Source organism: Flavobacterium sp. GSB-24 (assembly GCF_027924665.1).
Classification (GTDB): Bacteria; Bacteroidota; Bacteroidia; order Flavobacteriales; family Flavobacteriaceae; genus Flavobacterium.
In genome coordinates this window covers 1,152,811-1,210,481 of sequence record NZ_AP027043.1, presented here as the reverse complement: position 1 = coordinate 1,210,481, position 57,671 = coordinate 1,152,811, and the positions used below count along the sequence as shown (strand labels likewise).

The following is a 57,671-nucleotide window of genomic DNA, read 5'->3' as shown; positions in this document are numbered from 1 at the left end:
AACGAGTTCATTTTATGCAATTACAGGAAATATGAATTCTACACCTGGATCTGTAACCTATAACGGTTTAACATTAACAGAGCGTTTAAAAATAGAATCTAGTACTACTATCAACTATACAACTACAAGTACATCTACATTAACTTTGGTTTTTGACTCCAATTTTACTGGAACAATTAAAGTAGATAATGTTTCTTATACTGCATCGGCAGGTATTATAACAGCATCAATCGCTGCAGGTTCACATACTATAACAAAAGGTTCTGTTGCAAATTTGTTTTACATCAGTACAGTTTATGGAGGCAGTACATTAAAAGTTGCACCAGCAAGCGATGCTTTAGTAGCTGAAAGCACTAATTCGAAAATAATATTATATCCAAATCCAGTTTCAAGTACTTTATATTTGTCAGATCCAAATCAAAAAGTCGAGAAAGTTATTATTTATAATATTTCTGGAAATTTAGTTATTACCTCTGGAAAACAAACTGAAAGTATTGATACAAGCAGTTTAATTCCTGGAACTTATCTAGCCAAAATTTACACAACCGACGGTTCATTTAATCAAACACTATTAAAAAAATAAAACTAAACAAAAAGGCTTCCAAATCTGGAAGCCTTTTTTATTTTTTTAATTAAAATATTACAAGTCAAATTTAATCCCCTGTGCCAAAGGAAGATTTGTAGTATAATTAATTGTATTCGTCTGGCGTCTCATGTAGATTTTCCAAGCATCAGAACCCGATTCGCGTCCGCCTCCAGTTTCTTTTTCACCGCCAAAAGCACCGCCAATCTCTGCTCCTGAAGTTCCGATATTTACATTTGCAATTCCACAGTCAGAACCTGTAACAGACAAAAATCTTTCGGCTTCACGCAAATTATTCGTCATAATTGCTGATGATAATCCTTGAGCAACACCATTTTGAATTTCAATTGCATTATCTACTTCTCCAGAATATTTAATCAAATATAAAACAGGGGCAAAAGTTTCGTGCTGTACAATTTCAAATGAATTTTCTGCTTCTGCAATTGCAGGTTTTACATAGCATCCACTTTCGTAACCTTCTCCAGAAAGCACTCCTCCTTCAACTATAATTTTTCCACCTTCGGCCACTACTCTATTTAAAGCTGCTGCGTATAATTCCACAGCGTGCATATCAATTAAAGGTCCAACATGATTGTTTTCGTCAAGAGGATTTCCGATTCTTAATTGTTTATAAGCAGCTACTAACGCATCTTTTACTTTATCATAAATATTTTCGTGAATAATCAATCTTCGAGTTGAAGTACAACGCTGTCCTGCAGTTCCCACAGCTCCAAAAACAGCTCCAATTACAGTCATTTTTATGTCTGCATCTGGAGTAACTATAATGGCATTATTTCCGCCTAATTCTAATAAAGATTTACCTAATCTTCCTGCAACAGCTTGGGCTACAATCTTCCCCATTCTTGTAGAACCAGTAGCAGAAATTAATGGAATACGAGTGTCTTTTGTCAATAACTCCCCTATAGTGTAATCTCCAGTTAGTAAACATGAAATTCCTTCTGGAAGATTATTTTCTTTAATAACTTGAGCAATAATATTTTGGCAGGCAATTCCGCAAAGTGGAGTTTTTTCAGAAGGTTTCCAAACACAGACATCACCCGAAATCCAAGCCAGAGCCGTATTCCAGGACCAAACCGCCACAGGAAAGTTGAATGCCGAAATAATTCCGACAACTCCAAGTGAATGATATTGCTCATACATACGGTGCCCTGGTCTTTCAGAATGCATTGTTAATCCGTGAAGCTGACGAGATAATCCAACTGCAAAATCGCATATATCGATCATTTCTTGAACTTCCCCAAGACCTTCCTGCAATGATTTTCCCATTTCGTAAGAAACCAATTTTCCAAGAGCTTCTTTGTTTTGTCGCAATTTTTCCCCTAACTGACGCACAATTTCACCACGCTGCGGCGCAGGAATTAATCTAAAAGTTTTAAAAGCTTCTGTAGCGGAACGCATTACTTTTTCATAATCTTCAAGAGTTGAAGTTTTAACCGAAGCAATTAATTTTCCGTCTACTGGAGAAAAACTATCCAAAACTTCGCCCGATGCAAAATTTTCTGTTCCTGTTGAAGTCCCTTCGTTCACTAGTTTTATTCCCAGCTTTTCCAAAGCTTCATTCATGCCAAATTGTGATGCTATTGTTGTCATTGTAACTTTTTTAGTTAAAATTGTTATATTTTTTATGTAAAGATATCGTTTTAGAATTAATTTCTAGTTGTAGTTAATTTATAAAGAGAAGTAAATTTAAGGTTATTTAATAGTATTAACAGAAATGAAACAGCATTAATTGAATTTATTTAATGAAATTTGCATTAAATAAAATAAAAAAACATGAATGTTTTCAGTCGGCTTTTAGTTTGCTTTCTTTTAATTTCAACCAATATATTTTCTCAGAAAGAACAAAAATCTTCTTTTCAAATTGTGCCTTTAGGCGTGAAAGGTGGTATCGATGAAAAAAATCTTTCGGCTTATTTAGTAGCACCATCCAACACAAAAGATTTTATTTGTTTAGATGCAGGAACTATAAACGCAGGAATTGAAAAAGCGATTGAAAAGAAATCATTCAAAGTTTCAACTAATGAAGTCTTACGAAAATACATTAAAGGTTATCTAATTTCGCACGCGCATTTAGATCACGTTTCGGGATTAATTATTAACTCTCCTGCTGATTCTTCTAAAACAGTTTACGCAACTAATAAATGTATGGAAATGATGGAAAACCATTATTTTAACGATCAGACCTGGGCTAATTTTGGAGACAAAGGCGTTGGTTTTCCTTTGAAAAAATACCATTTTCAGACTTTAAATATTGGCGAAGAAACATCGCTTAGCAATACCACAATGACAGTAAAAGCATTTCCGCTAAGTCATGTCAATCCGTTTGAAAGCACTGCATTTTTAGTTAAAAATGAAAATAATTATGTACTTTATTTAGGAGATACTGGACCAGATGAAGTTGAAAAAAGCAATAATCTCCGTGATTTATGGACAGCAGTTGCACCTTTGGTTAAAGCCAAACAATTAAAAGGAATTTTTATTGAAGTTTCTTTTCCGAACGAACAGCCTGATAAATTTTTATTTGGTCATTTAACCCCAAATTATTTAATGAAAGAACTTCACATTTTGGAAGAATTAGCTGGAAAAGATTCCTTAAAAAATTTCAAAATCATTATTACACATTTAAAACCGCCTGCTAAAAATATTACCAAGATTAAACAGCAGTTAAAGGATCAAAATGATTTGGGATTGAAGATAATCTATCCCGAACAAGGAAAAAGATTTGAGTTGTAAAAGCGATAAATTTGTAAGTTATTTTTTATATTTTAGCCGAATATTCAAATTCATAATGAAGATTATTTGGTCTAAAAAATCAGAGTATAACTTTGATAATATTTACAATTACCTTGAACAATTTTGGTCGCCAGTCATAGCTCAAAAATTCATTAAAGATGTCTTAAAAATCATAACTTTATTAGAAAACAATCCTATGCTTGGAAAATATAATTCAAAATTAAAATGTCGAAGTATGACTATTTCAAAAAACGTTACGTTGTACTATCAAATTAATGAAGATCATATCGAATTGATTTCTTTTTATAATAATCGACAAAAACCCATAAACTTTATATAAGATTTTTACTCTTAAGCTTAGCTAACATTTGTTCATGAGTTATAAAATCTCCGTTTTTTATATCTCGCTTTCCTTGCTCAATTTCACTTTTTAATTCTAACATAAAATTCTCTTCTGGAGAAAGTATTTTAGCAATAGATAATACTTCATCAGCAGTAAAAGTCCGGCTTTTTAATTTTCTGTAAAATGTGGGGCTGGGAATACCAACTTTTTCAATAATATAATTTTTCTTATACGGAGATTTATCCATTAAATCTTCAATATTGTCTATTATATTCTTATATGCGATTACTTCTTGTATCATAATTGATCCTTTTTTATCTCATTTTTAATACAAACATACAAAAAAACCACATAAATATATGATTTCTGTGGTTTTTCATTATTATTTCTTCGCCGTAAACCTAGGATCAGTTTCCATTACTGTTCCACATTTATCGCATGTTCTTAATTCTTCTGAATTGTAGAAATGTTCAAAATGAGGAAGGAAATCTTTCTCGATATTGTGCAATTCAAAATATACTTCGTAAAGTTTGTGGTTGCATTTATCGCAATGCCACAGCAACCCATCTGTATACCCTTTTCCAGCACGTTTACGTTCAATAACTAATCCTATAGAACCTTCTGAGCGAACTGGAGAATGCGGCACTTTAGCAGGATGCAAATACATATCACCAGCATTTAATTCCATTTCCTTTCGTTCACCATCTTCTTGAATAACGACTTTTATACTACCTTCTAACTGATAAAAAAGTTCTTCTGTTTCATTATAATGATAATCTTTTCGAGCATTTGGCCCCGCAACAATCATTACAATATAATCTCCAGAATCAACATATAAATTTTTATTTCCAACAGGCGGTTTTAATAAATGACGGTTTTCGTCAATCCATTGTGTCAGGTTAAAAGGTTTTGCTATAGCCATTTTTTTAAATACTAAATTATGAAAAGCTAAGTTAGTGAAAAGTTTTCAGTCGTTAGTTAGTATTCAGTCACAGTCTCGGTTTTCAGTTAAAACTGTGACTGAAAACTGCGACTACGACTGAAAATTATTGAACCTCTTTTATCAAATAAATATATACTGGAAAATGATCACTAAAACCTGCTTCTGCCAATGTATTTCGAAGCGGATAACCTTTATATTGTCCTGAAGTCTGAATAAGATATGGTGCTTTAAAGATTCCTGCTTTCCAAAAATTAAATGTTGAAAAATCATTTTTGAGAAAAGATTCCGTCATGATAATCTGGTCGAATATATTCCAGGAATCTCTAAAAGCAATTGTTCCCATTCCTTTATTTGCCATTTCTTCAAACGGATTAAAAACGCCAAATTCTAGAACTTCAGCTTTTTTTCCTTTTGCTCCTAAACCAGTTTTGACACTATTATTCAATGGTCCGTCATTCAAATCGCCCATTGTCAAAACTTTTGCTCTCGGATTAATACGCTGTAAGGAATCAATAATTTTTCGGTTTAATTTTCCTGCTGCTTCCCGAAATAAACTAGTAGCTTTTTCACCGCCAGAGCGAGACGGCCAGTGATTCACAATAATATGTATTTCTTCATCTTCTAAAAAACCTGAAACCAAAAGCTGGTCTCTAGTAAAAACACGATTATTGTTTTCTTTTTTTACTTCTACTTCATCATCCAAATCTTCCGAGAGTTCTTCTTTCTTTGCGATATTCTTTTTATAAATAATTAAAGGAATGTTTGAAAAAGAAAATGGCCGAAAATATTTTTTCTGATAAAGTAAGGCAACGTCAATACCTCGCTTATCTGGCGAATCGAAATGAACAATTCCCAAATCGAACTGCCGCAGTTTTGGCTCCTTAATTAAATCTTCTAAAACACCGCGATTTTCGATTTCACAACCTCCAATTATAATTGGTGCGTTTGAATTTTCTGGTGTACCAATTTCAGATAAAACTCTTGCCAGATTTTTTAATTTTTGCTGATATTTTTCTGTTGTCCAATGCTGTGCTCCATTTGGTGTCCATTCATCATCATTTGTAAATGCATCGTCTATTGTGTCGTAAAAATTCTCAAAATTGTAGAATGCTATAGTGTGTATTTTATATTTTTTGGATTGAGAATTTGAAATATTACAAAAGAAAAATAGGAAACAAAAATTGAAAACAATAAGACGCATAAGTTGATTAATTTAAAAAGTCCAAATTAGAAAAATAAATTATTTGTAAGAAATTTCTAAAAATTATTTTTTTTATTTGCTTTTTTTATATTCAAATTCTCGTGTACCTTGCTAATTCAATTTGGTATTCTTTAAAATGAAAAAAATTCTGGTATTCTTTATTTTGTTTTTATGCAGTAGTTTATGTTATCCACAACAAAACCGTCAATTTATTGATAGTGTAAGGATAAAATACAATATTCCAGAAATTGCTTATGCCGTAGTTTCTTCTGATTCAGTTTTAGAAATAAATGCTTTAGGATATAAAAAAATCAACAGCAATCTTAAAGCAGATTTATCAGATAGATTTCGCTTAGGTTCTCTCACCAAAACCATTACAAGTTATTTAGCGGCGGCATTAGTTAAAGAGGGTAAAATAAAATGGGAAACTAAATTTTTTGATTTGTATCCAGAATTAAAAGCCAAAAGCAATCCAGCCACTTACAACTTTACTTTAAAAGATTTTATAACATTAAGAGCGCATCTTCCTATTTGGTCGTATGGAAATAAAAGACCAACTCAAAAAGAAATTAAAGGAAATGCACAAGAACAACGTTATGAATTTATTTCTTGGTTTTTTAAACAAAATAAAACTATTTCTGAAAAACAAGATGTCTATTGGTCTAATCCAAGTTACGTTGCCGCAGGACTAATGCTCGAAAAAGCAACTGGAAAAAGTTATGAGGGTTTAATAGCAGAATTAGGAAAAAATCTCAATATTGATTTTCAATTTGGCCAGCCAAATTTAAAAGATGAAAATCAAACTTGGGGACATGACGAAAATATAAGTCCCGAACAACCAGCCTTGAATTACAAGTTAAACTGGCTTTCATCAGCAGGAAATATAAATGTAAATTTACCTGATTATTGTAAGTTCATTCAAATGCATCTTCAAGGTTTACAAGGAAAATCAAAACTTTTTACTGCAGAAGAGTTTGATTATATGCATTTTGGCTTACCTGAATTTTCTTTTGGATGGAATTCTGAAATTAACAAAAATGAGGAAATTCAGTATTCATTTCATAACGGAAATCCAGGAACATTTTTAACCAAAGTGTATATTTGTAAAACAATCGATAAAGCTTTTATTCTATTTGCGAATGTTCAATCTGAAGAAGCTGATAAAGGATTAATTTTAATTTTAAAAGAACTAGAAATAAAATATGGAGTACAACCGTTTAATTAGAACTAGAATTAAAATAATTTATAATTTTAAGCAAAAAGAAATATGAAGATGAAAAGCTTACAATACCTCAAAAAACACTTTGTTCTTTATAAAATCGCATTTCTTACTTTTGCTTTTCAATCATTCACTTGTCAATCTCAACAAAACATGATAACACCACCTTATTTACAAAAAGGAGATACTGTAGCTCTTTTGGCAACAGCCAGAAAAAATATTGACGACAATTTAAAACCCACTATAGATTTACTCCACAGCTGGGGCTTAGAAGCCGTAGTTGGAAGCACAATCGGATTAGACTATTATCAATTAGCAGGGACTGACGAACAAAGAGCAGCCGATTTCCAAAAGCAATTAGACAATCCGAATATTAAAGCTATTTGGTGTGTTCGCGGTGGGTACGGAACTGTTAGGATGTTAGATTTATTAGATTTTACCAAATTCAAACAACATCCAAAATGGGTTATTGGTTTTAGTGACGTTACTGTTTTGCACAATCATTTAAATACAATGGGGTATAAATCTATTCATGGTATTATGCCCGTAACTGTTCCTAGAGCAACTCCAGACGCGGTGAGTTCGTTAAAAGCAAGTTTGTTTGGCGAACCAATTTCATATTCTATCAGTCCAACTCCAATGAATCGTTTAGGAAGCGCAACTGGAGAATTGGTTGGCGGTAATCTTTCTATTTTATATAGTTTATTAGGTTCTCCGTCTGCGATTGACTGCAGGGATAAAATTTTATTTATTGAAGATTTAGATGAATATCTTTATCATATCGATCGTATGATGATGAATTTGAAACGAAATGGATGTATCGAAAATCTAAAAGGAATAATCATTGGAGGTATGACAAGTATGAAAGACAATGAAGTTCCGTGGGGGAAAAATGCATTAGAGATTATTGATGATGTGACAAAGAAATATAACATTCCAGTAATTTTCAATTTCCCAGCCGGCCACATTAGAGACAACAGAGCTTTAATTATGGGAAATATCGTTTCTATGGAAGTTACTGCTTCTGGAAGTACTGTTACTTTTAAAAAATAATATCACCGAATCCTCGTAAGGAAACCCAAGAATACCACATAAAAAATCTCGCAAAGACGCGAAGCCGCCAAGTTAAATACTCTTAGCGACTTCGCGTCTTTGCATGCAAATAACCTGAAACTTAAAACAAAAAAAACATGGCAGAACATAATGATTTAGGAAAATTAGGAGAAGATCTCGCAGCTGCACATCTCGAGGAAAATGGTTATAAAATTATAGAGCGAAATTATGTTTTTCAAAAAGCCGAAATAGATATAATTGCTCAAAAAGATTCCATTTTAGCAATTATCGAAGTAAAGACGCGCTCAAGTTTAGATTTTGGATCGCCGCAGGATTTTGTCAAGCCAAAAAAGATTCAATTACTCATTAAAGCAGTAAATGCCTACATAAACGATAGGGAAAAGGATTTTGGTGAAGATATTGAAATCCGTTTTGACATCGTTGCCATCCATAAAAACGGCGAATCATTTGCAATTGAACATCTTACCGACGCATTTTATCATTTTTAACATAATTTTTTATTGTTATAATTGTAACAATTTGTTTTTTTATTTATATTTGCAAAGATTTATAACATCGCAATGTTAAATTAACAACCAACCGAATACAAAAAAAAAAAAAAGAATTATGAAAACTGTTTCTTCTATTGTAGAAAACTACATTAAAACAAAACCATTTTTATTAAATGCCCTATCACTCGGAATTATTAACCTAACTTCACTTTCGCGAAATATTATGACCGAATTAGAAAGTGAGTTTGGAAAAGAAGTAAAACAAGGCGCTGTTGTAATGTCTTTAAAACGACTTACGGAAGAACTAGATTTTAAACTAAACCACAAAATCAATAAAGTAATTAAAAACATAGGTGAAATCACGGTTCGTTCTGAACTTACGGATTACACTTTTGCAGCTTCTGAAACTGTTCTAAACAAACAAGCCGATTTAATTTCTGATATTAATGCTTTATCTGATATCTTCTATACCTCATCTCGTGGCGTAAACGAAACCAATATCGTTGTCAGCAGCAGTGTGAATCATTTAGTTGAAAAACACTTTATGAGAGAAAAATTAATTCAGAAATTAGATAATTTAGCTTCAATTACTGTAAAATTACCAAAAGAAAATATTGTAGTTCCAGGTATTTATTACTTCATTTTCCAGCGTTTAGCTTGGGAAGGAATTATTATTAATGAGGTAATTTCTACTTCAAATGAATTTACAATTTTAGTTGGAGAAGATCAGGTTGATGTTGCTTTTAAAGTAATTAAAGATTTGAAAAACTAATCAAATTTATAATATTTAAGAATCATTTTTGATTCTCTTACTCATAATCCTTTTGTCTTTTTATTTAAAGATAAAAGGATTTTTTTTGAAATGAAATTATCATTTTCGACTAAATTTCATTTTTCGCAAATAAGAATATTCTCAAAAGTCAAATTCTAAATTAAATTTTATTTTACAAAAGCGTTAATCTGACACTTACTTGCGTGAAAGCGACTTGCCAGTACTTTTTGCCTGTTTTATTTAAAAAACTACTTGAAAATAAGAATTAAGTTTTTTTATATATAATTTGTTGCGAATAATATTTTTATATATTTGCCATGAAGTCAGATCTCCGACCTCTTATTTTGATAGTTTAATACCATTAGAATTAAATAAAAGCGAATTAAATTGTTAGAAGCTGCCAACCATAGTGAAAAATTATTGGTAAGTGAACTCAAAAACGGGAACGAAAAAGCTTTTCGCCAACTTTTTGATTTATTCCACCAAGATATTTATGGATACAGCATCAGTCTTCTAAAATCAAAAGAGGCAGCGGAGGAAAATGTGCAGGATGTTTTTTTGAAGGTCTGGCTCAACCGTGAGAATTTAGACATTGAACAATCTTTTAAATCTTACATTTTTACAATCGCAAGAAATCAGGCTTTTAATGTTTTGAATAAAGCTGCGAATGAAATTATATTGAAAGAAGCCGTTTTCTACGAAAGTCAGAAAACACATGAATACGGTGACTATGCAGTTCGCGAAGCCGATTGCAAAAAACTCCGAAAACAAGCCATAAAGCAGCTTCCACCCAAACGACGGCAGATTTTTAAAATGTCTCGGAAAAAAGGAATGAGCTATGAAGAAATAAGTCAGGAACTCGGAATCTCGATAAACACGGTCCGGAACCAAATGAGTAAAGCGCTCGAATCGATGCGCGGTTTTTTTCAACTTCACGATGAAATTATCTAACCAAAACCACAATAATGCCATTAAATCACTCTTCGGAGTGATTTTTTTTGATCTTTTTTTAGCCACAGATTAAAGGATTTCAACTGATTAAAATCCCTTTTTAATATTTTAAATCTGTGGCTAAAAAATTCAATTGCCTCCTGCTTTAGCTGGAGGTTTATAATGAAACCGCACGAAAGGCTTTAGCCAAACTATTTATTTTGGCTAAAGCCTAGTATCATGAAGCATTTTATGACCTCCAGTTAAACTGGAGGCAATTGAATAAACTTTAGCATTTCTAAGCTTGGCTATAAATTTTATTCTTTGTGGAAATTCTTCTAGATGACAAACTGGTTAATCATTAATTATTTAAAAAAAAAAAATTTCAAAAGACTAAAAATCAACTACATAAAAAATTAAAAACTGTTTCAAATGTTAAAATTTAAAAATTTACAACGTTTGAATAGTACTCGCCTTCTCTTCAACTGTATTATATAAACACAGAACCTAAAAACATTCTTAATGAATTCAAATTCTGAAATAAAAACGCTTTTACAAAAGTTTATTCTCAATCAATGTACTGCCGAAGAAACAGAACAAGTAATTGCCTATTGCCGTAATAACAAACTTACAGAAGATTTCCCGACAGTTGAAGATGTACAAAAGCTCTTAAACGAAATGCCAAAAATGAAGGCTGAAAAAGCAGACTCTATCTTCAACAATATTTTAGCTGCAGGAAAAGAAGAAGAAAACGTCATTGAACTTCATTCTAAAAAATCAAATCGTAGAATATATATTTCTATTGCTGCATCTCTTTTGGTATTGCTTGGAATTGGTTTTGCCTACAAACAAGTTTTTTCTAATAAAGTTGCTGAAGTTCCTTTCGATTTTAAAAGCACAGATATCGTTTTGCAAATGGAAGACGGAAGTGTTCAGATTATTTCAGAAAATGGAAAAGTGCAGGTTCATGATAAAAATGGAAATATTGTTGGAAATCAAGACGGAGACAAACTGGTTTATGAAAAAGAAACAGATTCTGAGAAGTTAACCTACAATACTCTTAAAATTCCATTTGGTAAAAAATTCCGTTTAGAATTATCAGACGGAACTTTGGTACATTTAAATTCTGGAACAACTTTGAGATATCCGGTAAAATTTATTGCCGGTCAAAATCGTCAGGTATATCTTGACGGTGAGGCATTTTTTGATGTAGCAAAAGATAAAAAACATCCTTTTATTGTAAATGCCGACGAACTAAACGTGCGCGTTTTAGGAACTCACTTTAACGTCTCTAATTACCCTGAAGATGCTCTTACCGATGTTGTCCTAGTAGAAGGTTCTGTTGGAATGTATCGTTCTAATGAAGATTTTGATGCGAGTAAAAACACTATTCTAAAACCAGGATTCAAAGGAAGTTTCAACAAACAAAACGCTTCAATTTTCACAAAACCCGTTATAACAGAAATTTATACTTCTTGGATAGAGGGCGGATTGACTTTTAGAAACATGACTTTCAAAAACATTATTACAAAACTGGAAAGACGCTATAACGTAACAATCATTAATAAAAATGAAAAACTGGCGAACGAGAAATTTAATGCAAGTTTTAAAGAAGAATCTATAGAAAATGTAATGAGTTATTTTAATGAAATTCATGGCATTAATTACACCATAAAAAACAATCAAATACTAATTAAATAACCACTAAACCAATGAAAATTTATGAGGAAAAAAGCATACTAGAATAAAAAAATCGGAAAGAGCTGCGAACAATTTCCGATTTACTAAGTGATTGAATATAACGAATTAACTACAATCAATTAACAAAATTATGAAAAAAAAATCTAAGAATAATGGGTTTCTATACTCATTGTTCCAAAATGACCTAAAATTGAAACTAACTACACTACTTATTTTGGTCGCCATGTTTAATATTAGAGGGAATACTTATGCCCAAAAGACAAAAGTTACCCTTGAATTAAACAATTCAACAATCGAAAAGGTTATTGAGACCATTGAACAAAAAACAGATTTTAGATTTATTTACAAATTGAGCGACATCGACTTAGATCGAACCGTTTCAATTTCTGTAAAAGATCAATCTATATATGTGGTTTTAGACAAACTTTTTAAAGGAACTCCAACCGAATTTAAAATTCGTGATACGCAAATTATACTTAAGAAGCCAGAACTTAAAACACAGGTAATTGAATTTCAAAAGCAAACCGTTTCAGGTATAATTACCGATGAAAATGGCATGCCTTTACCAGGCGCTTCTGTTATTGAAGAGGGAACAAAAAACGGAATGGTAACTGATTTTGACGGAAAATACAAGCTTACGGTTGAAAGTAGCCAATCGGTAATTATTGTGTCTTTTGTTGGATATAAAGAGAAAAAAGTAGTTGCCAGCCAAAGCGTTATCAATATTCAGCTTCTTCCAGATGCAACCGATTTGCAAGAAATTGTAGTTGTGGGTTACGGTACAACATCTAAAAGAGATGTAACTGGTGCTGTTTCGTCTATTGGTGCCAAAGATATGAATCAAGGTGCAATAGTAAATCCGCTACAATTAATTGCGGGAAAAGCTGCAGGTGTTAATATTACACAGTTAGGAAGCGAGCCAGGTTCTGGTCCAAGTGTTCGTATTCGCGGAATTTCTTCTTTAATTGGGGGAAGTGATCCTTTGGTAGTTGTCGATGGAATTCAGGGAAATATGGATTTGCTGAGCCAAGTTCCCCCTAGCGAAATTGAAAGTTATGATATTCTAAAAGATGCTTCTGCAACTGCCATTTATGGTTCTCGCGGTGCGCCGGGTGTCCTTATAATTACCACTAAAAAGAATAAAGCAGGTAAAACTACTATGGAATATACTGGTTCTACATCTTTAGATTTTATTCCAAAAAAATTAGACATGTTAAATGCTGACGAGTGGTGGGCCACTGCACAAAGTGTTGGCGTACCTGCATCTGCAAATCATGGTTCTAATACAGATTGGTACGGCCTTTTGACACAAACTGGTTTAACACAAACTCATACACTTTCTTTTGGTGGAGGAACGGACAAATTTAATTATAGAGCTTCTTTAACTGCGATTTTGCAAGATGGAGTTGTAATTAATTCAAGTAATCAAAAATACATTGGGCGTATTCAAGCAACTCAACTGGCACTTGATGATAAATTAAGTTTAACTTTTAATTTAAACACAGGAATTAATAATACAACCAGCATTATTCAAAGTATTGGAACTGCAGCGTATACTTCAAACTTAATTACTAACGCATATTTAGTAAGACCAACAGATCCAGTTTTCAATACTGATGGAACTTATTTTACAGATCCTAACGTATTTCAATACTTAAACCCGTATGCAACGGCTCAATCTGTTTCAAATAATGCAGAAAATGACAACTTATTTGCAAGTTTAAAAGCTGATTTAGATTTGGCTAGAGGTCTAAAGGCTAGCTGGTTTGGAAGCTGGAGAAAAACAAATACAACCGAAGGTTATTATCTTCCTGTAGTTTCAACAAGTGCTTATGCCATTGATCAAAATGGTTATGGAAATGTTAGAAACCGCAGACAAAATGAGAAACTTACGAACTTTAGTTTGAATTACAAGAGAACATTTGGCGTACACAATATAAACGTATTAGGTTTATACGAATGGCAAAATCAGATGTATCAGGGAAGTTTTGCACAAGTAAGAGGTTTTATTAATGATAAAGCCACTTATAATGCACTTCAGCTAGGAGATTTGACAAAAATTCGTCCTGGCGATATTGAAACCTATAAAAACGACAGAACTTTAGCTTCATTTTTAGCGAGAGTAAACTATTCGTTATTAGATCGATATTTAGTTACAGCCAGTATCCGTCGTGATGGTTCTTCTGTGTTTGGTGTTAATAATAAATGGGGAAATTTCCCTTCTGCATCTGTTGCATGGCAAATTGAAAAAGAACCATTTATGCGTAACCAACGTTTGTTTGACGAATTAAAACTTCGAGTAGGATATGGAGAAACGGGTAACCAGCAAGGACTTTATCCGCAAAACTCAATTTCATTAGTGGGCAGCAGCGGAACGACTTATTTTGGAGGTTCGCCAATTACAAACTACATAATCACCCAAAATGCAAATGCCGATTTGAAGTGGGAAACCAAAAAACAAACCAATTTAGGTCTTGATTTCGCACTCTTAAATAACAGATTAAGGGGAACTGTCGATGTCTATGATTCTAAAACAGAAAATTTATTATTTGATTATACAGTACCTCAACCTCCTTATCCTTATCCTACTATTAAGGCAAACGTGGGAAGTATTTCAAACAAAGGTATTGAGGTTTCTCTTGCTTACGACGTTATTAAAACACAAAACAGCACACTGACTTTGGCAGGAAACGCTTCATTTATGAAAAATGAAGTCCTAAATTTAGATGGAAGCATTAATGGCGTTCCTTTAAACACTGATTATGTGGGTTGGGGAGCCGCAAACTCTTATCTAGTAAAAGGAAAACCAATTGGAGCATTTTATATTCTAGAACATACCGGCAAAAACGAAAACAATGTTGAAACTGTTTTGGACCGCGACGGAAATGGTATAATTGATCAAGGTGTAAAAAGTCCGGACCGTTACTACGCTGGTTCTGCTTTACCAACTTATACTTTTGCATTTAATCCATCTTACAGATATAAAAACTTTGACGCTTCTCTTTTATTAAGAGGTTCTGGAGGAAATAAAATCTATAACGGATTGCGTTCTAACTTAAGCAGATTAGAAAACATTGGTAAATCGAATGTCTTGGCAAGTGCCGTAGATCAAGGAATTTATACTTCTCCTTATGGTTCAGATTTATGGCTAGAAGATGGTTCTTTCATTCGTTTAGAAAATCTTACAGCGGGATATACTTTCCGTTTCACAGATAAATACATTGATACTATTAGACTTTCACTTACAGGAAACAACTTATTCCTGATCACGGATTATTCAGGTATTGATCCAGAATTGAACGTAAGCGGAAGTGGCAGACCTGAAGATAACTTTGGAGGCGATAGAGGAATTTATCCTCGTACCAGAAGCGTGGCGTTTGGTTTGACTGTAAAATTTAAATAGTAAAAGACATGAAAATTAAAAATATATTGATAACAGGAAGCTTGTGTTTCCTGACTCTTTTTAGTTGTACAGATATAGACGAAAATGTGTACGATAAATATCCCGCAGAAGATTTTTACGGAACTCCAGAAGGGGCTGATATAGCGCTTGCAAGCGTTTACGCCCAAGTTCCTGGTGATTTCGTAAGAGATAATGCCTCTGGTGTTGGTTATGCAGGTGCAGACAACGGATGGTACGATATGAACTGTATGTCATCAGACGAGCAGGTTATTCCACACAGAAATACAGGTGACTGGCAGCAGGATTTCGCCCGTTTGCACAAACATGAATGGCTGCCAACAGATTTCATTATCAACAATACTTGGAACTGGCTTTATAAATCTATTTTCAATGCTAATTTAGCGGTTAGTTTATTAGAAAAATCAAATGCCGAAGCTTCTAAAATTGCTGAAGCTAAAACATTGAGAGCTTTCTTTTACTATTTATTAATTGATGACTATGGCGATGTTCCTTTCTTTACTGATAATAATATTACTGTTGATAAAATTCCGCAGTCAAGCCGTAAAGAAGTTTATGATTTTATCGTAAAAGAATTAACCGAAAATGTAGAACTGCTTTCTGGAACAAGAGGTGGCAATTATTATGGAAGATTCAATAAATGGGCGGGTTATACTTTACTGGCAAAAGTATATCTGAACGCTCAAGTATACACAGGAACTCCAAAATGGAGCGAATGTTTAGCCGCTTGTAACAAAGTTGCTGAAGGCGGATTTTCACTTCACTCAGGAGCGGCAGATGCTGCAAATCCTTTAGGAAGTAAATATTATGAATTATTTGGAGATGTACTTCCTGAAGATGAAACCATTTTACCAATTTACGCAACCTTAGATGTTGTATCTCGTAACGTTTATGCGGTTCGCAGTTTATATGGTCCGCACGCACAAGCTCTATTTGGTTTCAGCGGATGGAACGGTACAATTGTTCCTAAAGAATTTTTCTTAAAGTACGATGTAAATGATATTCGCAGAAAACAGTTTTTATTTGGAGAACAGCCAGGCGGTTTCAATTACACACTTGAGGTTGCTTCATTAGACAATCCAGGAGCAGATCCGCAAGCCGGAGTTAGAAACGTGAAATTTTATCCTGTAGCGCCAAGAACGGGCGGAGGAGCTTCTAACGACTTCCCTATTTTCAGATATGCAGATGTTATTTTAATGATGGCTGAATGTAATGCACGCTTAGGAAATCCAGGCGCTGCAAAACCTTTCATAGACCAAATCAGACAGCGTGCCGGGTTAAATGCTTTAGATCACGACCCAACTCTTGATGATATTTACAATGAAAGAGGATTCGAACTAAACTGGGAAGGACACAGAAGACAAGACATGATTCGTTTTGACAAATTTTTATTGGCAAATGAATTTAGACCTGCCTCTCCTGCTTTCAGAAAATTGTTCCCAATTCCAACCTCAGCTCTAGATGCCAATCGTGGATTAAAACAAAACCCAGGTTATTAAAAACAAAGACTATCATGAAAAAATATATCAATAAAATATTCATATTAGGCAGCTTGCTTTTCTTGGGTTCATCCTGCGAAAGCGACGCCGAATTAACAACATTAAAATCTGTTAGTTTTCCATCAGAAATCAGCGTTTCATCCAATACAATATTATTAACAGAAGACACTGCAGAAGATCAGGTATTACTAGTTTCTTGGCCATCCGTTTCTTTTCCTATTGAAGCTCCAGTAACTTATGCCCTTCAATTTGATTTAGTTGGAGATACAAGCGGCTCTAACGCTTGGTTAAAAGCAAAACGAATTGAAGTTGGCACCGATGTTTTAAGCAAAACTCTAATTGGTCAGGATCTAAATAAAATTGCTGTCGATTTAGGACTTCCAATTGATACTCAAGGAAAATTAGTCGTTCGCGTAGAAGCAACAATGGATCGCAAAGTCTATTCATATCCAGTTACTTTGACTGTTACTCCTTATGAAAAAAGTGTTGTTTTCGGCGAAATTTATATGCCTGGAGCCTATCAGGGAGAATGGAATGTAGACACTGCTCTTGCTTTAACGGCTATCGCAAAAGGTGTTTATCAAGGTTATGTTACGGTACAACCAGGTTATGGCCCTGTATTTAAATTAAATCAGGGAAGAAATTGGGAACAGTACTATGGTGCAGGTGCTACTAACAGCGACCTACAAAACATGAGTACGAAAGATTTTGCGCTTCCGGGCGAAGGTTCGTATCAGGTTAAAGTAAATCTAAATACTTTAAAATGGACAGCTACACCTTATTCTTGGGGTATTGTTGGTGATGGAACTTCTGGAGGCTGGGATAACAGTACACCAATGAATTATGATTACCAGACAAAAACATGGAAAATAACCGCAGTTTTGGTTCCAGGAAATGTAAAATTCAGATTAAATAATAACTGGACAATCAATTACGGGCCTAAGAATACAACAGATGGAATTGTGTATTTAGATGATCCAGGCGCTCATTATGTTGGCGAAGGCGGTACGTATGAAATCACATTCAAAATAAATGATGTTGATCCTGCAACTACTGGATATCCTCCAACAGCAACTTATACAATCACAAAAAAATAGATAAAAATTAAGTTTAGTTTGGTTTGAGTTTACCTGTCTTTTTACTTCGAAAGGCAGGTTACTTCTCAACCATTTAAAATATAAAAAGTAAAATCATGAAATTTAACATAAAAATCGTGTACGCATTACTGCTTACTTTGGCATTTGTTTCGTGCAGCTCATCTGACGACGATACAAAAACACCAGAATCTCCATATACGCAATATGGAGCTCCTTTTGAAAAAATGCCAAAAAAAGAAGATGCTATAATCTATCAGGTAAATATTCGTGCTTTTAGCCAGGCAGGAACATTAAAAGGCGTTCAGGACAGATTAACACAAATTCAGGAACTGGGAGCAAATGTTATTTATTTAATGCCCATTTATCCTGTTGGAAAAGAAAGAGCTTCAGGCGAATTAGGATCTCCTTACGCGGTAAAAGATTATAAGGCCGTAAATCCCGATTTCGGAACGTTACAAGATTTGCAGACTTTAGTCGAAGAAGCGCATAAAAAAAACATGGCAGTTGTTTTAGACTGGGTTGCCAATCATACTGCTTGGGATAATACTTGGATTACACAACATCCAGACTGGTACCAAAAAGATGCAAGCGGAAACATTATTATTCCGCCAGGAACAAATTACAATGATGTAGCTCAATTAAATTTTAATAGCACTGAAATGAAAGATGCGATGATCGACGCCATGTCATACTGGGTTTACAACGCAAATGTTGATGGATTCAGATGCGATTATGCTGATTTTGTTCCTCAAGATTTCTGGTCTGATGCTATTTCAAAATTGAGAAAAATCAAGAAAAATCAAACCATTTTAATGCTTGCCGAAGGTTCTAAAGTAAATCATTTCGCATCAGGTTTTGATTATACGTTTGGATTCAATTTCTTCAGCACGTTAGAACAGCTTTTCAAAAACAACAAACCTGCTACAACTATTCAGGATTCGAATGCAACTGAATATGCAAACAATTACAAGCCAGAAAATAGAGTTGTTCGTTACACAAGCAACCATGACGTAAATCTTTCAGACGGAACTCCATTAGAACTTTTTGGAGGTAAAAAAGGATCAATTGCAACTTTTGTCGTAGCTGCTTATTTAAAATCTGTTCCAATGATTTACAATGGTCAGGAAATTGGTTACGATAAAAGATTAAATTACTTTGCCAAAACACCAATCGACTGGAGTACTGCTGATACTGAAATGCTGGCAGAATACAAAAAAATCATTGCCTTTAGAAATACAAGTAATGCCATTAAAAAAGGAACTTTTACAGGTTATAGCAGTGATGCCGTAAGTGCATTTACGATGGAAAAAGATGCAGAAAAAGTTTTTGTACTTTCTAACTTAACCAATTCAACAGTAAAACATCTTATTCCAAATACTTTAAAAGGAAACTGGAAAGACGCTTTTACTGGAGCTGCCGTAACTGTAGGTTCTGAAATAACACTTCAACCCTTTCAATATTTAGTATTGAAAAATTAATATTCTTATGCAGCTTTAAAACCTAAATTTGCAAAAAACTTAATAACATGAATTTTCAATCCCAAAAATCATTGCTTCAAATTTGTTTGAGCAAAAAAACAGCGTTTTTATTTTTTCTACTTGTCCACACATTATGGATTCAGGCACAAGAAATAACTTCGCCAGACAAAAATCTTTCTTTAAAATTTGAATTAAAAGAAGGCGGCGTTCCGTCTTACCAATTATCATATAAACAAAAAGCAGTTATAAAACCAAGTTCTTTGGGCTTAGAACTGCAAAACCTGCCTTCGTTTTTGGATGGTTTTACCATTACAAATACAGCACAATCTTCTGTTGATGAAAATTGGAATCCAGTTTTAGGCGAAGAAAAAACAATTCGCAATCATTACAACGAATTGGTTGTCACTTTAGCTCAGGCAAAAAACAACAATAGATTTATTCGCATCCGTTTCCGTTTATTTAACGACGGATTGGGATTTAGATATGAATTTCCGAAACAAAATGATCTAAGTTATTTTGTAATAAAAGAAGAACGTTCTCAATTTAATTTGGCTGGAAATCATAAAATTTTCTGGATTCCAGGAGATTATGATACCAACGAATATGCGTATACAACCTCAAAAATTTCAGAGATTCCTTCGTTGATGAAAAAGGCGACGATCGAAATCAATTCGCAGTGGCCCATAAAAGAGCTTTCTGTTCAAACGCCGTCAATGATGAAATCTGATGATGGTTTGTACATCAACATTCACGAAGCTGGATTAATCAATTATCCGGCAATGTACCTTGAAGTTGATGCAGTAAACAACAAAATGATCAGTCATTTAGCACCAGATGCGGTTGGCGCAAAAGGTTATATGCAGACAGATGCGCAATCGCCTTGGAGAACTATTGTAGTAAGCGATAAAGCAACAGATATTTTAGCTTCAAAATTAATTTTGAATTTGAACGAACCAACAAGTTATAAAGATGTTTCGTGGATTAAACCCGTAAAATACATCGGAATTTGGTGGGAATATTTCGTAGCTGGAAAAAGTACGTGGGCTTTTGGAAAAGAAAATAATGTGAAATTAACAGATGATTTTACGAAACTTACTCCAAACGGAAAACACGGTGCTACAACAGAACGCGCCAAAGAATATATTGATTTTGCTTCTAAAAATGGTTTTGATGCGATCCTTATCGAAGGCTGGAACATTGGCTGGGAAGACTGGATTGGCAACTGGAAAGAAGAAGTTTTTGATTACGTAACGGCATATCCAGATTTTGATGTAAAAGCAGTTCATGAATATGCAGCTTCAAAAGGAGTGAAAATTATCATGCACCACGAAACTTCAGGATCGGCAACCAATTACGAAAGACGTTTAGATCGTGCTTTTCAATTTATGAATGACAACGGTTATGACGCTGTAAAAACCGGTTATGTTGGAAAAATTATTCCGCGTGGCGAACACCATGATGGACAATGGATGGTCAATCATTACATCAATGTAGCCAAACGTGCAGCCGATTATAAAATTATGATTGACAGTCACGAAGCCGTTCGTCCAACAGGTTTACACCGAACTTTTCCAAACTGGATTGCTCAAGAATCTGCTCGCGGAACGGAATTTGAATCTATGGGAGGTTTAGCACCAGATCATACTACGATTTTACCATTTACAAGATTAATGGGAGGTCCTATGGATTATACACCAGGAATCTTCCAGACAGATCTTTCGTATTACGGAACAGGAAGTTCACAGCGTGTTAATACCACTTTGGTAAAACAATTGGCATACTATGTAACTATGTACAGTCCGTTGCAAATGGCAGCAGATATTCCGGGGAATTATGAGCGTTTTCCAGATGCTTTTCAGTTCATTAAAGATGTTGCTGTAGATTGGGACAATAGTTATATTCTAGAAGCTGAACCTGGAGATTACATTACAATTGCGCGTAAAGCAAAAGGCAAAAACGAGTGGTTTATTGGTGGTATTACAGATGAAAATGCAAGAACTGCCAGCATTTCATTTGACTATTTACCCGCTGGAAAAAATTTCATCGCCACAATTTATGCTGATGCTAAAGAAGCCAACTGGAATGTAAATCCTCAGAAATATACCGTTACTAAAGTTATCGTAAACTCAAAAAGCAAACTGAAGCAATATTTAGCTCCAGGCGGAGGTACAGCTATTAGCATCAAAGAAGGAAATTCTACAGAATTAAAAGGATTGAAAAAGTTATAATTTAAGAAACTTAGGTTCTAAGTTTTTTGCCACAAATTTCACGAATTGACACGAGAATTAGCTGCAGATTAAATTTGTGCTCATTCGTGAAATTCGTGGCAGAAACTTATGCTCATTAATGAGCAAAAAATTAAAAAATTTACTACTTGAAAACTATTAACCACAAAATGTTTGTCGAATTTAAAAACAATGCGAGTGAGAATGAATTTTAGTTAGAAATGCCGACAAGCATTCAAAAAACTATTATTATGAAAATCAAAATTACCACTAGATTATTTCATATTACCAAAGCATTAGTTTGCTTTCTATTATTATTTGCAAGCTCCGTTTATGCGCAGGATCCTCCGCAATACGGAACACCTTTTGCCGGTGTGCCTGATCCGAGAGATGTCAATATGTATCAAGTGCATATACGTCCGTTTAGTGCTAACGGAAATTTAGCTGGAGTAACCGCCCGATTAGACAATATAAAAGCACTCGGCACAAATGTTATTTATTTAATGCCGATTTTTCCTCATGGCACCGATTCCCGAAGTTCGGCTTCGCCTTATTGTATTAAAGATTTTAAAGCTGTAGGATCAGAATATGGTTCTCTTGCAGATTTAAGAACTTTAGTCGATGGCGCTCACAGCCGCGGAATGGCCGTAATTCTAGATATTGCTATCAATGGAACTTCATGGGATCATGGATGGACAACTTCTCATCCAGAATATTATAAGCGAACTGGAACAACTATTCAGCAATTAGGAAACTTCTCCGATATTGCTGCGCTTGACCTTAATAGTTCGGCTACACGAGCAGCCATCAAAGATGCAATGCGTTACTGGATTTTCGCTGCTAACATTGATGGTTATCGCTGCGATTATGCCAATAATCCTCCTTTAGATTTCTGGTCTGAAGTCAACTCAAACCTTCGAGGTATTTCTTCTCATAATTTATTAATGTTAGCCGAAGGAGACAGACAAGAAAATTTTCAGGTTGGTTTCGACATGAATTATGGCGACAGATGGTTTCACAGCGGTTTATATGATATTGCTAATGGAGGACCAGTTTCTCAAAGACTTCAAGACCAATCTACTTATGAATATGCTAAAGCAACTGGAAATCAGCAAATCGTTCGATATACTGGTAATCATGATACGTACACCAATGATGATGGCGTAAGAAGACCGTTCGTAGCCTTCAAAAATCATAACGGAATTGTTGCCAACTTTTTAGTTTCAGCTTATATGAGAGGTGTTCCCTTCTTAATGAGCGGACAGGAAATCGACTACGAACCCAAAACTGATTGGCCGTGGACAAACTTCAAATTCAACTGGTCTCAAAACCCGACAGCTGCTGCAGATTTCGCCAAAATCTTAAATTTCAGAACTACTAGTACTGCCATCAGACGTGGTGATTTAACCACGTATGCAAATGATGATATCAGTATTTTTACTAAGACATTAGGTACAGAAAAAGTAATCGTAATGTCGAATTTAAGAAATGCTTCAAAATCGTATGTAATCCCAGCGTCTTTAGCAGGAACTTATGTAAATCCATATAATAACAATGCCTCTGTAACTTTAACAACAGGCGCGACAAGAACATTTGCTGCTTTTGAATATTTGGTTTTAACGAATACCAATGCGCCTGTTGTGGCCGTAACTGGAGTTTCAGTTAGTCCGACAACGGTAACTGTTGGTTTAGGCACAACACAGCAGTTAAATGCAACGATAGCTCCTGCAAATGCCACAAACCAAAACGTAACCTGGACATCCAGCAATACAGCTGTAGCAACTGTAAATACTTCTGGATTGGTTACAGCCGTTGCAGCAGGAACAGCAACTATTACAGTTAAAACCGTTGACGGTAATAAAACAGCAACCTCAGCTATAACAGTAGCGGCAATTCCAGTTGCATCTGTAAGTGTTTCACCAACAACGGCAAGTTTATATGCAGGAAATACACAACAGCTTTCCGCAACAATTTCTCCAGCAAATGCCACGAACAAAAATGTAACGTGGAGTTCAACCAACAACGCAATTGCAACGGTAAACTCAAGCGGACTTGTAACGGCAGTTGCTGCAGGAACAGCAACGATTACAGCAACAACACAAGACGGAAATAAAACAGCGTCGGCAACAATTACAGTAAATCTGAATACGAATTTTACGGTTTATTTCTATAAACCATCAAACTGGGGAACTGGAATTAAAATCTATTATTGGAGTGCTTTACCAGCAGGAGTTTTAGCAAATGCAACCTGGCCGGGCGTAAACATGAGCGATGCGGGAAGCGGATGGTACAGTTATACATTTACCAATGTAACCTCAACAAATTTAATTTTCAACGACGGAACCAATCAAACTGCCGATTTAAGCCGAAACAAAACTGGCTGGTATATGAACAACACTTGGTACGATTCTAATCCAGGAACGGGCGTTGCCGTTACAGGTGTAACTTTATCTCCAACTACTGCAGCTTTATCAGTTGGTGCAACACAGCAATTAACGCCAACAGTTTCGCCATCAACAGCGACAAACAAAGCCGTAACTTACAGTTCAAACAATACTGCTGTGGCAACAGTAAATAGTTCAGGATTGGTAACTGCTGTAGCAAATGGAACTGCTACAATTACCGTTACAACTGTTGACGGAAATAAAACGAGTACTTGTGTCGTAACAGTTTCTACAACTTCTACGGGAGGAACATATTATACAATTAAAAACAGATGGACAGGAGCTTATTTATCTGATGCCGGGACAAATGTTGGCTACGGAACAACGGTTTCTGGAAACAACTACAAATGGCAGAAAATCGCTATTGATGCCACTTACTTCGTTCTTAAAAATGCAGCAACTGGAGAGTTAATTAATATCGAAGGACAAACAGGAACTGTTCAATGTAATATAACAGATACTACTTTCTGGAGTGCACAATGGTCCAGCGATTATATTGACGGAACCTGGGTAAGATTAAGAAACAGATGGCAGACAGGAAATATTATTCATGTTGAAAATCAAACAGGATCTGCTCAATATGGAAATTCACAAGACGGCTGGTTCAGCGCACAATGGCAGTTGGAACCAACTACTGTTGGTACATCAAAAATGGCACTAAATGTTGAAGAAGTTTCAACAGCAGAACCTGTAATTGGTATTTATCCAAATCCTGCAATAAACAATGAATTTCATATTCTAATGCCAGAATTAGCAAGTGGCAATACTGCCGAAATTTTTGTTTCTGATTTGAATGGAAGAACTCTTTTAACCGAAAAACTTTCTTCTTCAGGACAAGTTAATCATCATTTATCTTCAGGCATTTACATTGTAAACATTATTTCTAAAGATTTTAATGTAACTAAAAAACTAATTGTTAAATAATTTTTTTCGCCGCGAATTCACGAATTTAATTTAACCTAATTTGTGAATTCGCGGCGATTTTTTTAAAAAGAATAATTTAAAGCAAACCCAAAATTATTATTTAATGTAATATCATTATTGATTACGGAAGGTTTAAATGCTAATTTCTCGCTTACATTAAACTGCGATAATGCCGCATCGATATTAGCATCAATAATATTCAAGACGTAAAAACCAACCATAAACAGGGCGGATAAATCTCTGTTTCTTTGAAATTGTTTCTGAGCAGAAATCAATTGACTTTCACTTAATCCAGCTAAATAATCTGAGTTACTCGTATTTCCTTCCAATCTGCTTTTATATTCATCTCTGTAGATATTGTACTTTTTTTGATTGTCAATATATAGATATGTACTTGTGCCGATTGCTCCATAAACTAAAGGAACTTTCCAGTATTTCTTATTGTAAACCTGACCTAAACCTGGTAAAATAGCTGAATAAAATGCTGCTTTTGAGGGACGAAGCGGATCGATTGTTTCTGATTTTAAAGAATCATTTGAAATGATTTTACCCTTTTCTTGAGCGAAGATTGTAGTTAATCCAAAAAATAAAAATAGGAGGATGAATTGATTCTGCATATAAAGTTGTCTTTGAAAATTTGATCAAAGAAAACTTTTTAGTTCTAAGGTTTTTCTTAAATAAAAGATAAATAAAACTTAATGTTATTTACCACGAATCACAAAAATCAGGACTAATTTTTATTTTTCAAGCTTTAAATTATTTCGTACTAATTCGTGTAATTTGTGGCAACACTTTATTCTATACTATTCCTCAAACAACTCCATCAACTCCAAAGCACGTTTGATAGATTTCACATTTTCAAAAGTCAATAATAAACGTAATCCGTTTACGGTTTGTTTTTCTTTCATTTTGCAAAGATTACTATGCTTCTGAACAAAATTTAAAACATTTCTAAACTTCACCGACTGATAATAATCAGATTGCTGGTCTGAAACGAAATAGCCTATCATTTTGCCTTGTTTCAAAACTAATTTCTCGATTCCAACACGCGTTGCAATCCATTTTATGCGGATGCTGTTTAGTAAGGCAGTTGCTTGTTTTGGCAAAGGTCCGAAACGGTCAATTAGCTTTCTTTCGAATTCCTGTAAACCAGCTTCATCTTTTATGGCGCCTAATTCGTTATATAAAACCAAACGTTCTGAAACGTTATTGATATATTCATCTGGAAATAAAAGCTCAAAATCGGCATCGATTTGAATATCTTTTACATATTCCTTAGTATCAATATTATTTTCTTCTGGATACAAATCTTTGAATTCGTTTTCTTTCAATTCTTCAATTGCTTCATTCATGATTTTTTGGTACGTATCAAAACCAATTTCGTTTATGAAACCGCTTTGTTCTCCGCCCAATAAATCTCCTGCTCCACGAATTTCCAGATCTTTCATTGCAATGTTGAAACCGCTTCCCAATTCACTGAATTGTTCCAATGCCTGAATACGTTTTCTTGCATCTTCCGTCATAGATGAATACGGCGGACAGATGAAATAACAGAATGCTTTTTTGTTGCTTCGTCCAACACGCCCGCGCATTTGATGTAAATCTGATAATCCGAAATTGTTGGCGTTATTAATGAAAATGGTATTGGCATTTGGAACGTCCAAACCACTTTCGATGATTGTCGTTGCCACCAAAACGTCGAATTCTCCATTCATGAAACCTAACATCAATTCTTCGAGTTTTGCACCGTCCATTTGTCCGTGACCAATTCCAACTCTTGCGTTTGGAACCAAACGCTGAATCATTCCTGCCACTTCTTTTATATTTTCGATTCTATTATTGATAAAGAAAACCTGTCCGTTTCGCTGAATTTCATACGAAATCGCATCACGAATGATCTCTTCATTAAAACCAACAACATTCGTTTCAATAGGATAACGATTTGGCGGAGGCGTTGTAATTACAGACAAATCTCTCGCCGCCATTAAAGAGAATTGTAAAGTTCTCGGAATTGGCGTTGCTGTTAATGTCAACGTATCAACATTTGCTGCAATAGTTTTTAATTTATCTTTTACGTTAACTCCAAACTTTTGTTCCTCATCAACAATCAACAAACCTAAGTCTTTAAAAACTACATTTTTGTTGACCAATTGGTGTGTTCCAATTACGATATCGAGTTTTCCTTCGGCTAAATCTTTTAAAGTTTGTGCTTTTTGTTTTGCCGTTCTAAATCGGTTTAAATAACCAATAGAAACTGGCATATCTTTCAATCGTTCCGAAAAAGTTCTATAATGCTGATAAGCCAAAATAGTCGTCGGCACTAAAACGGCAACTTGTTTACTATTGTCAACCGCTTTAAAAGCAGCACGAATCGCAACTTCTGTTTTTCCAAAACCAACATCTCCACAAACCAAACGATCCATTGGGCGATCGCTTTCCATGTCGGCTTTTACTTCTTGTGTCGATTTAGTTTGATCTGGCGTATCTTCATAAATAAACGAACTTTCTAATTCGTTCTGAAGATAACTGTCCGGCGCAAATTGGAAACCTTTTTCTAAACGACGCTTTGCATACAGCTGAATCAAATTGAATGCAATATGTTTGACACGCGCTTTGGTTTTTTGTTTTAAAACTTTCCAGGCGTTAGACCCTAATTTGTATATTTTCGGCGGCGTTCCGTCTTTTCCGTTGTATTTGGAAATTTTATGAAGCGAGTGAATGCTCACATACACAATGTCATTATCCGCATAAACCAATTTTATGGCTTCTTGCGTTTTGCCTTCTACTTGAATTTTCTGCAATCCGCCAAACTTCCCAATTCCATGATCAATGTGCGTTACATAATCACCAACAGAAAGTGCTGTTAATTCCTTAAGCGTAATATTCTGCTTTTTAGAATAACCGTTTTTGATGTTGAATTTGTGATAACGTTCAAAAATCTGGTGATCGGTATAAGCCGTTATCTGATTTTCTTCATCAATAAAACCTTGGTATAAAGGCAGTACAATAGTGTTGTATTGTTTTCTGATATTCTCAGAATTCGCTTCGTCCAGCGATTCAAAAATATCATGAAAACGTTTGGCCTGCGTTTCATTCGAACAGAATAAATAATTTTTATATCCGTTAAAATGATTATCGCTCAGATTATTCAGCAATAAATCAAATTGTTTATTGAACGAGGGCTGAGGCTGAATATGAAATTCGAATTTTTTAGTGGTTTTGAAAATTGGTTTTGAAGCCAATTCTACTATCGAAAAATCTAAAGCTCGTTTGATAAACAAAGCCTGATTTAAAAATAATTGTTCTGGTTCGGCATGTTTTATTTCTCCCGAAAGTTTCGAAAAAGCTTCTTCTGCCCTTGCAAATTGTTTGTCTAACTGACTAAAAAGTCCATCAGTATTTTGAATAAAAAGTACTGTTTTCTCCGCAATATAATCTAGAAAACTTTCACGGTTTTCCTGAAATATCTTGTTTTCGACATTCGGGATAATGGTGATTTTTTTATGTGTTTCAACAGATAATTGTGTTTCTACATCAAAACTTCTGATGCTGTCTACTTCATTTCCGAAAAATTCAATTCGATACGGATGATCATTTGAAAATGAGAATACATCGACAATACCTCCACGAACCGAAAATTCTCCCGGTTCTGTAATAAAATCGACTCTTTTGAATTCATATTCAAACAAAACTTCATTAATGAAATCAATTGAAATTTTATCGTTTAAAGAAACTTTCAACGTGTTTTTATCCAATTGCTGGCGCGTAACTACTTTTTCAAAAAGTGCCTCTGGATATGTAACAATTATTGCTGGTTTTTTTCGGGAATTTATTCGGTTTAAAACCTCTGCTCGAAGCAGAACATTCGCGTTATCTGTTTCATCAACTTGATAGGGACGACGGAATGAAGCGGGATAAAACAATACATCCTGCTCGCCAATCATCTGCTCTAAATCGTTTAGGTAATACGCAGCCTCTTCTTTATTGTCTAAAACAATTAAAAAAGGCAGTTCAGTTTTTTTAAAAACAGAGCGGACAACAAATGAAACGGCAGATCCCAGCAATCCGCTGAGATGCATTTTTATCTGATTTCCTTCCAGTAAATTTGATGCAATCTGCTGTGCTTTTGGCAGATTGTCGTATATCGTGTATAAGGCGTTTTTACTCAACTCTAGGTTTATTTTGATCTAATGGCGGCGTAGAACTCGGTATCGCGCGCGTAGTGTCTAACATTCTAAGGAAATCTGCTTCTCCTTCTTCTTTCGGAATTTTGGCTTTTTCGACAATTTTATCCATTTGTCTTTCCAGCGAAATTAATTCTTTGTTGATTTCTTGTATCAAAAAAACCACTTTATCATCTGGAACTTTATTTAAATGAATAAATAAATCCATCATTTTTATTTTGGTAATTAAAATAGAAATACGGCTTTTTATTTGAGGCACATTAAGTTCTGGCGGAATATTGTTATTTAAAGCCATCGCTTTTTTAGAAATAGCAGCCGATTTTTTCTGAAATGCTCCAATTGTTTTTCTTGGCTTATCTCCAATCTCTTTCATAAACTCTCGCCATTCTGTCCAAGAATTTAATTTTTGTTCTGAGATTTCATTGATAGGCTCATCAATAAACGTCCAGCCTTTATTTATATTATTAAAAATAGCTTCTTTCTTTTTTGCTTCTTTTTCATTTTCAGCAAGACGTTTTTCATCTTGATTTTGACATGAATTCAACACAAAAACAAAAAGCAGAAAAAGAGATATCTTATATTTCATTTGGTAAAACATTAAGCTACAAAGTTACAAAGTAAATTTACAATTACGAATTCTGATTTTTGCCTTTGATTCACATAAATTACTATCTTTTTTTTACGACAGATTATGCAGATTTAAAATAATTTTCTTTGGTTTTATTATCAATAAAAATGATCTTTTACATAGATTTTTGAAAGGCACAAAGACACACCCTTGTAAAAGAGAATTATCCAACAAACAAACTTTTTAATTGTTGAATTTATAATTTATTCTTCAAAAAAGCGCAAGTAATTGCGAAAACGTTATATTTGTATCTCTAAAAATCATCGAAAAATGAATCCTAAAATATTGATCATTGGTGCCTGCGGTCAGATTGGAACAGAGCTGACGCAAAAACTGCGCAAATTATACGGAACCGAAAATGTAATCGCTTCTGATATTCGAAAATTAAATACTGATGTTGTTAATTCGGGACCTTTTGAAGTGGTCAATGCTTTAGATTTTAATCAAATTGAACATTTGGTAGAAGTTCATCAAATTACTGATATCTATTTAATGGCGGCACTTTTATCTGCTACTGCTGAAAAAAATCCTGCTTTTGCCTGGGATTTAAATATGAATTCTCTTTTTCATGTTTTAAATTTAGCGAAAGCAAAAAAGATTCAGAAAATTTTCTGGCCTTCGAGTATTGCGGTTTTCGGACCAACGACTCCAAAAGAAAACACGCCACAATATACTGTAATGGAACCTTCAACAGTTTACGGAATCAGCAAGCAAGCTGGAGAAAGATGGTGCGAGTATTATCATAATATTTATGGTGTTGATGTTCGAAGTATTCGTTATCCTGGTTTAATCAGCTGGTCCACTCCTCCAGGCGGCGGAACTACAGATTATGCTGTTGATATTTTTTACAAAGCCATTGCTGATAAAAAATACGAATGCTTTTTATCGTCTGAAACCAAAATGCCGATGATGTATATGGATGACGCTATTGATGCAACAATTAATATTATGAAAGCTCCTGCTGAGCAGATTAAAATACATTCTTCTTATAATTTGGCTGCAATGAGTTTTACTCCGACAGAAATTGCGAATGAGATTAAGAAACATATTCCTGATTTTGAAATCACTTATAATCCAGATTTCCGTCAAAAAATTGCTGACAGCTGGCCGGCAAGTATTGACGACAGTTCTGCCAGAGAAGACTGGAACTGGAATCATAAATTTGATCTGGAATCTATGACAAAAGATATGATCGAGCATTTGAGTTAAACCTTAATGATCTAAAAATAAAAAGTCCCGTTTATTAATTTAAACGGGACTTTTTTTATTCTTTAAATGAAGATTATTTCACGTCAAAAACATTGTTTGCAGCTTTTACATCAGCCATTAATCCGCTCGGATCAATAGTGATTTTTTTGATTGCAGTTTTGTTTTTATCGATTGTAAAACTATAGTTTTGCTGTGCCCAAGCCCAGTCTTCTAAAACAGTTCTTTTTTGATTTGGATTTGGATTCGGTTTAATAAAATTCATCATTCTTAACGGAATGTAGAAGTTCTCAGAGGTTCCGTCAGTATAATCTACTTTTAAGTCGATTGGCATTGGCATTCTTCCAATTCTCTCCAAAGTTACAGTTGTTTTTCCTGCATTATCAGCAAAGTCTTTAATTCCGTAATCAATCGTATTTAATGTTTGCGTCCAATCTGTTAAATACCAATCTAGCTCAGCTCCAGAAACTCTTTCTGCTGTTCTTTTGATGTCATTTGGAGTTGGATGTTTGAATTTAAAATCGTTGAAATATCTTTTTAAAGTAGCATCAACATTTTCTTTTCCAATTACATATTCTAATTGAGAAAGAAAAATACTTCCTTTTACGTAAGAAGAAATACTATAAGGACGATTTTCGTCATAGCGATCTCCGTGTGTACTTTGCGGCTGTTCTTTTCCAGAATTTACTAAACTATAATAAGCAGCATAATTGCCCTTAAATGGATTTACTTCTTTTTTATCTCCCTTTAATTCGTTCAAAGCGCTGTCTTCAATGTAAGTTGTAAAACCTTCATCCATCCAAGGATGTTTGGATTCGTTTGAAGCTAAAATATGCTGAAACCAAGAGTGTCCTAATTCGTGTGTTGCAGTCCCAAGAATTCCTTCCAGTTTTCCATTTCCTAGCATTAAAGTACACATTGCATACTCCATTCCACCGTCTCCACCTTGAATAAATGAATATTGTTTGTACGGATAAGCTCCAACTCTTTGGTTGTAATAATCCATTACTTTTACCATTAATGGCTCTAATTGTTTCCAGTTTTCTGCCACTTTTGGAGTGTTTTTATAGAAAAAATGCAAATCAACATCGTTTGGTCCTTTTACAATATCATGTGCATATTCTTTGTCTGCTGCCCATGTAAAATCGTGAACATTTGGAGCAATAAAATGCCATGTCAACGTTTTTGCTTTTTTAGGATAAGTAACCGTCACACCAGCATCTTCGTAACCGTGTCCAATTGAATTTTTGTCTTGTAAATATCCAGAACCTCCAATTGTGTATTCTTTATCGATTGTAATTTTTACATCAAAATTTCCCCAAACACCGTGAAATTCTCTCGCAATATACGGATCTGCGTGCCAGCCTTCGAAATCAAATTCAGCTAATTTTGGATACCATTGTGACATCGAAAGTTCAATTCCCTCCGAATTATTTCTTCCCGAACGACGAATTTGCACTGGAACTTGTCCGTCAAAATCTAATGTGAAAGTAGTTTTTGAATTTGGTAAAATTGGTTTAGCCAAAGTAACTTCTAGAATAGTTCCTGAAACTCTTGTTTGAGCTGCAGTACCATCCTGCTTAAAATTTGTGATTTTTAAAAATCCAATTTCATTTGGTTTTAAAGTTTCAATTCGGCTTTGTTTTACATCTTTTCCGTCTGCACCTTTTACTTTATTTACCATTCTTCCGTCTGGATCTTTGATAAAATGAAGACGCGCATCCATTTCACTTCCTGGCTGAAAAGCATTTGGAAACAAATGATAGAATACTTTTCTTAAAGTATCAGGAGAATTATTGGTGTAAACCAATTCTTGTTTTCCTTTATACTGATAGTTTTTTACATCCATTGAAACCTCCATTTTGTAATCGGCGTGCTGCTGCCAATATGAGGTGTTTTGGGCAAAAGCTGTGTTTAAACCAAAGCTCAGGAAAGAAAGTAAAATAATTTTTCGCATGTTTATATGTAATAGAAAATGGAAGAGCGCGAACTCTTCCATTAGATTAATAGTGTGTTATTCTTTATTTTTTAGACATCTTCTCTGCCATTAATAAAGCGTTATAAGCATTTACCATTTTTGCAGTTTTTGATGATTCTGCAGAAGAAACCGCTACTGGTTTTTCATTTGGATTTGGATTTTCTCCCAAAATGACTTTAGAAGGAAGTGCAACTCCAGAATCCATCAAAATCTTCTTAACTTGAGCAGCTTTTAATTTTGGGTAGTAAGAACGAATTAAAGCCGCAACACCCGCTGCATTTGGAGATGCCATCGAAGTTCCTTGTAAATATTTGTATTTATTGTTTGGAACTGTTGCGTAGATTTCTTCACCTGGAGCAAATACGTCAACATTAATTTTTCCAAAGTTAGAAAATGGTGCAACAACCGTTTCTCCGTATTCTTTATTGATTGCTCCAATTGTGATTACATTATCAGCAAATTCTTTTACGTTGTCTTCAGAATCATTTGGATAATTGATGTTTTTTGTCTCATCGATATTGTATCCGTCGTTTCCAGCAGCATGTACAATTAAAACGTCTTTTTTAGCTGCATATTTAATAGCATCGTAAACCCATTGTTTGTGCGGAGAAAAGCTTTTTCCGAAACTTCCGTTAATTACTTTTGCACCATTATCTACTGCGTAACGAATTGCTAAAGCGATATCTTTATCATACTCATCACCGTCTGGAACAGCTCTCACAGTCAGAATCTCAACGTTTGGCGAAGCAACTCCGTCTCCTCCTAAATTGTTTCCACGGATTTGTGCAATGATTCCAGCAACGTGAGTTCCGTGAAGTGCTTTTTCTTTATCTGGACCAAAAACAACATTATTTCCATAATGATTGTCTTTAATATCTTCTGGATTATCGCCTACGACTTTTCTTCCGTCAAATTCTTTATTTAAATTATAATTCAATTGATCGTAAACTTGCTCTTTATATTCTCCAAAATCAGCTTCTGGGTTAAAAGTTGGACCAGCATTTGTAAAAATTTGAGTCATTATTGCTTTTGCTCTAGCAACTTTTGAATCTGTTGACGTAATAGATGCTAAATCCTCAACTTTATAATCTGTTTTATTTAGTTCTTTTTTGATAGTATTATGAATATCTAATAAAAAATCAACTTGTTCTTTATCTTTTAGAGCTTTTTCGTATTTCTCGTTGTATTGGGCTAAAGCTTCTTTGTATTGAGCAGAACCATCGTCTCCTTTTTTGACAATACGTGTCATTTCAAGATTTTCATTAACAGCATTTCCAAGGAAATTCCATCCGTGAACATCATCAATAAATCCGTTTTTATCATCATCGATTCCGTTTCCAGGAATTTCTTTTGCATTAGTCCAGATCATTCCCTGCAGATCTTCATGTTCGATATCTACACCAGAGTCTACAATACCAACAATAACTTTATTGCCTTTTTTACCTTGAAGCAATTCAGTTAAAGCTCTATCAACACTCATTCCTGGGATAGAATCTTTTACTAAATCAAGATGACTCCATCTTTTTAGTTCGTTTTCACTAACTGGTGCTTTTTTAACAACTGCTAAAGGAGCAACAATTGGTTGTTTTGGCACTGATTTTTGCGCTTGCAAACTTGCACTGCATCCTGCTAAAACAAGTAATGCAAAAGCAGATAATTTAAGAGGTTTTATATGACTCATGTATCTATTATATAAGTAAAGTTAAAAGATGGGTCTAAATTATGCTTTTTTGTTACAAAAAACTAACTGTTAACAATGTGTTATGAAATTTTAATTAAAATTTACCATCATGAAAATTAGCATAAACAATTAAAATTCAAATCATTGTAAAGCATCTACATATTAAAAACTCTATATTAAAAAAGAATAACGTGAATAATTGTCCACTTATCAAAAAAGCTTACAACTATATTAAATGATTTAGAGAATCATATTTAAAAAAATGAATGAATATAAAACTTAATCTATTAGTAAATAAACCTCCGCTTAAAAAATCTCCTCGCAGGTAAAAACCTCTTTTAATCGAACTTCTTTATCCGTATGTTCAACTGTTATTATTTGGTTGTGTGCATCATGTTCCAGAAACAAATAATATGATATGAGTTGATATAATGGAATTTGAATCAGATACTTATTGAATGGACCGTAGTATCTTAGATTGAAACATCAATTCTTTTTTAAAACTTAATCAGTTTAAGATAATAAATTATTCTAAATTTTAACATGTAAAAACTTATAATTATGGTCGTTTTTATTTATTTTTGCAGATAAAATATTATTTTATTTATAAATCTGATTATTGTAAACAAATTTTTATGAAAATAAAATTACTCTTATTATTGCTATTGGCAAATTTTTGTATTTATGGACAGTATACTACTATCTCAGATGTTAATTTTGAAAACAAATTAATCAGCTTGGGTATTGATTCAGGTGCTCCAGACGGTCAGGTTTTGACTTCCAATGTAGCTACTTTGACTTTTTTGAATGTTAGCAACAGTTCTATTACTGACATTACAGGAATTGAAGATTTTACTGCGTTAAGATACTTCAATTGTAATAATAATAGATTGACTCAATTAAACTTATCTCAAAACACCGCATTAACCAATTTAGAGTGTGGTAATAATCTGTTAACAACATTAAATCTTACTAATAATCCTCTCTTAAGTAGCCTGCAATGTGCAAATAATAACTTAGCATCGCTTGATTTTTCTAACAATACAGCAATAAAAATTATTGACTGTAACCACAATCAGCTTACAAGCATAGATGTTTCTCAACAGTTATTGCTGGAAGGCTTAGATTGTAGATATAATAACATCAAAATTCTCGACGTCTCCACTAATTTGAAACTTGATCGCTTATGGTGTAATAATAATTTACTAAAAAGTCTCGATCTGAGTAAAAATAATAAACTGAGTGTGATGACAGCGCACTCAAATTTGTTAACTTATTTAAATATAAAAAACGGAGCCAATTATTTATTCAATCCTAATGCTTCTTATGCCACATTTTATGGCAATCGCCTGGAATGCATTCAGGTGGATAACGTAGAAGATGCTAATAAAATCTGGTCTCAAGTAAAAGATCCCATGACAAGCTTCAGCACAGACTGCGGAGCGTACACATTAATTCCAGATGTCAATTTTGAGAACAAACTCATTACACTTGGAATTGACCGAGATGGTGTTAACGGAAAAGTTTTGACTTCAAATGTTGCTTCAATAACAACATTAAATATTTATGGGAATTCAATTGCTGACTTGACAGGAATTCAGGATTTTACCAGTTTGACAACCCTAGATTGTTCTAATAATCAAATTACCACTTTAGATCTTTCAAAAAATATAAAATTAATTAATTTGAGATGTACTCAGAATAAATTAACGACTATCGATATATCAAGGAATATAGATTTGCAAGATTTGTCTTTGTCTTCCAATAAATTGATTACAATTGATGTTTCTAAGAATTTAGCACTAAATACGTTAGGACTTTACAACAATAACCTCACGAGTCTAGATATATCGAATAATTTGGCGTTGAAAAACTTATATTGTAATGAAAATCAAATAACATCAATTGATTTATCTAAAAATTTAGCATTAAATACATTATGGATTTCTTCAAATAAATTGACAAATTTAGATTTATACTCTAATTTAAATTTAACTTCATTAAATTGTGATCGAAATCTATTAACTAGTTTAGATCTTACCAATAACACTACATTAACATCGTTAAGCTGTGCCTCTAATAATCTGAACTGTATTCTGGTTGATGATGTAGCTTATGCCTTCAAAAACTGGAGCATTACAAAAGATGCCACTGCGAGTCTCACTAAAGACTGTAACGCTGTTACATTAATTCCAGATATCAATTTTGAAACTAAATTAATTAGTTTAGGCCTAGATTCTGGAATTCCCGATGGAAAAGTGCTAACTATCAATATTGCACCTATTAAAGAATTAGATGTAAAAGGATCTGAAATTACCGATTTAACAGGAATTGAAGCATTTAAAGAATTAGTCAACTTAAATGTGGACGATAATCAATTGCTGTCATTAAACCTTTCCTCAAATACAAAGCTGCTGTCATTAAGTGCAGAAGAATGTCAGTTAAAAAATATAGATCTTAGAGCAAACACTTTATTAGAATTTTTATTACTTAATAAAAACCAATTAACAACACTAGATGTTTCTTCCAATTCAAAATTGACTGGATTGCATGCTTCTGGAAATAAATTAAAAAATATAAATATTAATACAAATACTTTATTACAACATTTATCACTTAGTGACAACGAATTAGCAACATTGGATATTTCTTCAAATACAAAATTGATTGGAATATTAGCTTCTAAAAATAAATTACAAAATATAGATCTAAAAGCGCAAACTTTACTCCAATATTTAATACTTAATGAAAACGAATTAACAACATTAGACCTTCCTTTAAATGCAAAATTATATTGGTTAAATATCAATAGTAATCAATTGACTTCATTAAATATAAAAAATGGAAACAACACTTTATTGACCGATATCTCAATTTTAGACAACCCAGAATTAAAATGCATTCAGGTCGATGATGAAAATTATTCAAATACAAACTGGGCAGAAAGAAAAGACCCAACAACCGTTTATTCAACAAACTGTACTACTTTAGGTGTTGAAGATTCTGTTTTCGACAAAGTAGTAGTTCATCCAAACCCAACAAAAGGAGAAATAACTATTGATAATACTTCATTAGACAAAGCAACAGTTTACAATTCATTGGGCCAATTGGTAAAATCTTTTACTTTAAATAATGCCAATACAAATAATACGATCGATTTATCTGGTTTACCTAAAGGAGTTTATTATGTTTATTTAATCAATGGAGATGCCGCTTCTGCGAAAAAAGTAATTGTAGAATAATCACTATTCGTAAAAATTAAAAATCCCATTTTCATTCAGTTGAAAATGGGATTTTTTATAGTTTAATTTCTATCTTAAAAAATCTCCTCGCAGGTAAAAACCTCTTTTAATCGAACTCCTTTTTCGGTATGTTCGACCGTTATAATTTGATTATGAGCATCGTGCTCTAAAAACAAATAATGATTTTGGTCTGCTGCCAAATTCAAGAATTTTGATTTTTCAGGCATTGTTAGCAAAGGTCTTGTATCGTAGCCCATAACATAAGGAAGTGGAATGTGTCCGGCAGTCGCTAATAAATCGGCACAAAAAACGATTGTTTTATCTTGGTATTTGATATAAGGAATCATTTGTTTTTCGGTGTGGCCGTCTACGTAGAAAATTTCAAAGCCCATTTCTTTTGAAAATCCAAAATCGGTTTCTCGTCTTTCGATGAAATTCAATTGTCCGCTCTCCTGCATTGGTAGAATATTTTCAGATAAAAAAGACGCTTTTTCTCTTGGATTTGGTTTTGTAGCCCACTCCCAATGATTTTCATTTGTCCAGAATTTTGCATTTTTAAAAGCTGGTTCATATCCTGTTTTATCAGAATTCCATTGAACGCTTCCGCCGCAATGATCAAAATGAAGATGCGTCATAAAAACATCTGTAATATCATCTCGGTTAAAACCATATTTGGCTAGAGATTTATCTATAGAATGAGATCCCCAAAGTGAGTAATAACCAAAAAACTTTTCCGATTGCTTATCGCCCATTCCTGTATCAATTAAAATCAAACGATTTCCGTCTTCGATCAATAAACAGCGTGCGGCAATATCAATGAGATTATTAGAGTCAGCAGGATTTGTTTTGTTCCATATTGTCTTTGGAACAACACCAAACATAGCACCGCCATCTAATTTAAAATTTCCAGATTCGATTGGGTAAAGTTTCATGAGTTTGATTTTGTAAAAGAACAAAGCTAGCAAATACAAAATCCTTTTACTACAATTTATTTTTAAAAAACGCTTATTCTAAGGTAATCGAAGCGCTTCCCATTATTTCCTGCTTGTCGAAGAAATTGACAAAATAGGTTCCTTCTTTAAACTGGTCATTTAGAATTCCATACACATTTACCGATTTACCCTGAAAATCTGTGCTCACAATAAAACTATATACCAGAGCTTTATCATTTCCAAATTCAATCAATTTATTATCACCCAAAACATTATTCTTCTGGTCGAGTACTTGAATGTAAAAGATTCTTTTTCCTGTTTTTGCAACAACATTTCCATTAACAGTAAAAATAGCTTTAAGTTTTTTTGTGCTTTTTGCCTTTGTAGTTTCCAGTTCTGCTCCCGAGCTTTTTTCGCGCAGAGCAATTACTTTAAAATTGCTTAGAGAAAGTTTTGATGCATCTTTTAAGGTAGACTCTAATTTCTTTTGTTTAGAAATAAGTGTATCATTTTCTGCTTTTTGGTTGTACATTACAACATTCTGACTTTCAATTTCTGTCAATAAATTTTTATTCTGAGATTTCAATTTCTTAATTTCTAACACTTTTCCTTCTAAAGAAAAATTCAAATCTGAAAGTTGATTTCTAAATATTTTAATTTGAGCAGCAGATGGATTTTGAGAAGCCTTAATGATTTCCATTAAATTCTCAACATTCTTACGCTCTAGTTCCAACTCTTGAGATAGCGCCGTATTTTCTAAAATAGCAACATCGTATGCGGCCTTGAGTGTATTTAGAGAATCTAAAATATTTTTTTGTTCCGTGTTTTCTGTATTAACAAATGGAATTTTGGAAGTACTTTCTTTTTTAACCTTATTTTCATTTTTATCAGACTCATTGCTAAAAACTAGTACTGCAGCACCTACTCCAAAAACAAAAAAAACTGCAAAAAAGATTTTTACCCAATTATTTTTCTGTTGTTTTTTCATAATTACTCACAATTTATTGCAAAAGTACCAATAAAGCATGGGTTGTAATTGAGTATAAATACTTGTTTTTTAACATTTATAGGCAATAAATTCAATTTAAAATCGTAAAATTAATTTATTCGAATTATTAGCCTCTTTTTTCAGGTTGATTTTATCAAAATAACTAATATCTATTTTCACATTTGTTATAATAATGTGAACCGTTATGGAAAAAGGTTTTTAAGTCGTATCTTTGCAGATAATTTCTATTTAACATTGAAAATTAGCGCTTTAAATCTGTACTAAATTAATTACAGACAAGAAATGCTTATTAAAAACAAACATCTAAGAACAATGATAAAAGTTTCTGATACTGCCAAAAAGAAAATCATCGACTTGATGACTGACGATGGTTTTGACGCCGCAAGCGACTACGTAAGAGTAGGAGTGAAAAGCGGTGGATGCTCTGGCTTGTCTTATGATTTAAAATTTGACAAAACCAAAGGAGAAGACGACAAAATATTCGTAGACAATGATATCCAAATTGCTGTTGAAAAAAAATCATTTCTATATTTAGCTGGAACAATTTTAGAATTTTCTGGCGGATTAAACGGAAAAGGATTTGTTTTCAATAATCCAAATGCAAGCAGAACTTGTGGCTGCGGAGAATCATTCTCTCTTTAGTCAAAGCTGAAAGTCGTAAGTCGTGAGGACTTAAAATGACTTTCGAACTTTAGACTTTAAAACTATTTAGACAATAAAAAAATAATGAGCAAATACACCGAAGACGATTTAAAAATCGAACTGGAAACAAAAGAATATGAGTACGGATTTTATACCAATATAGAATCTGAGACTTTCCCTATTGGCTTAAACGAAGAGATTGTTAGAGCTATTTCGCTTAAAAAAGAAGAACCTGAATGGATGACCGAATGGCGCATCGAGGCTTTCCGTGCTTGGAAAGAAATGATCGAGCCAGAATGGGCAAACGTAAATTACGAAAAACCAGACTTTCAGGCAATTTCTTATTATTCAGCTCCAAAACAAGTAGATCCTAATAAAACTTTGGATGATGTTGATCCAGAACTTTTAGAGATGTACAAAAAGTTAGGAATTTCTGTTGATGAACAAAAAATGATGAACAATGTCGCAATGGATATTGTGGTCGATTCTGTTTCTGTAGCAACAACTTTCAAGAAAACTTTGGCTGAAAAAGGAATTATTTTCTGTCCGATTTCTGAAGCTATTAAAGAACATCCTGAATTAGTAAAAAAATATTTAGGGACTGTTGTACCTCAAAAAGACAACTTCTATGCAGCATTAAACTCAGCGGTTTTCTCTGATGGAAGTTTCTGCTATATTCCAAAAGGCGTTCGTTGTCCAATGGAACTTTCTACTTACTTCAGAATCAATCAGGCAGGAACAGGACAATTCGAAAGAACCCTTGTTATTGCAGATGAAGGAAGTTATGTTTCATATCTTGAAGGATGTACAGCTCCAAGCCGTGATGAAAACCAATTGCACGCTGCTGTAGTTGAATTAATTGCTTTAGATGATGCTGAAATTAAATATTCTACTGTTCAAAACTGGTTCCCTGGAAACAAAGAAGGAAAAGGCGGGGTTTACAACTTCGTAACCAAAAGAGGTTTATGCGAAACAAACGCTAAAATTTCTTGGACACAAGTTGAAACTGGTTCTGCTGTAACTTGGAAATATCCTTCTTGTGTACTTAAAGGAGATAATTCGGTAGGAGAATTTTATTCAATTGCTGTTACTAATAATTTCCAACAAGCTGATACGGGAACTAAAATGATCCATTTAGGAAAAAATACTAAATCGACTATTATTTCTAAAGGTATTTCTGCTGGAAAATCACAAAACAGTTACCGTGGTTTAGTGCAAATCTCTCCAAGAGCAGAGAATGCAAGAAACTTTTCGCAATGTGACTCATTGTTAATGGGTAACAATTGCGGTGCGCATACTTTCCCTTATATCGAAAGTAAAAATCCATCAGCAAAAATCGAGCACGAAGCAACTACAAGTAAAATTGGAGAAGATCAAGTTTTTTACTGCAACCAAAGAGGTATTCCAACTGAAAAAGCGATTGCCTTAATTGTAAACGGTTTCAGTAAAGATGTATTGAATAAGCTTCCAATGGAATTTGCTGTAGAAGCTCAAAAATTATTAGAGATTTCTTTAGAAGGATCTGTGGGATAAAAGTTTAAAGTTTCAGGTTTCAAGTTTTACAAATGCTTTGATCCTTAAAATAGAAACTTTTCACAAAACCTAAATTGAAAAATAAATAGTTTAAACAAAAAAAGATTTTAAAGTAGCATTTCTTAAAACTAAGAATTTGAAACTTTAAACTTTAAACAAAAATAACATGTTAAGTATAAAAAACCTTCACGCCTCAATTGGTGATAAAGAAATCCTTAAAGGAATTAATATAGAAGTTAAAGCTGGAGAAGTTCACGCTATTATGGGACCAAACGGTTCTGGAAAAAGTACACTTTCTGCTGTTATTGCAGGAAACGAAAACTACGAAGTTACAGACGGGGAGGTAATTCTTGACGGAGAAGATCTTGCTGATTTAGCTCCTGAAGAAAGAGCTCACAAAGGAGTTTTTCTTTCTTTCCAATATCCGGTAGAAATTCCAGGAGTTAGTGTAACTAACTTTATGAAAACTGCTATCAACGAAACTCGTAAAGCAAACGGTCAGGAAGAAATGCCGGCAAACGAAATGTTGAAAGTAATTCGTGAGAAATCTGAATTATTAGAAATCGACCGTAAATTTTTATCTCGTTCTTTAAACGAAGGTTTTTCTGGAGGAGAGAAAAAAAGAAACGAAATTTTTCAAATGGCAATGTTGGAACCAAAATTGGCTATTCTTGACGAAACCGATTCTGGTCTTGATATCGATGCTTTAAGAATCGTTGCAAACGGAGTTAACAAATTGAAAAGCGACAAAAACGCAATTATCGTTATTACTCACTACCAACGTTTGTTAGACTATATCGTTCCAGATTTCGTTCACGTTCTTTACAACGGAAGAATTGTAAAATCTGGAGGAAAAGAATTGGCTTACGAATTGGAAGAAAAAGGATACGACTGGATTAAAGCGGAGAATTAATATAGTCTGAAAGTCGAAAGTCAAAAGTCGAAAATAGAGCAATGAGTAAATTTAAATCTTTTGAAGAAATAAATTCTTGGCAAAAATCTCGAATCTTCAATAAGAAAATATATTTGATTACTGAAAATTCTAATTTTAAAAAAGACTTTGATTTTGTTAGACAAATAAGACGTGCATCCCTTTCTATATCATCAAATATAGCAGAGGGTTTTGAGAGAAATACAGATAAAGAATTTGTTTATTTTTTATATGTAGCCAAAGCATCCGCAGGAGAAGTCAGATCTCAATTATATTTAGCTTTTGATTTAGAATATATTATAAAAGAAGAATTTGAAATGCTTTTAGAATCGATAACAGAAATATCGAAGTTGCTAAGTGGTTTCATTAAATATTTGAGCCCAAAGTCATAAAGTCGAAAGTCATAAAGTCAAAAACTTTATGCTTTAATTCTTGACCTTAGGCAAAAACAGTCGACAATCATAAGTCTTTCGACTTTCGACTTTCGACTTTAAGACTAAAAAGAACAATGGATTTAAAAGAAAAATTAGTATCGTCTTTTATGGCTTTTGAAGAGCGTGTCGATGTACATTCAGATTTACACGACATACGCACAAATGCTTTAAAAAACTTCGAAAATAAAGGTTTCCCAACCAAAAAAGAAGAAGCTTGGAAATATACATCGCTAAATGCCATCTTAAAAAATGACTTTACGGTTTTTCCTAAGCAGGAAAATGCAATTGAATTTAATCAGGTAAAAAAATACTTTTTACACGAAATTGACACTTATAAATTAGTGTTTATTGATGGTGTTTTTAGTTCACATTTATCTTCTACAACTCACGACGGAATCGATGTTTGTTTGATGTCATCGGCATTGACCAAACCAAAATACAAAATGGTTATTGATACTTACTTCAATAAAATAGCAAGTAAAGATGACAGCTTGACTTCATTGAATACAGCTTTTGCAATTGAAGGTGCTTTTATCAATATCCCACAGAAAAAAGTAGCTGACAAACCAATTGAAATTATGTATTTCTCAACAGGAAATGAAGCTGCGTTAATGGTTCAGCCAAGAAACTTGGTTATTGTGGGTGAAAATTCACATGTTCAAATTATCGAACGTCACCAAAGTTTGAATGAAAATCCAGTTTTAACAAATTCTGTTACTGAGATTTTTGCTCAAAAACGTGCGATTGTTGACTATTACAAAATTCAAAATGATAATAGCGAAGCTAACTTAGTTGACAACACTTATGTTTCTCAGCAACAAGAAAGTCACGCTTCTGTTCATACATTTTCGTTTGGAGGAAATCTAACTCGTAACAACTTAAATTTTTACCATTTTGGAGAAAGATTGACAAGTACGCTTAACGGAATTTCTATCTTAAACGACAAACAACACGTTGACCATTACACTTTAGTAAACCACGCAACACCAAACTGCGAAAGTTTCCAAGATTATAAAGGAATTTTCTCTGATCGCTCAACAGGAGTTTTTAACGGAAAAGTTTTGGTAGAAAAAGAAGCTCAAAAAACAAACGCTTTCCAAAAAAGCAACAACATTTTATTGAGTGACAAAGCAACTATCAACGCAAAACCACAATTAGAGATTTTTGCAGATGACGTAAAATGTTCTCACGGATGTACTGTTGGACAATTAGATGAAACAGCAATGTTCTACATGCAGTCTCGTGGTATCCCGAAAAAAGAAGCAAAAGCTTTATTGATGTACGCATTCTCAAATGCCGTTATCGAAAGCATCAAAATACCAGAATTAAAACAAAGAATTACTAAAATCATTGCCATGAAATTGGGCGTGAATTTAGGATTTGATTTGTAGTCAGGTTTTAGCGCAAAGACACAAAGGTTATGCAAAGTTCGCAAAGTTTTTTATATAAAATTTGCGAACTTTGCGCTTTTTACTTGGGGTCTTTGCGCTAAAATTTTATTTTTTTACTGAAGAAATAACCTCTTTCAAAAACCCATTAAAGTCAAAACTTTTATCACCTTCTCTCACTCCCATTCTCACAATTACCATATCCAGAGACGGAATAATCGCTACCATCTGGCCTTGATAACCACTGCAGTAAAACATATCACGAGGAACATCAGGGAACTTCCCTCCTGCGTTTAGCCAAAATTGCGCACCGTATTTTCCTTCAGAAGTATTTGTTGGTGTTGCGGTATATTTAACCCAGCTTTCGTCAAGGATTTGTTCGCCGTTCCAATTTCCTTTTCTTAGATATAACAATCCAAATTTTGACCAATCGCGCGGTGTTGCCCATCCGTATGATGAACCTACAAAAGTTCCACTCATATCCTGCTCTACAATCATCGAATTCATTCCTATTTTGTCGATTACAGCGCTGTACCAAAAATCAAGATATTCTTGCTGTGTTTTAAATTGTCTTCTTAAAATCAGGGATAATAAATTGGTTGTTCCAGAAGAATAATTCCAATGTGTATTGGGTTTAAATTGAGCTGGTTTATCCAACTGCACTTTCCCCATATCTTCAGCCTGAAAAAGCATTTTTGTGGCATCGCAGATTGTACTGTAATTCTCTTCCCATTCTAAACCAGAATTCATGTGAAGCAAATCGTTAAGCGTAATATTTTTGCGTTCGTCATTTTGCCATTCTTTAACTGGTGCCGGTTTGTAAATATCGATTTTTCCTTGTTTTGCCAAAACACCAAAAGCCGAACTTGTGATACTTTTTGTCATCGACCAGCCTAAAATTTTGCTGTCTTTATTAAAACCTTTATCGTATTTTTCGGCAATTAATTTGTCTTTATATAAAACCACAACTGCACGGGTTCTTTTTGTTCCGCCACTAGGTTTATCAAAAGCATTATCAACCGCTTTTTTTAATTTGGAATAATCAATATTCGAAAATGCGGTATCTTTTGGCTCCTTATTACCGTAAGGAAAAGGAAGATTATTAACCAATTTGGTTCTCTTTGGCAGCAGATACGGTTTCGAAACATCAAAATCATCATTAATCAAAACAGCACCTAAACCTTCTCTGTAAATCGCTTTTCTTTCTTTTAAACCATAAACATTTGAAGTTGCAAATTTTCCTGCATCATCAATTGCATTCGTTGCCAAATCAATCATGTCGATATCATTGTCGGTTTTTTCAATTAATTCTTTCGAACGATTATCTATAAAATGTCCTGATGCAATACTCTTGGCAGAAAATCCAGAAATCAAATCCAGTTTAGGGTAAGTTGTAAATCCGAAATATAAAAAAGCCAGAACAACTACAAGCAGAAATACTTTGAGAAATTTTTTCATTGATACGTTATTTTTATTGCAATATAAATAATTTATGTTCACGTTTTTAGGAGTCAAATTATAAATCTGATTCAGATAATTCAGAAAAGTTAACCGATTTTTACAGAATCAGCATTTACGCCTTGTAACAATGATGCCATAAAAGGAAATTATAGAATTCCTGTATAAACAAATTTAGTTTTAGTACTTTTGTAAATAGATTTTTTCTAAATAAGACATGCTAGATATTCAAAAAATAAGAGCTGATTTTCCAATTCTTAACCAAAAAGTTAACGGAAAACCTTTAGTATATTTCGACAACGGAGCTACTTCTCAGAAACCACAAGTTGTGATCGATGCGGAAGTAAAATATTATCAAGAAATCAACGCCAATATTCACCGTGGCGTTCACACTTTAAGCCAGTTAGCTACTGACGCTTACGAGGTTTCTCGTGGTAAAGTAAAAGAACATATAAACGCAAAACATGCTCATGAAGTGCTTTTTACTTCTGGAACAACTCATGGTATTAATTTAGTAACCAATGGTTTTGCTTCAATTTTAAAACCAAGTGACGAAGTAATTGTTTCGTCATTGGAACATCACAGTAATATTGTGCCTTGGCAGATGTTGTGTGAAAAAACAGGGGCGGTTTTAAAAGTAATTCCAATTAATGAAAACGGAGAATTAATTCTAGAAGAGTTTGATGCTTTGCTTTCGGAAAAAACAAAGGTGGTTACACTTAACCATATTTCAAATGCACTTGGAATCATTAATCCGATAAAATATATAATTGATAAAGCGCACTCTGTTGGTGCCGCTGTTTTAATTGACGGTGCTCAGGCAGTTCCGCATTTAAAACCAGATGTTCAAGAATTGGATTGCGATTTCTATGCTTTTTCAGGACATAAAATGTGCGGTCCAACCGGAACTGGAATTTTATACGGAAAAGAAGAATGGTTAAACAAACTTCCTCCTTATCAAGGCGGCGGCGAAATGATCAAAGAAGTTACTTTCGAGAAAACTACTTACGCAGATTTGCCTCATAAATTTGAAGCAGGTACACCAAATATTGCCGGCGGAATTGTTCTTGGAACTGCAATTGATTATTTGAATACTATTGGTTTCGAAAATATTCAAGAGTACGAACACGAACTTTTGGAATACGCCACAAAACGTTTATCTGAAATAGAAGGTTTGAGAATCTACGGAACGGGGAAAAATAAAGCATCTGTAGTTTCGTTTAATATTGATGGAATTCATCCGTATGATATTGGTTCTATTATAGATAAATTAGGAATTGCCGTAAGAACCGGACATCATTGTGCACAGCCAATTATGAGTTTCTTCTGTATTCCTGGAACAATTCGTGCTTCTTTCTCTTTTTATAATACTAAAGAAGAAATTGATTTAATGGTTGATGCCGTTAAAAAAGCACAAACAATGCTAAGCTAAAAAAAACTATTTTTATGAGAATATTGTCTTTATTGCTTTTAACGCTTTTTATTGCAACTGGATGCTGCAGTCAAAAAAAAACAGATATGACTTCAACACAAATTGAATATTCTGCACACTCAAGAGGTTATTACAAAACTATCGTAGCACAAAACAAATCGGTTTTGGTTACTACAGCACGTAATGCTGAACCTGTGCAAATTAATATTGATGATGCAAAATGGAACGAAATTGTTACTGCATTTTCTAAAGTTAATTTAGACAATCTTTCTTCTTTAAAAGCACCAACTGACAAACGTACATACGATGGTGCTGCGATAGGAAATTTAAAAATTACAAAAGATGGAAAAATCTATGAAACACAAGGTTTCGACAATGGTTTTCCTCCTAAAGAAATCGAAAAACTAGTAAATTTATTAGTTGATTTTGTTAAAGAATAATTATGACAATAAAAGAAATACAAAACGAAATAATAGATGAATTCTCAATGTTCGACGACTGGATGCAGCGTTATGAATACATCATCGAGCTAGGAAAAACGCTTCCGCTGATTAAAGAAGAATATAAAACCGATGAGAATTTAATTAAAGGATGTCAGTCAAAAGTTTGGTTACAAGGTGAAGAACAAGACGATAAAATTGTTTTCACGGCAGATAGCGACGCTATTTTGACCAAAGGAATAATTGCAATTTTAATTCGTGCTTTCTCTAATCAAAAAGCAAAAGATATTCTTGAAGCTGATGTCGATTTTATTGATGAAATCGGCTTAAAAGAGCATTTATCAGCAACACGTGCTAACGGTTTGGTTTCGATGATTAAAAACATCAAAATGTATGCTTTAGCATTTGATTCAAAAAACAAAAATTAAATTTCTTCTGCCACGAATTTCACGAATTAACACAAATTTTAATTCGGGAAATTTGTGAAATTCGTGGCAAAAAACAAATAAAAACAATGGAACAAGAAATAGACACAAACGAATTAGGAGAATCAATCGTAAAAATTTTAAAAGGAATTTACGATCCTGAGATCCCTGTTGATATTTACGAGTTAGGATTAATTTATGACGTAATGGTAAATACAGATTACGAAGTGAAAATCCTAATGACTCTTACATCTCCAAACTGCCCAGTTGCAGAAAGCTTACCACGTGAAGTTGAAGAGAAAGTAAAAACAATCGAGCACATTAAAGATGTTGAAGTAGAAATTACTTTTGATCCACCTTGGAGTAAAGATTTAATGAGTGAAGAAGCGAAATTAGAATTAGGAATGCTTTAAAAGTGTACAGTTTACAGTCTCAGTTTCAGTTTTTACTGTGACTGAGAACTGTGACTGAAAACTAATAACCATGGAAGAAATTATCAATAAAGTTGCCAATAGTGCTTTAGAAGTTTTTGATTTAGAGGATTATTATCCAAAAGGAATGCGTGTGCAAATTGACATTTCGCAATGGCTTTTGGAAGGATTTTTATTGAAAGAAAAAGACTTTAGAGAGCACCTAAAAAATCATGATTGGTCGCAATATCAGGATCAATATGTTGCTGTACATTGCAGTACAGATGCTATTATTCCAGCTTGGGCATTAATTCTGGTTAGTGTTCATTTGGCTCCGTATGCCAAAAAAGTAGTTAACGGAACAATCGAAGATCTTGATGCAAGTCTTTACGAAGAGATTTTAAGTAAAATTGATTATTCTGTTTACAAAAGCAAACCCGTAATTGTAAAAGGATGTTCTAGAAAACCCGTTCCTATGCGTGCTTATATTTTAGCTGCAAATTATTTACAGCCATTTGCTCGCAGCATAATGTATGGCGAAGCATGCTCTGCAGTACCTTTATACAAAGAATCTAAGAAATAACCTGCAATTACAAGCGATAATTATCTAGTTTCAATTGGTTTTTAGTATATTTGATAATACACTTAAACTAAACAACCATGAGAAAGCTGGCGTTATTACTATGCATTTTAGCGAACTTTGCTATTGTTCAGGCACAAAATTCAGAAAAAGAATTAATTCAGAATACCGAAAAAGCAGTAAAAAAAATTAATGATACTATTGAAGGAGAAGGCTGGAAAGCAAAAGGAACAGTATCTCTTTTGTTAAACCAATCAAGCTTCAACAACTGGATCGCTGGTGGTGAAGATAGTTTTTCTGGAACTTTAGGAATAAACTATGACTTTAATTATAAAAAAGACGATGTAACCTGGGATAATAAAATCCTTGCTTCTTACGGACTTTTACAAACTAAAAATACCGACTTCGGAAAAAAAACCGATGACCGATTAGAGTTTAATTCAATTGTAGGGAAAAGAGCTTTTGGCGAGTGGTACTACTCTTTCTTTTTAAACTTTAGAACGCAATTTACAACGGGTTATATTTACGGTCAGGATGCTAACGGAAAAGAAATTAGAACTGAGCAGACTAAATTCATGTCACCTGGATATCTAACTACTGGACCTGGTATTTACTGGTCTAAAGATGAAAATCTGAAAATAAATTTTGCACCGCTTACTTCAAAATTCACTTTTGTAGACAATGCTTATACAAGCGGAATTGATAGATTTACAGGTCTGCCTTATGTAGATGGCGATTATTTTGGAGTTGACGAAGGCAAAACGATGCGCTATGAACTAGGTTTTTATGCTTCACTTTATTACAAATTGGCTATTATGACCAATGTAACTGCAGAAAACACATTGAATTTATACTCTAATTATTTAGAACATCCTCAAAATGTTGATATCAATTACTCTTTGAATATCATTATGAAAATAAACAAATTCTTATCTGCTAACTTAGCATTCCAAGCAATTTACGATGATAACGCTTTTGAAGGTCTCCAAACTCGAGAAGTATTTGGTTTAGGAGTTAACTTCGGATTTTAATCTATAAAGTCTTATCATATTTTACCGCAAAGAGGCAAAGTTTTTTCAAAGCTCAATTTTATAAAATAAAAATTCGCAAAGCTGGATGTTATTTAGCTTTGCGAACTTTGTTTTTTATGATACTATAATATAAAAATCTTAACGCTCTTTGCGGTAAAAAAATTATTATTCCTCATTTTCTTCTTCCTTCTCAATCGCATCCTTATAATCTGGATACAAGAATTTATTATAAGGAAAACGAGTAATATGAATTTGTCGAACAGCTTCATAAACCGTTTCTCTAAATTCTTCAAAGTTTTCTTTTTCTCTTGCTGAGATAAATAAAGCTTTGCCTTCTCCTACATCATTCATCCAAGTTTGTTTCCATTCTTCGAGTGTATAATGTTTGCGGGTTCTTTCGGTAATTAAATCATCTTCTTCAATAGTGAGATGACGGTAAGCATCGATTTTATTGAAAACCATGATCGTTGGCTTATCATTACTTTTAATTTCCTGCAACGTTTTGTTTACAGATTCGATATGATCCTCAAAATCTGGATGTGAAATATCTACAACATGCAAAAGCAAATCTGCTTCACGAACCTCATCTAGTGTACTTTTAAAAGAATCAACCAATTGGGTTGGCAGTTTTCGAATAAAACCAACGGTATCAGAAAGCAAAAAAGGTAAGTTTTTAATCACCACTTTTCGAACTGTAGTGTCCAAAGTTGCAAACAATTTGTTCTCAACAAAAACATCACTTTTACCTATTGCATTCATCAAAGTCGATTTCCCAACGTTTGTGTAACCAACCAAAGCCACACGAACCATCGCACCGCGATTACTACGCTGAATGCTCATTTGCTTGTCAATGGTTTTGATTTTATCTTTCAACAACGAAATTCTGTCACGCACAATACGTCTGTCGGTTTCGATCTCTGTTTCTCCAGGTCCACGCATACCAATACCCCCTTTTTGACGCTCAAGGTGTGTCCATAAACCAGAAAGTCTTGGAAGTAAGTACTGACATTGAGCCAATTCTACCTGAGTTCTTGCATATGAAGTTTCAGCTCGCTGCGCAAAAATATCCAGAATCAAATTGGTTCTATCCAGAATTTTACAATCAATAATTCTCGAAATATTTTTTTGCTGTGAAGGCGTTAATTCATCATCAAAAATTACTGTCGATATTTTGTTTTCTTTTACAAAAAGATTGATGTCATCAATTTTTCCCGTACCCACGAAAGTCTTCGGATTCGGACGTTCCATTTTCTGCGAAAAGCGTTTAATAACTTCACCTCCTGCGGTAAATGTCAAAAACTCTAATTCGTCCAAATATTCATTTAGTTTTTCTTCACTTTGATTTTGAGTAACAATTCCAACAATTACTGTTCTCTCAAAATTTATAACTTCTTTTTCTAACATAGTCTTGAATAAGTTGCAAATTTAATCATTTGTAAGCTACAATCAATTATACAATTTCGTTTTTAAATTTATATCTACAACTGCTTTTACAGCAAATTATAAAAAAATGGAATTCTGTTAAGCTTACCTCAACAAAATTCCATTTTGAATAATTTCTAAATTTGAAATATTTACTCGTAAATAAACGTTTTTTCTGTTTTTACAATTCCGTTTTCTTCAATTTGCGAACAAGAAATCGGAAAGTTTAGTTTGTTGTATTTGTATTTTCTGCTTACCGCTACTAAAGCTGTAGACGAAGGACTAAAATTCATTTCATTATTGTATGAAATCGATTCAAAGGCAAATTCGTCTTCATGGTAAGAAATCATTGGTACAATTACTTTGTAATTATCACCAAACAAGCTTTGAACAATTAATTGATCCACCGATTTTTTATCATCGTAAGTGTAGGTCTTAGAAATTTTATCTCCAACCAATCCTTTGTGTTTAGATACATTATCGTTTACATAAACGTATTCAAGTTTTCCAATAATTTGTTTATTTCTATCGCGTGAAGTACGTCTTACAATGATTCCGTTTTCAACAAGATATTCGATATCATCTACTAAATTCTGGTGATTCGTGCTCTTTTTTGTAGTAACTTTAATCCTTGCACCTTCATAAACAAATGAAACCACTTTAGTAATATAATTTGGTCCTTCTTGATATTTTTTGACAAACTTTGTAATATTGTTGTCAGCATCATAAGTATAATTTACGACTTCTTTCCAGTCGCTTCCAACCTTATCCTTAACAGTCATATCAAGCAAACCATTTTTGTTGTAAAAGAAATGCTGTACAACGTCTGAAGTTGTTACGGTTTGAAGTTTACCATCTTTAAAGACCATTGTTTTATTTACAATTTCACCGTCTTTAGAATTTTGGTAATTTGTTTTAACAATATTGATCTGCTTCAATTTAACAGGAGCGTCCTGACTATGCAGTAAACATGGAAAAACCATCATCAAGATGGCAAGAAAGTAGGTTTTCATGAGGTATTTGTATTGATTTGGGATGACCAAAATACAAAATTCAATTAAATTTCAGGAATTTGAAATACGAAAACTACAAACTTTTAAATAAAGCTCTAAAAATCAACTATTTAATTTTGAATTTAAAAATTACGTCCTATTTTTCTCCAAAAATCTTAATATCATCAACCATAAAAGCACCGTTTAAAGTTTTATCTTTTCCAGAACCGATGTATTTAAATGCAATATGAATATTTCCAGAATACGCCGAGAGATCAATTCCTCCAGAGCTTATAAATTCACGTGTTGGTGTTGCTAAAGAAGGAACTTTAGCTTCTAATTTTGTCCATTTTGCCTTGGTAACATTCGAACCATCAAAATTGGTTGAAACATAAATTTCTAACGTATTTAAAGGCGAATCCATTTTTAAATCGTGCTGTGCACTTCTAAAAGAAAGCACGGCATTTTTATATCCTGCTAAATTAATTTTAGGAGAAACAAGCCATGCAATATTTTCGGCTGCTGTCGTACTTGTGGTATTAAACTCTGCGTAGCCATTTCCAGCGTACACCATACTCTTCCACAGTTTAGTTGCTTTTTCTACAATATTGCTCCAACCTGGAAGCGCAAAATTGACATTGTTTTTAACCGATTGAAAATCTTCTGCAAAAAATGGGACATTTCTTTTTCCATTCATATCAATATCACTGTCAGATCTTACCATCAATTGATAATCTGTGCCAAATTTGGTTAAAACCCCTCTTACTTTTCCACTTCCTTCCGGCACAAAATGATCTGCAAATTTTGCATAACTGCTGGTTCTAAAAATAATTTGGTTTCCGGTTTTATCTCGCAAATTCCAATTGGTTGATCCGCCCACATTATTTGATTCTTCAAAATAATGGCGCCCTAAAGCTGCCTCTGTAAATTCGACATCATTTAGTTCTATTAATGTGTTTAATTTATTGTCCTTAAGAGCCTCTTCTATAGAAAGCGATTCCACCAAAGTATTTTCATCAATTATTGTACAGGAAGCATTCAGTACATTTTTATAATCATTTTGAGAAATCCTGCCAATTGTTGGATCGCCGGCATTGCTCACATATAAGCTTCCAATTCTTAATCCGCCATAGTATAAGTCTGTAAATTGGTTTTTAAGTTTTACATAAACTTTATTTCCAATGCGATAATCAATATAGGTATTTGAAGCATCTATTGGAACGCTAAAACCAATCGAGGGAGTTTGGGAAGTTGGCACTGTCTGCAATGAAATCGTCTTAAAAAAATTACCGTCTTCGTCACTAGAAACTACATACGCTTCGATTATATCATCATACAAATATTGTTTGGCTGTATTATTTGAGAGTTCATATACTTTTTCTACATTCTTATTTACTGTGAAATCTGGCTGTGTACAGACTAATTTCGGCGTTTCGACTTCGGTACTGCAACTCGTGATAATAAATAATGATAGTCCAAAAAATGAATTTAAAAATATGTTTTTCATGAGATTTTGATTTACAATCCAATGGTGAGATTTAAAAAATAAGTTCTTCCGTAACCATAATAATATTTAGGACCAAAGGATGGAGTTCCGCTGGAAATATCTTGATTTAAAGCTCTGAAGTTTGCATTCCGCGCCTGTTCAAAACCTCCAGTTTTATATATTGAATTGAAAACGTTATTAACGCTGGCAAAAAGACCTATATATTTTTTACGAATGCGCCATGACTTTCCTCCACTTATATTTAATAATGATACTGGATCAAACTTTTCTTGTTTTAATAATTCATTTCCTCTTTCTGAAGTTGCTTCAGGAAAAGGAAAATTATTGGCTGGATTTATGTAAAACTGGGAAGTTCTTGAAATTGGCAAAACATCGATATAACTTTCTGCCAAATAATTAATATTAGCAGCCAGCCACCAAAATTTTGAATCGCGATATTCCATTCCAAACGAATAAGCCTGCTGCGGAGTTCCTGGCTGTTTGTAATTTTTAAGATAGGCTTGACCAAAATCAAAGGTAGTCTGCGCACCATCTTTTGCTGCGTTTGCATCATTTGTAATTGATACGTTTGGATTACTGCTGTAAACATAATTTCCGTACGCTGTAGACAAGGTCGCTTTTACTGTCGATGAAAATTGATATTCTAAACTTAATTCTGCTCCAGTATTTTTCTTGTCTAAATGCGTTAAAGTCTGACTTACAAAAGCATCTGTAGCATCATAACCTGCTCCGTTATCGAAAATTCCTTCGGCATAGAAAAAAGAAATTTTTGAAGTGTTTTTTATTAAAGTATAATAAGCCGTAAAACGCATTTTAAGTTTTGGTGAACGATAAACATAATTAGCTTCAGCACTGCTAATATTTTCACTTTCAATTCCATTAACTATCGAATTATTTAATCGTGAATTTGAAAATGTATTTCTAAGAGAAGGAGCTCTTGTCAAATGCGCTGCATTAAAAAACAACAGCTGCTTTCCAGAGATTTTATACGTAAATCCGCCTTTGAAACCAAAATTTTCAAAGTTAACCTTATCACTTTTTCCCAGTGAAGAAGTTGGATAAAGTCCGTTTTGATACAATCCTTCTCTTTGATAATCCGACATTGCGTATGATTGTGCCAGATAAAATTCTGTTTTATTATAAGTAAATTTAAACTGCGTGAAAACATCTAAAGTATTAGCAAGCAAATTATTATTATACCCATAGATATCTCCTTTCTTAACTTTTCGATCTGGATGCTGTAAATCTGATTGTGAAAGATTTCCTTTGTAAAATGGATCAATATCTTCAAAATATTCTCCGCCTAAAAGATCCAGCAAATACTGAAAATTATGTGATTTTAATTTTCGGAAAGTGAATCCGCCATCAAATGAAATATTTGGAGTAATCTGCGTGTTTAAGTTTGAATTTACTGCAAACGTCTTATCGTCTGTTCGGTCTTCATAAAGAACATATTTACTTTTGGCAGGTTCATAACCATTTTCCGTTGGATTTTGATTAGCAAGATACATTGACTCCCAATCAATCTGAGGATTTTCTAGAAGTGCAATTGTATTTTTTGCTGCATTTTCATAATCTGGAGTAAACTCACCTGAAAATTGTCCTTGATCTTTCGCATAAAGCGAACTAAAATAACTTGGCATTTTTTTATAATAAACGGGATCTGGACTATCTGCATTTTGATAATCTATACTGCTGTTTCCGACTTTCCCAAATTGATACATAACGCTCGAATTCAGGTTTGTTTTAGCATCAATTTTAAAATAATGATTCAGCATTACTAATGGTTCTTCAACATTTTTAACTCTTGCGTTTCGTTTTTCACCATTCTGTAATCCCCAGTACGAATTGTATTTTTCGCCCATTAAACTGGTCACTTCACTTGTATTTGCCGAATTTTTTCCGCGCGAATTCGGAGTATAAAACCCTGTAAAATTCAGAGAATTTCTGTTGTTTAATTTCTTTTCGACACTAATGAAAAAAGAATCTGCATTGAAATTTGTTCCTTCAAAGTAACCTTCATCCGCCCATCTTTTTCCAGCTGCAACCGCATAAGCCCAACCAGAAGAATTCATTCCAGATGCATATGTTCCAATTGCACGCCAAGTGTATGTTGTATTGCTTCCAGAAAATGTAAGTGATATTCCCTTTCGGTATAAGGAAGCTCGAGTTGTTATTTGCTGTGTCCCTAAAATTCCACCGAAAGTATAATTTGATGCAGCCGTTCCAACCGAAAATTCTTGATTACGCAATACATTATTTAAGCCTCCCCAATTGTTCCACTGCGGTCTTCCGTCGTAGATTTTGTTCATTGTCATTCCGTTGAGCATCATGGTTCCGTTTTCACTGTCTAAACCGCGAATTCTAAACCGAGCTTGACCCCAATTAAACGCAGATGCCTGCATAAAGGCATCTTTTGAAGATTGTAAAAGTCCAGATGTCATTTCTGAGGAGCTGTTATCTTCAGAAAAATCATTATCAGACAAAGTAATCAATGCAGCTGGAACTTCATCCGAATAAGTATCTTCGATCTGTAAAGTTCCTAGATTAATGTTTTGTTTTGAAGATTGGATTTTTAAAATATAATCTTTGTATCCTTGGTTTCTCAGCAAAAGTAATTGTTCTTTTTGCGGAAATATATGAAGTTCAAATTTTCCATCTTTTGACGTGAGCTGCATCACTGCTGTATTCTGTATCGTCACGACTACATTTTCCAGCGGATTTTGAGTTCGCGCATCAATAACGATTCCAGTAACAGTTATTTCTTGCTGCTGTGCCGACGCAAAAGTAAAGGCCATTAAAATTAAAGCTGCTAAGTATTTTTTTACCATTAAAAATTCCAATTTATTTTTGAAAATAGTTTAGGATCGCAATCCTTATTCAAAAGATAAAATTGGTTTTTGGAAAAGAAATTCTAAGTTTTAGCGGTGAGGCTATAAATTCAAAAATAGGTAAAATATTTAAATATAAGTAAATTCTTTCAAATTTATTTTAATTAATGAAAAGCTAATTAAGTACTCATAAGCGATAGCTTAAGCTGTAGTGCGAATTTTAGAAACCATAAAAGCGATCAAAACTCCAAATATT

At 33.6% G+C, this 57,671-nt stretch carries 45 protein-coding genes and 1 pseudogene (2 of these 46 only partly in view); 28 read left to right on the top strand and 18 right to left on the bottom strand.

The window, feature by feature from the left end; genetic code table 11:
• A protein-coding gene (locus QMG60_RS05475) for a T9SS type A sorting domain-containing protein (protein ID WP_281867143.1) crosses the window boundary here: on the top strand, nucleotides 1-583 show its end. The gene continues 2,273 nt to the left of window position 1, outside the view; only the last 583 of its 2,856 coding nucleotides appear in the window; its start codon lies beyond the left edge, outside the window; the stop codon is at nucleotides 581-583.
• Between the two features lie 57 nt (nucleotides 584-640).
• Here the strand turns inward: QMG60_RS05475 and QMG60_RS05470 are convergent, their stop codons facing one another.
• Nucleotides 641-2,194: an aldehyde dehydrogenase family protein gene (locus tag QMG60_RS05470; protein WP_281867142.1), complete on the bottom strand. Its 1,554-nt coding sequence runs from the start codon at nucleotides 2,192-2,194 to the stop codon at nucleotides 641-643.
• Between the two features lie 183 nt (nucleotides 2,195-2,377).
• Between QMG60_RS05470 and QMG60_RS05465 the strand changes: the two genes are divergently transcribed.
• Both QMG60_RS05465 and QMG60_RS05460 read left to right on the top strand, forming a co-directional pair.
• Entirely contained in the window at nucleotides 2,378-3,337 is a 960-nt protein-coding gene (locus tag QMG60_RS05465; protein WP_281867141.1) for a 3',5'-cyclic-nucleotide phosphodiesterase, read from the top strand.
• Between the two features lie 55 nt (nucleotides 3,338-3,392).
• Nucleotides 3,393-3,677 carry a type II toxin-antitoxin system RelE/ParE family toxin gene (locus QMG60_RS05460; RefSeq protein ID WP_057115674.1) on the top strand — a complete coding sequence of 95 codons (285 nt, stop codon included), beginning with the start codon at nucleotides 3,393-3,395 and terminating at the stop codon, nucleotides 3,675-3,677.
• Here the strand turns inward: QMG60_RS05460 and QMG60_RS05455 are convergent.
• From QMG60_RS05455 to QMG60_RS05445, 3 genes are all read right to left on the bottom strand, one after another.
• Nucleotides 3,670-3,981 (bottom strand): hypothetical protein, encoded by a 312-nt coding sequence (locus QMG60_RS05455; RefSeq protein ID WP_057115672.1) that lies wholly within the window; start codon nucleotides 3,979-3,981, stop codon nucleotides 3,670-3,672. The genes QMG60_RS05460 and QMG60_RS05455 overlap by 8 nt on opposite strands.
• Before the next feature lie 81 nt (nucleotides 3,982-4,062).
• Nucleotides 4,063-4,602, bottom strand: coding sequence for a 3-hydroxyanthranilate 3,4-dioxygenase (locus QMG60_RS05450; RefSeq protein WP_281867140.1), 540 nt, complete (start codon nucleotides 4,600-4,602; stop codon nucleotides 4,063-4,065).
• Nucleotides 4,603-4,726: 124 nt separating this feature from the next.
• A complete protein-coding gene (locus QMG60_RS05445; protein WP_281867139.1) occupies nucleotides 4,727-5,824 on the bottom strand; it encodes an endonuclease/exonuclease/phosphatase family protein in 1,098 nt (365 codons plus the stop codon).
• A gap of 136 nt (nucleotides 5,825-5,960) precedes the next feature.
• On the opposite strand from QMG60_RS05445, the gene QMG60_RS05440 reads away from it, so the two are divergent.
• The 12 genes from QMG60_RS05440 (at nucleotide 5,961) to QMG60_RS05385 (ending at nucleotide 25,099) form a co-directional block, all read left to right on the top strand.
• Nucleotides 5,961-7,049 carry a serine hydrolase gene (locus QMG60_RS05440; RefSeq protein WP_281867138.1) on the top strand — a complete coding sequence of 363 codons (1,089 nt, stop codon included), beginning with the start codon at nucleotides 5,961-5,963 and terminating at the stop codon, nucleotides 7,047-7,049.
• 147 nt (nucleotides 7,050-7,196) lie between these two features.
• Nucleotides 7,197-8,096: an LD-carboxypeptidase gene (locus tag QMG60_RS05435; RefSeq protein WP_281867137.1), complete on the top strand. Its 900-nt coding sequence runs from the start codon at nucleotides 7,197-7,199 to the stop codon at nucleotides 8,094-8,096.
• Nucleotides 8,097-8,233: 137 nt separating this feature from the next.
• A complete protein-coding gene (locus tag QMG60_RS05430) occupies nucleotides 8,234-8,605 on the top strand; it encodes a YraN family protein (protein WP_281867136.1) in 372 nt (123 codons plus the stop codon).
• 118 nt (nucleotides 8,606-8,723) lie between these two features.
• Nucleotides 8,724-9,380 carry a hypothetical protein gene (locus tag QMG60_RS05425; protein WP_008466087.1) on the top strand — a complete coding sequence of 219 codons (657 nt, stop codon included), beginning with the start codon at nucleotides 8,724-8,726 and terminating at the stop codon, nucleotides 9,378-9,380.
• A 387-nt stretch (nucleotides 9,381-9,767) separates the two neighbouring features.
• Nucleotides 9,768-10,331 (top strand): RNA polymerase sigma-70 factor, encoded by a 564-nt coding sequence (locus tag QMG60_RS05420; RefSeq protein ID WP_281867135.1) that lies wholly within the window; start codon nucleotides 9,768-9,770, stop codon nucleotides 10,329-10,331.
• A 501-nt stretch (nucleotides 10,332-10,832) separates the two neighbouring features.
• Nucleotides 10,833-12,011, top strand: a complete 1,179-nt coding sequence (locus QMG60_RS05415; RefSeq protein WP_281867134.1) for a FecR family protein — start codon at nucleotides 10,833-10,835, stop codon at nucleotides 12,009-12,011.
• Between the two features lie 190 nt (nucleotides 12,012-12,201).
• Entirely contained in the window at nucleotides 12,202-15,414 is a 3,213-nt protein-coding gene (locus QMG60_RS05410; protein WP_281867133.1) for a TonB-dependent receptor, read from the top strand.
• An 8-nt stretch (nucleotides 15,415-15,422) separates the two neighbouring features.
• On the top strand, nucleotides 15,423-16,931 hold the full coding sequence (locus QMG60_RS05405; RefSeq protein WP_281867132.1) for a RagB/SusD family nutrient uptake outer membrane protein: 1,509 nt from the start codon (nucleotides 15,423-15,425) through the stop codon (nucleotides 16,929-16,931).
• Between the two features lie 14 nt (nucleotides 16,932-16,945).
• A complete protein-coding gene (locus QMG60_RS05400; RefSeq protein ID WP_281867131.1) occupies nucleotides 16,946-18,028 on the top strand; it encodes a SusE domain-containing protein in 1,083 nt (360 codons plus the stop codon).
• A 95-nt stretch (nucleotides 18,029-18,123) separates the two neighbouring features.
• On the top strand, nucleotides 18,124-19,506 hold the full coding sequence (locus QMG60_RS05395; protein WP_281867130.1) for an alpha-amylase family glycosyl hydrolase: 1,383 nt from the start codon (nucleotides 18,124-18,126) through the stop codon (nucleotides 19,504-19,506).
• Nucleotides 19,507-19,553: 47 nt separating this feature from the next.
• A complete protein-coding gene (locus QMG60_RS05390; protein WP_281867129.1) occupies nucleotides 19,554-21,734 on the top strand; it encodes a glycoside hydrolase family 97 protein in 2,181 nt (726 codons plus the stop codon).
• A gap of 248 nt (nucleotides 21,735-21,982) precedes the next feature.
• Complete coding sequence (locus QMG60_RS05385; RefSeq protein WP_281867128.1) at nucleotides 21,983-25,099, top strand: Ig-like domain-containing protein; 3,117 nt, start codon at nucleotides 21,983-21,985, stop codon at nucleotides 25,097-25,099.
• Between the two features lie 62 nt (nucleotides 25,100-25,161).
• On the opposite strand, the gene QMG60_RS05380 is transcribed toward QMG60_RS05385, so the two are convergent.
• The 3 genes from QMG60_RS05380 to QMG60_RS05370 all read right to left on the bottom strand — a co-directional run bounded on the left by QMG60_RS05380 (nucleotide 25,162) and on the right by QMG60_RS05370 (nucleotide 29,869).
• The gene (locus tag QMG60_RS05380; RefSeq protein WP_281867127.1) at nucleotides 25,162-25,716 is read right to left on the bottom strand and encodes a DUF5683 domain-containing protein; all 555 of its coding nucleotides are present in this window, start codon (nucleotides 25,714-25,716) and stop codon (nucleotides 25,162-25,164) included.
• Nucleotides 25,717-25,902: 186 nt separating this feature from the next.
• Complete coding sequence (mfd, locus tag QMG60_RS05375; protein WP_281867126.1) at nucleotides 25,903-29,268, bottom strand: transcription-repair coupling factor; 3,366 nt, start codon at nucleotides 29,266-29,268, stop codon at nucleotides 25,903-25,905.
• On the bottom strand, nucleotides 29,261-29,869 hold the full coding sequence (locus QMG60_RS05370) for a hypothetical protein (RefSeq protein WP_281867125.1): 609 nt from the start codon (nucleotides 29,867-29,869) through the stop codon (nucleotides 29,261-29,263). Before QMG60_RS05370 ends, mfd begins: the two co-directional genes overlap by 8 nt.
• A 312-nt stretch (nucleotides 29,870-30,181) precedes the next feature.
• On the opposite strand from QMG60_RS05370, the gene QMG60_RS05365 reads away from it, so the two are divergent.
• A complete protein-coding gene (locus tag QMG60_RS05365; protein WP_057115643.1) occupies nucleotides 30,182-31,120 on the top strand; it encodes an L-threonine 3-dehydrogenase in 939 nt (312 codons plus the stop codon).
• 73 nt (nucleotides 31,121-31,193) lie between these two features.
• Here QMG60_RS05365 and QMG60_RS05360 read toward each other — a convergent pair whose 3' ends face one another.
• From QMG60_RS05360 to QMG60_RS05350, 3 genes and pseudogenes are all read right to left on the bottom strand, one after another.
• Nucleotides 31,194-33,074: a M1 family metallopeptidase gene (locus QMG60_RS05360; protein ID WP_281867124.1), complete on the bottom strand. Its 1,881-nt coding sequence runs from the start codon at nucleotides 33,072-33,074 to the stop codon at nucleotides 31,194-31,196.
• Nucleotides 33,075-33,138: 64 nt separating this feature from the next.
• Nucleotides 33,139-34,776: a S8 family peptidase gene (locus tag QMG60_RS05355; RefSeq protein WP_057115639.1), complete on the bottom strand. Its 1,638-nt coding sequence runs from the start codon at nucleotides 34,774-34,776 to the stop codon at nucleotides 33,139-33,141.
• Between the two features lie 306 nt (nucleotides 34,777-35,082).
• A pseudogene (locus QMG60_RS05350) lies at nucleotides 35,083-35,193 on the bottom strand (MBL fold metallo-hydrolase); the annotation flags it as partial.
• Between the two features lie 218 nt (nucleotides 35,194-35,411).
• Here QMG60_RS05350 and QMG60_RS05345 point away from each other — a divergent pair.
• Nucleotides 35,412-38,018 (top strand): leucine-rich repeat domain-containing protein, encoded by a 2,607-nt coding sequence (locus QMG60_RS05345; RefSeq protein ID WP_281867123.1) that lies wholly within the window; start codon nucleotides 35,412-35,414, stop codon nucleotides 38,016-38,018.
• A gap of 74 nt (nucleotides 38,019-38,092) precedes the next feature.
• Here the strand turns inward: QMG60_RS05345 and QMG60_RS05340 are convergent, their stop codons facing one another.
• On the bottom strand, nucleotides 38,093-38,950 hold the full coding sequence (locus QMG60_RS05340) for an MBL fold metallo-hydrolase (protein WP_281867122.1): 858 nt from the start codon (nucleotides 38,948-38,950) through the stop codon (nucleotides 38,093-38,095).
• Between the two features lie 73 nt (nucleotides 38,951-39,023).
• Nucleotides 39,024-39,938 carry a hypothetical protein gene (locus tag QMG60_RS05335; protein WP_281867121.1) on the bottom strand — a complete coding sequence of 305 codons (915 nt, stop codon included), beginning with the start codon at nucleotides 39,936-39,938 and terminating at the stop codon, nucleotides 39,024-39,026.
• A gap of 333 nt (nucleotides 39,939-40,271) precedes the next feature.
• Here QMG60_RS05335 and QMG60_RS05330 point away from each other — a divergent pair, with 333 nt between their 5' ends.
• The 5 genes from QMG60_RS05330 to sufD all read left to right on the top strand — a co-directional run bounded on the left by QMG60_RS05330 (nucleotide 40,272) and on the right by sufD (nucleotide 44,890).
• A complete protein-coding gene (locus tag QMG60_RS05330; protein ID WP_012023267.1) occupies nucleotides 40,272-40,601 on the top strand; it encodes an iron-sulfur cluster assembly accessory protein in 330 nt (109 codons plus the stop codon).
• Between the two features lie 84 nt (nucleotides 40,602-40,685).
• Nucleotides 40,686-42,134: a Fe-S cluster assembly protein SufB gene (sufB, locus tag QMG60_RS05325; RefSeq protein ID WP_281867120.1), complete on the top strand. Its 1,449-nt coding sequence runs from the start codon at nucleotides 40,686-40,688 to the stop codon at nucleotides 42,132-42,134.
• 166 nt (nucleotides 42,135-42,300) lie between these two features.
• Entirely contained in the window at nucleotides 42,301-43,047 is a 747-nt protein-coding gene (sufC, locus tag QMG60_RS05320; protein WP_029271512.1) for a Fe-S cluster assembly ATPase SufC, read from the top strand.
• A gap of 41 nt (nucleotides 43,048-43,088) precedes the next feature.
• A complete protein-coding gene (locus QMG60_RS05315; RefSeq protein WP_194632431.1) occupies nucleotides 43,089-43,457 on the top strand; it encodes a four helix bundle protein in 369 nt (122 codons plus the stop codon).
• 116 nt (nucleotides 43,458-43,573) lie between these two features.
• On the top strand, nucleotides 43,574-44,890 hold the full coding sequence (gene sufD, locus QMG60_RS05310; RefSeq protein ID WP_134138935.1) for a Fe-S cluster assembly protein SufD: 1,317 nt from the start codon (nucleotides 43,574-43,576) through the stop codon (nucleotides 44,888-44,890).
• A gap of 105 nt (nucleotides 44,891-44,995) precedes the next feature.
• Here sufD and QMG60_RS05305 read toward each other — a convergent pair whose 3' ends face one another.
• A complete protein-coding gene (locus QMG60_RS05305; protein WP_281867119.1) occupies nucleotides 44,996-46,345 on the bottom strand; it encodes a serine hydrolase in 1,350 nt (449 codons plus the stop codon).
• A gap of 217 nt (nucleotides 46,346-46,562) precedes the next feature.
• Between QMG60_RS05305 and QMG60_RS05300 the strand changes: the two genes are divergently transcribed.
• The 6 genes from QMG60_RS05300 to QMG60_RS05275 all read left to right on the top strand — a co-directional run bounded on the left by QMG60_RS05300 (nucleotide 46,563) and on the right by QMG60_RS05275 (nucleotide 50,663).
• On the top strand, nucleotides 46,563-47,777 hold the full coding sequence (locus QMG60_RS05300) for a cysteine desulfurase (protein ID WP_281867118.1): 1,215 nt from the start codon (nucleotides 46,563-46,565) through the stop codon (nucleotides 47,775-47,777).
• A gap of 14 nt (nucleotides 47,778-47,791) precedes the next feature.
• Nucleotides 47,792-48,217 carry a hypothetical protein gene (locus tag QMG60_RS05295; RefSeq protein ID WP_281867117.1) on the top strand — a complete coding sequence of 142 codons (426 nt, stop codon included), beginning with the start codon at nucleotides 47,792-47,794 and terminating at the stop codon, nucleotides 48,215-48,217.
• A 2-nt stretch (nucleotides 48,218-48,219) separates the two neighbouring features.
• Complete coding sequence (locus tag QMG60_RS05290; RefSeq protein WP_057115618.1) at nucleotides 48,220-48,645, top strand: SufE family protein; 426 nt, start codon at nucleotides 48,220-48,222, stop codon at nucleotides 48,643-48,645.
• An 86-nt stretch (nucleotides 48,646-48,731) separates the two neighbouring features.
• Nucleotides 48,732-49,055 (top strand): SUF system Fe-S cluster assembly protein, encoded by a 324-nt coding sequence (locus QMG60_RS05285; RefSeq protein ID WP_134138925.1) that lies wholly within the window; start codon nucleotides 48,732-48,734, stop codon nucleotides 49,053-49,055.
• A 70-nt stretch (nucleotides 49,056-49,125) separates the two neighbouring features.
• On the top strand, nucleotides 49,126-49,635 hold the full coding sequence (locus tag QMG60_RS05280; protein WP_057115616.1) for a DUF2480 family protein: 510 nt from the start codon (nucleotides 49,126-49,128) through the stop codon (nucleotides 49,633-49,635).
• A 77-nt stretch (nucleotides 49,636-49,712) separates the two neighbouring features.
• Nucleotides 49,713-50,663 (top strand): DUF3078 domain-containing protein, encoded by a 951-nt coding sequence (locus QMG60_RS05275; protein WP_281867116.1) that lies wholly within the window; start codon nucleotides 49,713-49,715, stop codon nucleotides 50,661-50,663.
• A 165-nt stretch (nucleotides 50,664-50,828) separates the two neighbouring features.
• On the opposite strand, the gene hflX is transcribed toward QMG60_RS05275, so the two are convergent.
• The 5 genes from hflX to QMG60_RS05250 form a co-directional block, all read right to left on the bottom strand.
• Nucleotides 50,829-52,067: a GTPase HflX gene (hflX, locus tag QMG60_RS05270; RefSeq protein WP_057115612.1), complete on the bottom strand. Its 1,239-nt coding sequence runs from the start codon at nucleotides 52,065-52,067 to the stop codon at nucleotides 50,829-50,831.
• A gap of 170 nt (nucleotides 52,068-52,237) precedes the next feature.
• The gene (locus tag QMG60_RS05265) at nucleotides 52,238-53,098 is read right to left on the bottom strand and encodes a hypothetical protein (RefSeq protein WP_057115609.1); all 861 of its coding nucleotides are present in this window, start codon (nucleotides 53,096-53,098) and stop codon (nucleotides 52,238-52,240) included.
• A gap of 136 nt (nucleotides 53,099-53,234) precedes the next feature.
• Complete coding sequence (locus QMG60_RS05260; protein ID WP_281867115.1) at nucleotides 53,235-54,584, bottom strand: DUF5689 domain-containing protein; 1,350 nt, start codon at nucleotides 54,582-54,584, stop codon at nucleotides 53,235-53,237.
• 11 nt (nucleotides 54,585-54,595) lie between these two features.
• Nucleotides 54,596-57,415 (bottom strand): carboxypeptidase-like regulatory domain-containing protein, encoded by a 2,820-nt coding sequence (locus QMG60_RS05255; protein ID WP_281867114.1) that lies wholly within the window; start codon nucleotides 57,413-57,415, stop codon nucleotides 54,596-54,598.
• Nucleotides 57,416-57,616: 201 nt separating this feature from the next.
• Nucleotides 57,617-57,671, bottom strand: the end of a protein-coding gene (locus QMG60_RS05250) for an MFS transporter (protein WP_113677108.1). The gene runs 1,166 nt beyond the window's last position; 55 of the gene's 1,221 nt are visible here — the last part of the coding sequence; its start codon lies beyond the right edge, outside the window — the gene reads right to left on this strand; the stop codon is at nucleotides 57,617-57,619.

Excerpts from the sequence above, each read along its gene's own strand:
- QMG60_RS05470 (WP_281867142.1), bottom strand. The coding sequence starts at position 2,194 with ATGACAACAATAGCATCACAATTTGGCATGAATGAAGCTTTGGAAAAG.
- QMG60_RS05465 (WP_281867141.1), top strand. The coding sequence starts at position 2,378 with ATGAATGTTTTCAGTCGGCTTTTAGTTTGCTTTCTTTTAATTTCAACC.
- QMG60_RS05460 (WP_057115674.1), top strand. The coding sequence starts at position 3,393 with ATGAAGATTATTTGGTCTAAAAAATCAGAGTATAACTTTGATAATATT.
- QMG60_RS05455 (WP_057115672.1), bottom strand. The coding sequence starts at position 3,981 with ATGATACAAGAAGTAATCGCATATAAGAATATAATAGACAATATTGAA.
- QMG60_RS05450 (WP_281867140.1), bottom strand. The coding sequence starts at position 4,602 with ATGGCTATAGCAAAACCTTTTAACCTGACACAATGGATTGACGAAAAC.
- QMG60_RS05445 (WP_281867139.1), bottom strand. The coding sequence starts at position 5,824 with ATGCGTCTTATTGTTTTCAATTTTTGTTTCCTATTTTTCTTTTGTAAT.
- QMG60_RS05440 (WP_281867138.1), top strand. The coding sequence starts at position 5,961 with ATGAAAAAAATTCTGGTATTCTTTATTTTGTTTTTATGCAGTAGTTTA.
- QMG60_RS05435 (WP_281867137.1), top strand. The coding sequence starts at position 7,197 with ATGATAACACCACCTTATTTACAAAAAGGAGATACTGTAGCTCTTTTG.
- QMG60_RS05430 (WP_281867136.1), top strand. The coding sequence starts at position 8,234 with ATGGCAGAACATAATGATTTAGGAAAATTAGGAGAAGATCTCGCAGCT.
- QMG60_RS05425 (WP_008466087.1), top strand. The coding sequence starts at position 8,724 with ATGAAAACTGTTTCTTCTATTGTAGAAAACTACATTAAAACAAAACCA.
- QMG60_RS05415 (WP_281867134.1), top strand. The coding sequence starts at position 10,833 with ATGAATTCAAATTCTGAAATAAAAACGCTTTTACAAAAGTTTATTCTC.
- QMG60_RS05405 (WP_281867132.1), top strand. The coding sequence starts at position 15,423 with ATGAAAATTAAAAATATATTGATAACAGGAAGCTTGTGTTTCCTGACT.
- QMG60_RS05400 (WP_281867131.1), top strand. The coding sequence starts at position 16,946 with ATGAAAAAATATATCAATAAAATATTCATATTAGGCAGCTTGCTTTTC.
- QMG60_RS05395 (WP_281867130.1), top strand. The coding sequence starts at position 18,124 with ATGAAATTTAACATAAAAATCGTGTACGCATTACTGCTTACTTTGGCA.
- QMG60_RS05390 (WP_281867129.1), top strand. The coding sequence starts at position 19,554 with ATGAATTTTCAATCCCAAAAATCATTGCTTCAAATTTGTTTGAGCAAA.
- QMG60_RS05385 (WP_281867128.1), top strand. The coding sequence starts at position 21,983 with ATGAAAATCAAAATTACCACTAGATTATTTCATATTACCAAAGCATTA.
- QMG60_RS05380 (WP_281867127.1), bottom strand. The coding sequence starts at position 25,716 with ATGCAGAATCAATTCATCCTCCTATTTTTATTTTTTGGATTAACTACA.
- QMG60_RS05370 (WP_281867125.1), bottom strand. The coding sequence starts at position 29,869 with ATGAAATATAAGATATCTCTTTTTCTGCTTTTTGTTTTTGTGTTGAAT.
- QMG60_RS05365 (WP_057115643.1), top strand. The coding sequence starts at position 30,182 with ATGAATCCTAAAATATTGATCATTGGTGCCTGCGGTCAGATTGGAACA.
- QMG60_RS05360 (WP_281867124.1), bottom strand. The coding sequence starts at position 33,074 with ATGCGAAAAATTATTTTACTTTCTTTCCTGAGCTTTGGTTTAAACACA.
- QMG60_RS05355 (WP_057115639.1), bottom strand. The coding sequence starts at position 34,776 with ATGAGTCATATAAAACCTCTTAAATTATCTGCTTTTGCATTACTTGTT.
- QMG60_RS05345 (WP_281867123.1), top strand. The coding sequence starts at position 35,412 with ATGAAAATAAAATTACTCTTATTATTGCTATTGGCAAATTTTTGTATT.
- QMG60_RS05340 (WP_281867122.1), bottom strand. The coding sequence starts at position 38,950 with ATGAAACTTTACCCAATCGAATCTGGAAATTTTAAATTAGATGGCGGT.
- QMG60_RS05335 (WP_281867121.1), bottom strand. The coding sequence starts at position 39,938 with ATGAAAAAACAACAGAAAAATAATTGGGTAAAAATCTTTTTTGCAGTT.
- QMG60_RS05330 (WP_012023267.1), top strand. The coding sequence starts at position 40,272 with ATGATAAAAGTTTCTGATACTGCCAAAAAGAAAATCATCGACTTGATG.
- sufB (WP_281867120.1), top strand. The coding sequence starts at position 40,686 with ATGAGCAAATACACCGAAGACGATTTAAAAATCGAACTGGAAACAAAA.
- sufC (WP_029271512.1), top strand. The coding sequence starts at position 42,301 with ATGTTAAGTATAAAAAACCTTCACGCCTCAATTGGTGATAAAGAAATC.
- QMG60_RS05315 (WP_194632431.1), top strand. The coding sequence starts at position 43,089 with ATGAGTAAATTTAAATCTTTTGAAGAAATAAATTCTTGGCAAAAATCT.
- sufD (WP_134138935.1), top strand. The coding sequence starts at position 43,574 with ATGGATTTAAAAGAAAAATTAGTATCGTCTTTTATGGCTTTTGAAGAG.
- QMG60_RS05305 (WP_281867119.1), bottom strand. The coding sequence starts at position 46,345 with ATGAAAAAATTTCTCAAAGTATTTCTGCTTGTAGTTGTTCTGGCTTTT.
- QMG60_RS05300 (WP_281867118.1), top strand. The coding sequence starts at position 46,563 with ATGCTAGATATTCAAAAAATAAGAGCTGATTTTCCAATTCTTAACCAA.
- QMG60_RS05295 (WP_281867117.1), top strand. The coding sequence starts at position 47,792 with ATGAGAATATTGTCTTTATTGCTTTTAACGCTTTTTATTGCAACTGGA.
- QMG60_RS05290 (WP_057115618.1), top strand. The coding sequence starts at position 48,220 with ATGACAATAAAAGAAATACAAAACGAAATAATAGATGAATTCTCAATG.
- QMG60_RS05285 (WP_134138925.1), top strand. The coding sequence starts at position 48,732 with ATGGAACAAGAAATAGACACAAACGAATTAGGAGAATCAATCGTAAAA.
- QMG60_RS05280 (WP_057115616.1), top strand. The coding sequence starts at position 49,126 with ATGGAAGAAATTATCAATAAAGTTGCCAATAGTGCTTTAGAAGTTTTT.
- QMG60_RS05275 (WP_281867116.1), top strand. The coding sequence starts at position 49,713 with ATGAGAAAGCTGGCGTTATTACTATGCATTTTAGCGAACTTTGCTATT.
- hflX (WP_057115612.1), bottom strand. The coding sequence starts at position 52,067 with ATGTTAGAAAAAGAAGTTATAAATTTTGAGAGAACAGTAATTGTTGGA.
- QMG60_RS05265 (WP_057115609.1), bottom strand. The coding sequence starts at position 53,098 with ATGAAAACCTACTTTCTTGCCATCTTGATGATGGTTTTTCCATGTTTA.
- QMG60_RS05260 (WP_281867115.1), bottom strand. The coding sequence starts at position 54,584 with ATGAAAAACATATTTTTAAATTCATTTTTTGGACTATCATTATTTATT.
- QMG60_RS05255 (WP_281867114.1), bottom strand. The coding sequence starts at position 57,415 with ATGGTAAAAAAATACTTAGCAGCTTTAATTTTAATGGCCTTTACTTTT.